Here is a 55,842-nt window from a genome sequence, read left to right on the forward strand (position 1 = left end):
CCGGCGTCTTCAAGGACACGCCCGAGGAGCAGGTCCGCTTCGTCACCATGGTGCGCGGCTGACCGTCTGCCGACACCTGCCAAAGGCGTAGGCTTAGTCGAAAATGGTGGTTTCCGTGGTCCGGTACTGAGCGTATTTGAGTACGTGAGCACCGGACCGCAGGATGCAGCCATTTTGCGGGCCTGGCCTCCCCTGAATATCTTTGGATCGTACAAGGACCGGTAATGTCGGCACTGCAATTTCCCGAAGCTCCGGCAGACAAGAAAGCGCTGGAGGAAGGCGTCGTCCTTTCGCCGCGCTTCGATGCCGCCGGTCTCGTCACCGTGGTCGTCACCGATGCCGAGGACGGCATGCTGCTGATGGTGGCGCACATGAATGCGGAAGCGTTGGCGCTGACGCTGGAAACAGGCATTGCCCACTACTGGTCGCGCTCGCGAAACGTGCTGTGGAAGAAGGGCGAAACCTCGGGCAATTTCCAAAAAGTTGTCGAGATGCGCACCGATTGCGACCAGGACGCCCTATGGCTTCGCGTTAAAGTGTTGGGCCACGACGCAACCTGTCATACCGGCCGTCGTTCATGTTTTTATCGGACGGTGGGGCTGATCGACGGCAAGGGGACGCTTGCCGACGACGGCAGCAGCAAACCGCTGTTCGATGCGGAAAAGACGTATCGGAAGCCTTTGTGAACCATTCGACAGTCTGGGATCACCCATGTTCACTATTCTAAAACGTCCTTCCGCTACAAAGGACCTGGGACAAGGGAGATTGTGATGCTCGAGTGGGCGTCATTGCGCAACAGACCAGATGTTCGGGAAGCCAACGGCCTCTCTTCGTCAGGCGGCGCGTCCGAGGCAAAACCTGCGAAGAAAACCGGGATTTCGCTGGCCCTGGGCGGCGGCTGTGCCCGCGGCTGGGCCCATATCGGCGTGCTGCGTGCGCTCGACGAGGCCGGCATCGAAGTGTCGATGATCGCCGGCACCTCGATCGGCGCGCTGGTCGGCGGCTGCTACCTCGCCGGGAAGCTCGACGAGCTGGAAGAATTCGCCAGGAGCCTGACCAAGCGCCGCATCTTTGGCCTTCTCGATCTCAATTTGCGCGGCAACGGCCTATTCGGCGGCATGAAGCTCGACGCGCGGCTGCGCGAACATGTGGCCGGCATTCGCTTTGAAGACCTGTCGAAACCGTTCGTCTGCGTCGCCTCCGAAATCCGCACCGGCCATGAGATCTGGCTGTCCAATGGCTCGCTGATCACTGCCATGCGCGCTTCCTATGCGCTGCCGGGCGTGTTCGAGCCGGTGACCTGCAACGGTCGCGTGCTGGTCGACGGCGCGCTGGTCAATCCGGTGCCGGTCTCGGTCTGTCGCGCCCACGAACAGCCGCTCGTTGTCGCCGTCAACCTTCACTACGATCTGTTCGGTCGCGCCGCTGTCATCAAGCACAGCGCCGGCGAACTGGTTATCGAAAGGGATGCGCCAAGACCCGGCCAGGTCGACGCCGAGCGTCAGTCGCGTGAAGCACGGCTCGGCATCACCGGCGTCATGGTCGAAGCCTTCAACATCATCCAGGACCGCATTTCGCGCGCGCGCCTGGCTGGCGACCCCCCTGACATGTCGCTGCAGCCGAAGCTCAGCCATATCGGCCTGACCGAATTCCACCGCGCCGAAGAAGCGATCAGCATCGGCTATCAGGCAACGATGGCGCAGGTCGGCGAACTGACCCGGTTGCAGACAGTTCTGGCCTGACCAATCGCGGGGGCGGCACTCAGGCAGTTGCCGCGTCGGTGATGCGAAACTGCACCGTGCGGTTGCCGTTCCAGTAGTTGCCCGACAGCGACCCCGCGACGTGAACCGTCTTGCCCCGGTTCTTGAACAGGAATTCGCCGAGTGCTGTATCGACGGCGCGAAAGGCGATCGCCTGGATGCGGCCGCCGCTTTCCGATTGCAGCTCGACGCGGATGTGATTGGTGCCGACCGGCCGCGCATCGGCCAGCCGATGACGCGGCAGCGCAAACACCGGCGCGACATGGCCGGCGCCGAACGGACCTGCCTTTTCCAGCGCATCGAGCAGGCCGAGCGTTGCGCCTTCGGCGGCGAGCGCGCCGTCGATCGCCAGGCTTTCCTCGCCCTGCAGCCGGAACACATCGGCCGCCGCGCGCTCCTCGAAGAAGGCTCGCAACTCTCCGAGCTTCGCCCGCTCGACGGTGATGCCGGCCGCCATGGCATGGCCGCCGCCTTTGACGATCAGCCCCGCATCGGCCGCCTCGCGCACCAATCGGCCTAGGTCAAAGCCGGACACCGAACGCCCTGATCCGGTGCCGATGCCATTGGGGTTGAAGGCGATGGCGAAGGCAGGCCGGCGGGCATGGTCCTTGAGCCGCGAGGCAAGCAGGCCGACGATGCCCGGGTGCCAGGTGGTGCTGGCGGTGACGACGATGGCCGGGCCATTGCCGCCGGCAAGCTCGGCATCGGCCTCGGCGCGCGCCTGGGCCAGCATCTCCAGCTCCATCTGCTGGCGCTCCTGATTGAGCCGGTCGAGCGTCTCGGCAATGGTGCGGGCCTCGACCGGATCGTCGGTGGCCAGCAGACGACTGCCGAGTGCGGCGTCGCCGATGCGCCCGCCGGCGTTGATGCGCGGCCCGATCAGATAGGCGAGATGAAACGTGCTGATCGGCTCGCCGATGCGCGACACCCGCGCCAGTGCCGCCAGACCTTCGTTCTTCTGCTGGCGCGCCATCTGCAGCCCCTTGACCACGAAGGCGCGGTTGACCCCGGTCAGCGGCACCACGTCGCAAACGGTGGCCAGCGCCGCCAGATCGAGCAGCGAAAGCAGGTCCGGCGGCGCTGCATCCGGCAAGCGGCTGCGCAGAACCTTGGCCGTCTGCACCAGAGTGAGGAAGACGACGCCGGCGGCGCAAAGATGGCCCTGGCCTGAAAGGTCGTCCTGGCGATTGGGATTGACGACGGCGACCGCCTCCGGCAGCGGGCCGCCGACCTGGTGATGGTCGAGCACCACGACATCGGCGCCGGCCACTTTTGCCGCATCGATGGAAACGGCGCTGTTGGTGCCGCAGTCGACGGTGACGATCAGCGTTGCGCCGCGCGAGACGAGCTCGCGCATGGCTTCCGGATTGGGACCGTAGCCTTCGAAAATCCGGTCCGGAATGTAGATTTCCGAAGGCACCGAGAAATGGCTGAGGAACCGCTTGAGCAATGCCGACGAGGCCGCGCCGTCGACATCGTAGTCGCCGAAGATCGCCACCTTTTCCCTGGTCACGATCGCCTGGGCGATACGGGCGGCTGCCTTGTCCATATCGGTCAGCGAAGCCGGATCGGGCAAAAGCTCGCGGATCGTCGGATCGAGGAAGCGCTCGGTCTCGACGGCGGTCACGCCGCGCCCGGCGAGCACGCGCGCGACGATGTCGGGCACGCCATGGCCTTGCGCGATGGCCAGCGCTGCCATGTCCTGCCGTTCGGTCAACCGGTGTTCCCAGGAAACACCTGACGCGGACTGCCTGACATTGAGGAAGAGGCGTTTTTCGCCGGTCATGCGATCTGCCAGCCCGTGTGTGGCCGCAGGATAGTGCATGTCGCCCAAAAGCGTGCAGCGGTTTTGGGGACAACGACATGCACAAGCAATGTCCTGACCCAGGCAAAGCCAAGCGGTTCGCGGTGATGCGCCTTCTCAGAAGATTTCAAGAAAAACTACGCTTTCCGCTTTTCAGCTTCGCGCCGCAACCATTCGTCGGCTGCTTCGCCCATCGTCTTTTCCGCGCTGTTCTTGAGCCGGGCCATGAAAGGTCGATCGAATTTGAACGCATCGCCGCACTCCTTGATGAAAAAGCGCCGCACGTTCTGGGTGTTGCGATAGGATTTTGTGATGGCGGTCGTGCGCGAAATCGCAGCCGCGTGCCAGTCGAACGATTTCATCTTCATGTCCTTGCGGCCGGATGCACAGGGCTAGCAACTGCACTGTTGCTGCGCAAGAACCAACAGCTTGCTGGGAGCGGCTAGAACTTATCCAGATCCTGGTGGCGCGCCTTGATCTCGCGCACGGTGCGCGATGACGAGCGCAGCACGATGGTGTGGGTGGTGATGGTATCGCGGCCGAACCTGACGCCGTTGAGCAGATTGCCGTCGGTGACCCCGGTCGCCGCAAACAGCACGTCGCCGCGCGCCATGTCTTGGGCCCGGTAGACCCGCTTCGGATCGGTGATGCCCATCTTTGCCGCGCGCGCCAGCTTCTCCGGCGTGTCGAGGATCAGGCGGCCCTGCATCTGGCCGCCGGTGCAGCGCAAGGCTGCTGCCGCCAGCACGCCTTCCGGTGCGCCGCCAGTGCCGAGATAGATATCGATGCCGGTCTCCTCGGGATCGGTGGTGTGGATGACGCCGGCGACATCGCCGTCGCCGATCAGCCGGATCGCTGCACCCGTCGCCCGCACCGCTTCGATCAGCCTGCCGTGGCGCGGCCGGTCGAGGATGCAGGCGGTGATCTCAGAGACCGCAACGCCCTTGGCCTTGGCCAGGTTGGCGATGTTCTCAGTCGGCGAGGCGTCGATGTCGATGACGCCATCGGCATAGCCCGGACCGATGGCGATCTTTTCCATATAGACGTCGGGCGCAAACAGCAGGCTGCCCTTCTCGGCAATGGCGATGACGGCCAGCGCATTGGGCAGGTTCTTGGCGCAGATCGTCGTGCCTTCGAGCGGATCGAGCGCGATATCGACCGACGGACCGATGCCGCTGCCGACCTCTTCGCCGATATAGAGCATCGGCGCTTCGTCGCGCTCGCCCTCGCCGATCACCACCGTGCCCTTGATGGCGAGGCGGTTGAGCTCCTGGCGCATGGCATCGACGGCGGCCTGGTCGGCGGCCTTCTCGTCGCCCCGTCCACGCAATCTGGCGGCCGCGACCGCGGCCCGCTCGGTGACCCGCACCAGTTCCATGGTGAGGATCCGGTCAAGACCGGCGACAATGTTCTGGGCCACATTCATCGGGGGAAGATCCTGGTTGGCACACCGCCTCCCGCCAGAGGCGCGCTTCTTGTGTCAAAGCTCCATGACAACAGCAAGACTTGCGCAAGGCGTTTTTTGAAAGCGCTGCAATATCAATCGATTAAAAGGGAGAGATGACTGGTTTTACCCAGCCCGCTCGATGCGGATGACCTGCGGCTTGTCGGTCAGATGACCATCCTTGGTGATGCCGTCGACAGCCTTGCGCACCGCAGCCTCAGTGGTCTCGTGGGTAACCAGGATCACCGTCTTTTGCGCATCCGTCTCGCCGCTGACCGCATGCTGCACGATCGATTCCAGCGAAATGTCATTGTCGGCCATGCGCTTGGCGATCGCGGCAAAAACGCCGATGCGGTCATGCACGGTCAGCCGGATGAAATAGCCGCCGGCATGGCTGCGCATCTGCGCTTTCTTGTAGGGCTTCAGTTCCTTTGCAGGCAGGCCGAAGACCGGACCGTGCTGGAAGCCCGGCCGGCTCTTGGCGATATCGGCGATGTCGCCGACCACCGCCGACGCGGTGGCATTGCCGCCGGCGCCGGGACCCGAGAGCAGCAGCTCGCCCAAAATGTCGGTTTCGATGGCCACCGCATTGGTGACGCCATGCACCTGCGCGATCACTGAAGCCGTCGGCACCATGGTCGGGTGCACACGCTGTTCGATGCCGCTTTCGGTGCGCTGGGCGACGCCCAACAACTTGATCCGGTAGCCGAGATCGGCGGCGGCACGGATGTCGGCCTGGCTGATGTTGGAGATGCCTTCCATGTAGATGTCATTGGCGGCGATCCTGGTGCCGAAGGCCAGGCTGGTCAGGATCGACAGCTTGTGCGCGGTGTCGTGGCCCTCGATGTCGAAGGTCGGATCGGCTTCCGCATAACCCAGCCGCTGCGCGTCCTTCAGGCAGGCGTCGAACGAGATGCCTTCGGCCTCCATGCGGGTCAGGATGTAGTTGCAGGTGCCGTTGAGAATGCCGAAGACGCGGGTCACCGAATTGCCGGCCATCGCCTCGCGCATCGTCTTGATGACCGGAATGCCGCCGGCAACCGCCGCTTCGTAGTTGAGCAGCACGCCCTTCTTCTCGGCGATCTCGGCAAGTGCCACGCCATGCTTGGCCAGCAGCGCCTTGTTGGCGGTGACGACATGGCGGCCGGCTTCAAGCGCTGCCTTGACCGCCGACCGCGCCGGCCCCTCGTCGCCACCGATCAGTTCGACAAAGACGTCGATATCGGCGGTCTGCGCCATCTTGACCGGATCGTCGAACCACTTGGCCATGCTGAGATCGATGCCGCGGTCGCGCTTGGGGTCGCGGGCCGACACTGCGGTTACAATGACGTCGCGTCCGCACTGGCGCGTCAACTCCGCCGCCTTGTCGCGCAGCACGCGCGCCACCGAGGCGCCAACGGTGCCGAGACCGGCAATTCCAACACGCAACGCTTCAGCCATGTCCGGCGACGCCCCTCAAAAATTCTGTCGATGTGATATCAGCCAACTCAACGATGCGCGGCGAGCGGCACAACATTGTTGGGCTGCTTGGCGCTGGACGCCAGGAAGCGCTTGATGTTGCGCGCCGCCTGCCGGATCCGGTGCTCGTTCTCGACCAGCGCGATGCGCACATGGTCGTCGCCATGCTCGCCGAAGCCCACGCCCGGCGCCACCGCCACGTCGGCGTGCTCGATCAGAAGCTTGGAGAACTCCAGCGAACCGAGATGCTTGAACGGCTCCGGGATCGGCGCCCAGGCAAACATTGACGCCGCCGGTGCCGGAATGGTCCAGCCGGCGCGGCCAAAGGCATCGACCATCACGTCGCGGCGCTTGTGATAGATGTCGCGCACCTCGGCGATATCGGCGCCATCGCCATTGAGCGCGTGCGCGGCCGCCACCTGGATCGGCGTGAAGGCGCCGTAGTCAAGATAGGATTTGACCCGCGTCAGTGCCGAGATCAGCCGCTCATTGCCAACGGCAAAGCCCATGCGCCAGCCGGGCATGGAAAAAGTCTTCGACATCGAGGTGAACTCGACGCAGACGTCGATGGCGCCCGGCACCTGCAGCACCGAGGGCGGCGGATTGCCGTCGAAATAGATCTCCGAATAGGCAAGGTCCGACAGGATGATGATGTCGTTCTTCTTGGCGAAGGCAACCACGTCCTTGTAGAAATCGAGCGAGGCGACCAGCGCCGTCGGGTTCGACGGATAGTTGAGGATCAGCGCCAAAGGCTTGGGGATCGAATGGCGAATGCCGCGTTCCAGCGCCGGAATGAAACCGTCATCCGGTTCGACCTGCAGCGAGCGGATGACGCCGCCCGACATGATGAAGCCGAAGGCGTGGATCGGATAGGTCGGGTTGGGGCACAGGATCACGTCGCCGGGCGCGGTGATCGCCTGCGCCATGTTGGCAAAGCCTTCCTTCGAGCCCAGCGTCGCCACCACTTGCGTGTCGGGGTTCAGCTTCACGCCGAAGCGGCGGGCATAGTAATTGGCCTGGGCGCGGCGCAGGCCCGGAATGCCGCGCGACGACGAATAGCGGTGGGTGCGCGGATCGCGCACGACCTCGCACAATTTGTCGACGATGGCCTTCGGCGTCGGCAGGTCCGGATTGCCCATGCCAAGATCGATGATGTCGGCGCCGCGCGAACGGGCGCTGGCCTTCAGCCGGTTGACCTGCTCGAAGACGTAGGGCGGAAGCCGGCGGACCTTGTGAAATTCTTCCATGTCAGTTCCAGACGATTAACGGGGCAAAAGGTGGTTTCGGCGCGCGATATAACCCTATTTGCAGGTAGGGTCGAGGGCGGGGTCGCATTTGGCTTCGATCTGCTTCAGCGTTTCGTCGCCGTGATTCTTCGCCAGCGTGTTCAGAGCCGCTGGGCTCGTGCCCTGGACCTTGCCGCCCTTGCCCAGTTGCGCCTGCTGGCTGGCCTTCAGTTGGGCGAGCTTGGCGTTGCGCTCTTCAGGGGTGAGTTGCTGCGCCGCCACCTGCGGCGGGATGTTCAAATTGGGATAGGAGCCGGTGTCCTTCGGGCCGTCAACGCCGGCGACCGTTGTCGCGCTGCCTGTGTCGCTGCTGGCGCAGCCACCGGCGGCCAGCAAGGCCCCGCCTGTGGTCACCATGATCACCGCGGCAGCGATGCGGCAAAAACGACCGGTCCCCGAAAAAACAGTCTCGCCAATATTAATCGTCATATTGTTTTCCTGGCAGCCGGGGTAGAGCGTGTTGGACCCGGTCAGATGTCCCATGTTAATATGTCAAGAAAACGCCCCGGGAGGAACCCCGCGAACCATGTCCAAAACACCCGATTCGGGCAAAGCGGAAGATGGCGGACCCTCGACCGTCGAGCAATATCTGGTGAAGGACCCGGAACGCTTCGCCCTGAACATGGCGCGCATGATCGAACAGGCCGGCAAGGCAGCCTCCGCCTGGGCCGAGCCGCGCGAAAAGGGTGAGGTGCGCGACCACGTCGCCGAACCCGTCGTCGACATGGTCAAAACCTTCTCCAAGCTCAGCGAATACTGGCTTGCCGATCCGCAGCGCGCGCTGGAAGCACAAACGCGGCTGTTCGGCGGCTACATGACCGTCTGGGGAAACGCCATCCAGCGCATCAATCCGGGCACCGAAGGCCCTGACGATGCGGTCAAGCCCGAACGCGGCGACAAGCGCTTCCAGGACCCGGAATGGGGCCGCAACGCTTTCTTCGATTTCCTCAAGCAGGCCTATCTCGTCACCTCGCGCTGGGCAGCCGAACTGGTCGAGCACGCAGAAGGCCTCGACGAGCACACCCGCCACAAGGCCAGCTTCTACGTCAAGCAGGTGTCCAACGCCATCTCGCCGTCGAACTTCATCCTGACCAATCCGGAGTTGTTTCGCGAAACGGTCGCCTCGAACGGCGAAAACCTGGTGCGCGGCATGAAGATGCTGGCCGAGGACATCGCCGCCGGCAAGGGTGACCTGAAGCTGCGGCAGGCCGACTACTCGCCCTTCGAGATCGGCAAGAACGTCGCGACGTCACCCGGCAAGGTGGTCGGCCGCAGCGATGTCGCCGAGATCATCCAGTACGATCCCTCGACCGAAACCGTGCTCAAGCGTCCGCTGCTGATCTGCCCGCCCTGGATCAACAAATACTACATCCTCGATCTCAACCCGCAGAAATCCTTCATTCGCTGGGCAATCGAGCAGGGCCACACCGTCTTCGTCATTTCCTGGATCAATCCCGACGAGCGCCACGGCGCCAAAGGCTGGGAGGCCTACATTCGCGAGGGCCTGCAATACGGCCTCGATATGGTCGAAAAGGCCACCGGCGAGAAGGATGTCAACGCCATCGGCTATTGTGTCGGCGGCACGCTGCTCGCGGCAGCATTGGCCCTGCTGGCGCAGGAAGGCGACAACCGCATCAAGTCGGCGACCTTCTTCACCACGCAGGTCGACTTCACCCATGCCGGCGACCTGAAAGTGTTCGTCGACGAGGACCAGGTGGCGGCTGTCGAGAAATCGATGAACGAAAAGGGTTATCTCGACGGCACGAAGATGGCGACCGCCTTCAACATGCTGCGCTCGGGCGACCTGATCTGGCCCTATGTCATCAACAACTACATGCGCGGCAAGGATCCCCTGCCCTTCGACCTGCTCTACTGGAACGCCGATTCCACCCGCATGGCGGCGGCCAACCATTCCTTCTACCTGCGCAACTGCTATCTCGAGAACAATCTGACGCGCGGCGTGATGGAACTGGCAGGCCGTGTTGTCTCGCTCGCCGACGTCACCATCCCGGTCTACAATCTGGCATCAAAGGAAGATCACATCGCGCCGGCGCTTTCAGTGTTTCTCGGTTCGCAATATTTCGGCGGCGACGTCGAATATGTGATGGCCGGTTCGGGCCATATTGCCGGCGTCGTCAACCCGCCGGCAGCCAAGAAATACCAGTACTGGACCGGCGGCAAACCGGTGGGCGATTTTGCCCAGTGGTTTGCCAACGCGGTGGAGCATCCCGGCTCCTGGTGGACGCACTGGCAGCACTGGATCGAGACCCAGGACGACACACGCGTGCCTGCCCGCAAACCCGGCAAGCATATGAAAACCTTGGGCGATGCGCCGGGAACCTACGTCAAGGTGCGTGTGTAACGGACTGTAACGTCTGGTGAGTTGACGGGCCGGTAAAAGAGGGCGAAATGGTGGCGTCAACCATCAAGCGGCCTCAATTCGCCTCTAGCCACCGAATAAGTTGAAGGCATGCAGATTTGACACAGGTCTCGTTTCCGGTTTGGGAACATGGGTTATTGGGACGAGGCGTCTAGACGCCGGGCCAACAACCTACCGGCCGGACACCGAGGGGGAATTTAGTTTTGAAATCAGCAGGTTGGCGTCTCGCACGAAGGGAAAGCCGCAGCATTGCGGCAGCGCTTTTCTCCGTGCTCCTGGCCTCCTGCACCTCTGCCGGCGATCCCACAATGTCTGTTGGCATGCCCGGCTACAACGCCACCTCGGCTGATATGAAAGCGGCCTCCACCGCGGCGCCGGCAATAGCAACTGATTCGTCCGTGCAGGTGACGTCAGCCTCGTCGGAGGCGGCATCGACCGTGATGAGCGAGGGAGACACTCCTTTGCCTGAAAAGGTCGCCTATGTGCCGGTGACCAAGCCGGGAGCGGCCTTCCCCATCAACGTGCCTGCCGGTGCCGACACCATCGCCGGCCAAACGCCGCAGTCGCTGGTGCAGCCGGCGCAGACCGCTGAAGAGACCGACGCGGTGGCGCAGAAGATCGCTGCCGCCAATGCCAGCGCCATTGCGCCAAAGTCGGAGGCCAACGCCGCCCCGGCGATGAACAACCCTGTCTATGTGACCGCTGGCGAGCCGCCACAGGCGCAGATCAATGCGCCGAAGAAAGGCTTCCTCGCCTCGCTGTTCAGCACCACGCCTGCCTCGGCGGCGCCCTCGCCGCTGGTCAACACGCGCTCCGGCGAGCAGCCCGCTGTGGTTGCTCAAGCCAACGCGGCGCCGGCAAAGCCGATCATCACGCTGGCCTCCGCCAGTTCGGCCGACAAGCCGGTGCAACTGGCGTCGATCGGTGACGAGACCGGCCACATCACCGGTAGCGATGCCTTGCCCGGCGTGCGCCAGACGGCCTTGTTCGAAATCAAGCGCAAATCCGGCCTCGACGACGAGAGTGACGTCGACCTGAACGAGGATGAAGGCTCGGGCGGCGCCTATCAGGTGGCATCCGCCGCCGGCCTCGCGCGGCTGGCACCCAACGGCCTCCTGAAGCAGAACGAGAGCGTCGACGTCGCCTGCCTGAAGCCATCGCTGGTGCGCGTGCTGAAGACCATCGAAGGCCATTACGGCCGCAAGATGATCGTGACATCAGGCTATCGCGATCCGGCCCGCAACCGCCGCGCCAATGGTGCCAAGAATTCGCTGCACATGTATTGCGCCGCAGCCGACATCCAGGTTCCCGGCGTCTCGAAGTGGGAACTGGCGAGTTATCTGCGCACCATGCCCGGCCGCGGCGGCGTCGGCACCTACTGCCACACCGAATCCGTCCACGTCGATGTCGGCCCCGAGCGCGACTGGAACTGGCGCTGCCGCCGGCGCAGCTAGTAGCGACGGCTAGTTTCCTCGACATAAGCCGAGGCCTCCCCGACTTCGTCATCCTTGGGCGTAGCGACGCGAAGCGGAGCGCAGACCCAAGGATCCATGCCGGAACCTCAGCCGGAGAGCGCAACGGAACAGAATTCTGCACCGTTGCAACGCCTCGAAGTCACGGCATGGATTCCGGGGTCTGCGCCGCGTCGCTTCGCTCCTTGCTCCGCCCCAGAATGACGAATGCGAGGGGGCGTTCAGCTGATCTCCAGAGATGTGCGACTACGAGAGGCCAGAAGCCCGTGCCCGGCTCACTGAAGTGCGGTTCTTGCCCCTTTCTGAAAAAAGTTGCCGGATGTTGGGGCTGATGGGTTGCCGGTTGCCAACAACGCAATTATAAGCCGCTTCGTCTGAGCGCGCCCATCGTCTAGCGGTTAGGACACCGCCCTTTCACGGCGGTAACAGGGGTTCGATTCCCCTTGGGCGTACCAGAAAAATCACTGAATCCGTCGCACGGCCACATCGCCGACGTTGTCGCGCTCGGCGATAGACTGCGCTCAATCAAGAAATTCGATTTTCTTGAAAGACATCATTTCCCCCATGACATTGCCGCTGTCGTCGAATTGCTGTGCTTTCCCGACGGTGACAGTGACCCGCTTTCCCTTGTAGCGGCGCGGCATCGCCACCTGCTCGTTCCAGGTCCTGCATTGCGGCGCGACACACAGGCCGACCTGCTCGGCCTTCTTGCTGTCGACGATAGTCAGATAGCAGTTGTCGCCACATTCGAAGTCGCGAATTTTGCCTGTGATCGTCTTGTCCTTGGCCAACGAGGGTGTCGCCTGCGCCAGCACGCACGCGGAGACGAAAAGGGCGAGAGCCAAGGGTGAGGACATTTGTTTCATCCAGGCAGCCTGACGCAAGCAGCTTAGGTGCGCAAGCGGTTCTGCGGATGAGCCAAAGCAGCCAATCACCCTTGGTCCTGGACTGCCGCTTGCTGGCCCGGATCATGATCACCGCCGGTTCAGCGGCGTCTGCCGTATGGACTCAATCGTTGAATGGAAGCACTCTGTCCCTGGGGAGAAGGGGGCATATGGCCGGGAAAAAAGTGATCGCAGTCAAAGACTGGACTTGCGGAATGAGCGACGAGATCGGCCGTGTGGTGCTGACGATCAACCCGACCGAGGGTGAGCCGATCCTGGTTTTGATGACGATCTTCCAGGCAGCAAAAATGGCCCAGGAATTGCGGTCGCCGAAACCCGTTTCCTTCCTATCCCCTCGATGAGTCCAAGCCGGCGGCAGACTATATTAGCAATCGCTTGCTTTTGGAAAAGAGCAGGATCATGCTCTGCCCCACGGCGTGAGGAGGCCACCAGGATAATGGTGGAAAGGGGTACGTCATGGAATCTGTTTGCTACGTCCAAAATGACATCTGTCTGTTGTCGCTCTTCGCCAGCATCACGATGGCGTTTCTCGTCATGGCACCGTTCGCAGCTACGCGCCTGCTGGTGTTGAGGATGCGCAAAGACGCTATCGGGAAATTTCAGCCGGCCTGATTTCCCTCATGAGGGAAGATTTCGGATGCGAGCAGTTCAATCGCTGGAGTAGGATTTTCCCATGACCCGCGATCAGATGCTCGCCCATCTCCGATCCGCCGACGCCGTCGCGCGCGAGGCGGCGATGCATGGGCATCATCCCTTCGGCGCCGTTCTGGTCGGACCCGACGACCGTATCCTCATGCGCCAAGGCAATCTCGACACGGTGCGCCATGCCGAGACCGAGCTCGCCCGCCGCGCCGCGGCGGCCTACCCGGCGGATTTCCTGTGGACCTGCACGTTGGTCTCGACCGGCGAGCCCTGTGCCATGTGCACCGGGACGCTCTACTGGGCGAATATCGGCCGCTTGGTCTATGGTTTCGAGGAGGCGAAGCTCCTGGAACTCACCGGGGATCACGCGGAGAATCCGACGATGAGCCTCTCCTCGCGCACCGTGCTCGGCTCCGGCCAGAAACAGATCGAGGTCGTTGGCCCCGTCCCCGAGATCGAGGACGAGCTCCTCGCCCCGCACCGCGATTTCTGGAAGCGCTGACGCGGTGGTCAAGTCAGAAGGCGATCTTGAGGCCCAGTTTGCCACTGATGGTTGAACTGTCTTCTGACCACTTGCCGCGGATTTCACTGCTGAGCGTGGTCGATTGTGTCATTTTCAGATTGAAGCCGGAGGATAGCGCCACGGAGAAGTCCGCGTCGTCGAACTCACTCTCCACACCGTCAACGCTTGCGGTGTTGGAATAGCCGAAGCGCTGCTGCAGATCCGCTCGCGCATAGGGGCTGATGACCATGCCGTTTCCGAGCTGAAAATCGGCGTAAATTCCAGGCTCGAACTTGACCGCGCCAAACGACAGTCGGCTCTTTCCGTACTCAGTGCCGAAGTCGCTCGTGTATGCGTCACCGGTAAAGGTAACGCCCAGCAATCCACCACGCAGGTCGAAGCGCACCCGATCGGTCAAGTTGAAGATGCGGCCGATCGAACCTGTTACGGCATAGCCTTGCGTGTCGTAGCTGCCGTCATTGCGACTGACGTCCGTGTTGCCCAGGAAGGCCGAGGCGGCGACGAGCGCATAGCTCGTGCCGTGACGATAGAGCCCATAGCCGCCGAACATGCCGCTTTTGTTGGTCGCGTCACCGACACCGGAAACATCTACACTGACGTCAGCCGAAGCATAACCGCCGAACAGGCCCAGGTTCAATCCGTGCTCATGGTCGAAACCGAAATGCTTTGCCGCATTGAAGTCAACGCTGACGGCAGCGGAGAATTCGTCGACGTCGAAGCTCCGCCCAACAAAGGCGCCAAAATCGCTCGAAACGGTGAAGCCGTCATGCTCGGTGTGGGCAAGCTGGCCCGAAGCGAAAACGCCGAATGGTGAAGACTGAGCCGGCGGAGCCGCTTTTGCCGGGCTGACATCTCCCTCGACGATCTCGTCAACGATATTGTGAAGCGCATCCAGAGACGTGTCGACGATCGCGCCGTTGGCCACCCCGCCAAGATAACAGCTGGTATCTAGGCCCTCGGAGACGCAAGCATTGGCCTTCGAAGGCACGAAGACCAATGCAGCGCCGATCGAGAACACGCTGGTGCACAGTCGCAAAGGCCAACTCTTTGCATTCATTGTCCCGTTCCCTGCCTACTGCGATATCAGACTTGAACATCAAGGCATGCGGAGTGCAGATGAACTATGAAGCATCTCACTGACTGCGGTAGATGTGAGAGCAACAGTTGCTCCATAGTTGGCAAGGAGCATAACATCTTATGTCCAGTGAGGATATGGTTTCGTCTGCATCGCTGGGTTGCGGCGTGCCGAAATGGCCGTGGAACCACCGTCCGGCTGAGTTCGATGGCGCGCGCCCCGAGAAAATGGGCACGGCCAGATCCAAGGCAGGTCGCGTCCGTCCCCCTCTCGAGATGGTTTCTGGCTTTGACATGTCTTCTGGTGTAAAATTCCTTGTCTTCGGAGGCGCGGGTTCCGGCGCCCGAGAGGGATGGCGTCAGTCGGCGGACACTTCGGCGACTCGAAGATTGTCGCACGCTGAAACGGGCTCGTGACATGACCTATAGTCACTACCTGCGCATCGCGGCAGTTCTGCTGGTTTCGTTTTTCGGACCGATCTGCGTTCAAGCGGCGGTCGAGGGAGAACAGTCGCCGCAGCCAGGCAAGCGGCTCGCCATCATCATCGGTAATTCCGAGTACCAGAGCGCTCATCTTCAACGTCTGACCAATGCTGTAAACGACGCCAGAAGACTTTCCGAAAGCCTGAAAAGGCTGAAGTTCGATGTACTGATCGGAACCGATCTTTCGTCTGACGGGTTTGCCAGGCTTTTTCAGGAAGCCGACGGCAAGCTTGCCGCCGCCAGTGCGGTGCTCATCTTCTATGCCGGCCACGGCGTGCAGCTTCAAGGTGAGAACTACCTGCTGCCGATCGATACACCCGATGCCAAGAACCTGGGGGAATTGACTGCGCGCGCAGTCAGGCTCAACGATGTGATCTCAAGGTTTGCCAGCCGAGAACGGCAGACCTTCGTTTTTCTTGACGCCTGCCGAAACAACCCTATGGGCAAAGGCGCCAGCGTTATGGATGGCCTCGCGCAGGTCGAGGTGGGCGAAAATACGTTTATTGCCTTTGCGACCCAGCCCGGCAACACCACGGTCGACGGATCGGGGGCCAACAGCCCCTTCACCACGGCTCTGCTGAAGAACGTCGAGATCCCTGGGCTCAGCATTTCCGACATGATGATCCGCGTCCGCAACGAGACCGAAGCACTCACTCTTGGTCATCAGGTCCCATGGGATCAGTCGAACCTTCGCGAGCAGTTTTATTTCACGGAGCAGCAAGAGCTCGATCCGGCTCAGCTGAGCGCCAGCCTGTCACGCATTCTGTCGGATCCCGTCGCCAAGGAAAAGCTGCAGGTCGAGCTTGCTTCCAACGACCTGCAGACAGCGGTGCTTATCGTCGGGCAGACATTGCGATCGGTCGAGATGTCGCCGCCAGCGGGCGTCTCAGCCAAGCCGAGCGGCACGCAGGTGGCCAGCCTTGAGGGGGCCCGGCAGAGCGTCGTCTCCGGCCTTGAAGCACTGATCGTCGGTACGTCGACCGGCGAAACGGATCCCGAAAAAGCGACTGATCTCGCACGCAGCATACAGACGGAATTGCGCCGCCTGGGCTGCTATCGGACGACGGTCGACGGAAGTTGGGGCAAGGGCTCCATCCGCGCTCTCACCAACTACTACAGGAATACGAGGCGAACAGCGTCGACGACCGAACCGAGCGTCGAACTCCTGAGCGACCTGTTTTTGCACTCCGGCCGAGTCTGCAAGGATCCCGTCGTCGTGCAGAGGACCAAGCCGGCGAGGGTTTCGGTAGATGCGGCTCCGGCGCGCAAAGACGCGACGAGCCGGAGAACTGCCCCCCCGAAATTGCAATCTTCGCGCCCCGCAGCTCCTCCTCCCGACATCAGTGGCGGAGTTGGGATTGGCGGTGTGTTTTAGCACCAGCCCACAATCGCTGGCGATATCCAACGGCCGACATGACGTAGCGCGACGGGGGCTTTCGATAAGATGCAGCCCTGTCGGTTGCAAAACTATTGCGGGTTTATCCGCATCTCGACCCGTCGGTTGACCGGGTCATAGGGATCGGGGACCCGTGGATGGGTAGCGCCGAGGCCAATCGCTCTGACTCGTGAGGGTTCAATTCCACTCGACAAGAGGAATGCCGTCACCGATTGCGCCCGCCGCTCCGAAAGTGCTTGATTGTAGGTCGGCGAGCCCGAGGCGTCGGTGTGGCCCTCAACGACGAAGGTTTGTGCCTTCAGGCGATTGTCTTTCAACGCCTTGGCAAATTCGCTGAGTTTGGCTTGCGCCTCCGGCATTAGTTCAGAAGAATTGAGGTTGAAATTGATCGACATGTCGAGTCCGGTTGGCATCGACGTATCGGCCTTGCTCTTGCACTCATCTTCAGTGCCCAAACATATTCCACGCAATGGACCCAGATCGGATGCATTGGCGAAAAACTTGATGATATCCTCTGACGATTGGACCTGGCCCGCAAACGAATTCGAAGACACCAGTACAGTTGCCAGAGCGAAGATCGAAATGCTTACCCGCATAGTCGCCTCCAGTTTTGGAAACCGACATCACGATCAGGGTGTACCATTAAGTCCGGAGCGCGTGGCGGTCAACTAAACGCCAGTTGCAATGAGCCGAGAACCCCAGGTTCAGCCAGTCCAGATGGATGAATCCGGCTCCCAAGTCGATCATCGCAGAAAGACCACTATTTCGCATCCGCTGCCCGGGATATGTGATGGAGCTCACATCCAGGCAAAAACTTGCTTGTTGCCGTCGAAGCTCAAAGCCACAGCCAGTCAATCATCATCCCTGGCATCATCCCTGGTCATTTACCGCCTGCGGCCAGCGCAGCAAGGCGGCGCGGCCGCCTTCGGTGAGCGCATAGACCCCGCGCTCGGCCCTGGCGAACCATCCATAGACATTGTCGAGCAGGATGCTGGCGGCGCGAGGCGAAATGGTTTTCAGGTCGCGCGGGCGCTTCGGGCCGTCCGCCATCGCGGCGGCGCAGGCCAGCGCATCCTGGCGGTAGGCGGTCATGATCGGTGCTCGCGAACCGCCGCCGACCACCGGATCGCCGCGCCGGCGCTGGTGCTCGTTCATCAGCCGCGAGCGACGCTTGGGGTCGCGCCGTGGCGGCAGAGCGGCCGGGCTGAGCAACAATTCGACATGGCCGGTGTCGCTGACGGCCAGCAGCCCGAAGCCGAGCCGCCGGCACAGCGCGCGAAAACGGCGATCATGCTCACGGCCCTTGCCCGACATGCGCGCCGCCAGCCAGACCTCGTCGCAGGCCGCCGCGCGATCGACGCCCTGCAGAACCAGTTCGAGGTTGAACTGCAGTTTGAGTTCGCAGATGACCAGCACTGGCGGTTCGCCGTCGCGCAATCCGACAATATCGCAGCCGCCGACTTCGCCTTTGACGGTGAATTCGAGGCTCTCGAGAAACCGCTTCACCGGGATGTAAAGAGATGTCTCCTGCATGCGGCAGGCATAGCCGATTCGGACCGGGCTGGCACAGCATTGCCGAAAGGCCCGCCGGCTGGCGACACCGGTGCTTGGCGATCAGTCACGACGCGGCGTCGAAAACCACCTTCTGCGAAAGCCCGCCGCCGGGGCGGTTTTGCAATGTGATGGTTCCGCCATAGCGCTCGATGATTTCTCTGGCGATGGCAAGCCCGAGGCCGGCGCCGGGAACCGACTGCCGGCGGCCCGGATCGACGCGAAAGAACGGCTCGAACGCCTTGTTCAGCAGTTCCGGCGGAATGCCGGGACCACGGTCGTCAATGGTAAGGACGGCCTGACCGTTCGTGGCCGACAGCGACAGACTGCAACCCTTGCCGTGCGTGGCGGCGTTGACGATCAGGTTGCGCAAGGCGCGGCGCAGGCCAAGCGCGCCGGCCCGCACCGAGACCTCGTCCAGATGGCCGATCGATATCGCATGCCCGAGTGACGTCATTTCGATTTCGAGATCGCGCACCAGCCCTTCCAGGGCTATCGGTTCGACTGCATCCTGGTCGACCTCCTCGCGCACCAGCCGGATGGCGCTGTCGGCGATGCGGTCGAGTTCGTCGAGATCGTGAAGCCATTTTTCGCGATCCTCGTCGAGGAATTCGGCGCGCAGCCGCATGCGCGTCATCGGCGTCCGGAGATCGTGCCCGGCGGCGGCGACCAGCCGCATACGGCTTTCCATGGCCGTCTTCAGCCTGGCAGAAAGCTGGTTCAGGGCACGCGCCGTCGCCTTGACTTCCGCCGACCCATCTTCCGGCAGCGCCGCCAGGACGCCGTCCGACCCGATCTTGCTGACCGCGGCTTCGATCATTTCGAGCGGCCTGATGAGCACCGCGGCGAAATAGACCGACACGGCGGTGGCGCCGAGCACGATCAGCGTGATCCAACCCGCGAGCACGAACCAGACGTCTCTCGGCGGGCCGAAATCGGGGACGTCGACAATCATCCAGCGCTTGTCGGGCAGTGCGACGGACGCAACCATGCCGGGCTTGTCGGCAGCGCGGCTGACGACGGCTGAAAGATCAAGGCCCATCTCGTGCATGATATGGTTGAGCACATGGCTGTGCCGCTGGTCCTCGACACCGTCTGCAGGATGATCGCTGAGATTGATCGGGGCGTCGGCCGCGCCTGCCACATGGCCCGGGACGAGTTGCACCATGAGCTGGATCTGTCGCGCAACCGGCCCCATGGTCAGTTCGGGGGATGGTCCGCCGAGCAATTTGATCGCGGCGATGGTCGCGAGGCCGACGACGCCGACGATCGAGACAAGCAGCAGGATGATCAGGCGCCGACGCAGCGAATTCATGCCTCGGCCTCCGCCGTCTCGACGCGCGCAGTGAGCTGGTAGCCGCCATTGCGCACCGTCTTGAACAGAGGCCCTTCGCCCAGATCGCCGAACTTGCGGCGCAGCCGGCTCATCAGCACATCGACGGAGCGGTCAAGTGGATCACGCTCACGGCCTTGCGTCAGATCAAGCAGTTGGTCGCGCGACAAGAGCCGGCCGGGACGGTCAAGGAAGACCTGCAGCAAATCGAATTCGGCGCCGGTGAGATCGACGAGCTCACCCTCGGCATCCGTCACCTTGCGGGTGTCGGGCTCCAGCCGATAGCCGGCGAAGTGGTAGACGCGCACACGAGGCGGGGCCGCCGCCTCCGGCGTCGAGCGGCGCAGCACCGCGCGAATGCGGGCGGTGAGCTCGCGCGGATTGAACGGCTTGCCGAGATAGTCGTCGGCGCCAAGCTCCAGCCCGATGATGCGGTCGACATCCTCCTTCAGCGCCGTCAGCAGGATCACCGGAATATGCGGCTTGCGGTCACGCAAGGCGCGGCAGATATCGAGCCCCGACCCGTCGGGCAGCATCACATCGAGCACGATCAGGTCGAACTGGCCCGAGCCAAGCTTCTGCTCGCATTCGCGCCGGTCCGCCGCCATCGAGACGCGAAAACCCTGGCCGTCGAGATAGCGCCCAAGAAGCGTCCTGATCTCACGGTCGTCATCGACGACAAGGATATGGGATTGTGCCTGCATTCTACCGTCTGCCTGTTCGCTGCCAATTATAGGGAGAGCCGACGACAAGCGGCATGGAAAATTGCAACCGAATGTTTCCGGCGGGCCAACAGAAACATTCGGAAACAAATCTCCTCTTTGTGGAAACCTTCGGCAACGCGCCGAAGCAAAGCGGCAAAAAACGCCTCCTATCCTCCAGCCATCCGAAGCATGCAGGAAAGGATTTACGTCATGCGCAGCAGACTTTTTGCCCTCGGCCTCTTCTCTATGGCAGTCATTCACCCAGCGCTTGCCGCGCAGCCCAACCCTGGCGTGGCCTCAGGCGACGAGCCCCCGGTGGTGGCGCAGGACGACGGCGGCAACCAGGATCCTATGCCCTGGCCGCACCGGCCGATGCGTCACGGACCGCAACGTTTCGGACCGGAAGGTTTTGGCCCGCAGCATTTTGGCGCACAACGCATGGGACCGCCGCCGGAATTCATGCTCGCTGCCCGGCTTTCGGCGCTTGAGACCAAGGTCGGCGTGCGGTCCGAGCAGCTCGACGCCTGGCGCGACTACACCAGCGCGCTGCAGGCGATGCTGGCGCCGCCGAAGTCCGATCATGGTCCAGGTGGCACCGGAGGGCGCAGCCCCAATGCCGAAAACCCCGGCAATGGCGATCGCGATCCCTTCGCCTTTCAGGAGCAACTGGCTGACGACGTTACGCAGCGAGCGGTCGCTGCCGGCAGACTGAAGGAGGCGATTGCCGCACTGCGCGCCAAGCTGACGCCGGAGCAACTCGAAATCCTCGCTTCGGCGGAACGGCCGCACGGACCACCCCCCGGTCCATGGGGCAGCCCGCCGGACGACGCAGCCGGTCCCGGAGGTCTGCCTGGCTATGACAGACAGCTCCCGCCACCCCCGAATGGTGAGCAACTCTGACCGACTGCGCCGGCCGGCCCGCTGACCCACCCGTTCTCGGGCCGGCCGGACTCTTTTCTCCTGGAAAACGGCAGGCCGGTTCGCCTCGCCGCCATCGAACAACGGAAGCACGACAATGTGGGAAGCCTTGATGATGCTGCGGCTGATCGCGTCGATGGGGCCGCCGTCCTTTCCTGCCGGCCATGCCACCCGCGCCACGCCGCTGGCCCTGCCGGCGGATACGCTGCAGGGCGCGATCCGGCTGAGCTTTTCCGCCTACCGTTTGTCGCTTCCGATTTCCGCACGCTTGAGCACCAGAAATCATGACCAAAAAATTGCGTAAGAGCCATCTCCTCCTGGTAGCAGTGCTGGTCGCGGCCGGCGTCGTCGCCATGCTCAAGGCCTATGGCCGCGGCACGGCCGAACCAACCGCGCCGACGGCTGCGCCCGTTCAGGCCGCCACGCTGACCGTTTCCGTCGAGACAGTCCATTCCGAAGCCGTCACATCTTCCGTCAGCGCCACCGGCACGGTCGCCGCCTGGCAGGAAGCAACCATCGGCGCGGAAGAAAGCGGGCTGCGCCTGACCGACATTCTGGTTGCCGAAGGCGACCATGTGCGGGCGGGCGATGTCGTCGCTCGGCTCGACGCATCGCTGCTGAAGGCCCAGCTCGCCGAGCAGAAGGCCGCGGTCACGCAGGCCCAGGCAACGCTGGACTCGGCGATCTCCTCCGCCGCCCGTGCCGACAAGCTGCTCGCCAGCAACGCAGTGAGCGCCGAGACGGCGGAAGAAAAGGCGACGGCCGTCAAGACCGGCCAGGCTCAGGTCGAGCAAGCGAAGGCCGCGGCAGACCGACTGCAGGCCGAACTCGACCGAACCACGATCCGCGCCTCCTTCGACGGCACCGTCTCCAGCAAGCCCGCCGTCGCCGGCTCGATCGTCCAGGCCGGCACCGAGCTGATGAAGATCATCCGCGACGGCAGGCTGGAGGTCGGCGTGCTCGTCCCGGAAAAAGACCTGGCATCGATCTCGATCGGCCAGCCGGCGAGCGTCGTCGACGCTTCCGGTCGCACCTTCTCCGGCAGTGTTTCCTCGATCGCCGAGACGGTCAACTCGACCACGCGGCTTGCCACCGTCTATGTCTCGCTGGGCGAAGGCTCCGGCCTGAAGTCAGGCATGTTCGCCCGCGTCTCGATAGCCACCGCCGCATCGCAACAGCTGAGCGTCGCCGAAGCAGCCCTCGTCTGGCATGACGGCAAGCCGGCGGTCTTCGTCGTCGACGCTGCAGGCAAAGCCAACGCGCGGGCCGTCTCAACCGGCGCACGCCAGGGCGGCCGGGTCGCCGTCGAAAGCGGCCTGTCGGAAGGCGATCATGTCGTCATCGCCGGCGCCGGCTTCCTCAGCGACGGCAATTTGGTGCGTGTCGCCACCAGCGAGGCGGATGCCGGCGCTGCCGCGCCTGCGTCGGAGGCAGCCCAATGAACGCCATTTCCTCCTGGTCGATCCGCAACCCGGTTCCGACCATCGTACTATTCCTGTCGCTGACGATCGCCGGCCTTTACGGCTTCATGCAGCTGCGCACCAACAACATGCCCGACATCGACCTGCCGACGGTCACCGTGACGGTTGCGCAGCCGGGTGCCGCGCCAAGCGAGATGGAGGTGCAGGTCGCGCGGGTGGTCGAGAACGCCGTGGCGACGCTTGAAGGCGTCGACGACGTCTCGACGTCGATTAGCGAGGGCTCTTCCGTCACCACCGTCGAGTTCACCCTCGGCACCGATCCCGAGACCGCCACCAACGATGTTCGCAACGCCGTATCCGAGGTGCAGTCCAGCCTGCCGGCCGCGGCCCAGACGCCGGTGGTGGCCAAGATCAACGCCACTGGCAATTCGGTGCTGACCTATGTGGTCGAGGCACCGACCATGTCGCCCGATGCGTTGAGCTGGTACATCGACAACGACGTCGCCAAGGCCCTGCTTGGCGTCGATGGCGTCTCCAAGATCACCCGTTCCGGCGGTGTCGACAGGGTGATCCGTGTCGAACTCGATCCTGACCGCCTGGCAGCGCTCGGCATCAGCGCCGGCGACGTCAGCCAGACGCTCGCCTCCAACAACGTCAACCAGCCGGGCGGCCGTACTGCCATTGGCGGGCAGGAGCAGTCCGTGCGCACGCTGGCCAGTGCCGCGAGCGTCGAGGCTCTGGCCGACACCCGCATCGCGCTGTCCGGCGCCGGTGACGTCAAGCTCTCCGATCTCGGCACGGTGGTCGACAGCTGGGAAAAGCCGCGCCAGGCGGCCTATCTCGACGGGAAGGAAGTCGTCGCCTTCAACGTCTACAGGTCGGTCGGCTCGAGCGAGATCGACGTCGTCAAGGCCGCGCGCGCCGTCATCGCCGACGTGGGGGCCAAGACCACGACGGCGAAATTCACCGAAGTCACCTCCTCGTCCGGCTTCGTGCAGGAGAGCTACGACGCGGCTCTCGAGGCGCTGTGGATGGGTGCCCTGCTTGCGGTCGGCGTCGTCTGGCTGTTCCTGCGCGACATCAGGGCGACGCTGGTATCGGCGGTCGCCATGCCGCTGTCGCTGATCCCGACCTTCGCGGTGATGGCGGCATTCGACATCTCGCTCAACAACATCACCTTGCTCGCTCTGTCGCTGGTGGTCGGCATCCTCGTCGACGACGCCATCGTCGAGATCGAAAACATCGTGCGCCATATGCGTGAGACCGGCGCCAGCGCCTACGAGGCGGCGATCGAGGCCGCCGACGAGATCGGGCTGGCCGTCGTGGCGACCACCGCGACCATCGTCGCCGTGTTCCTGCCGGTCGCCTTCATGGCCGGCATTCCCGGAAAATTCTTCTTCTCGTTCGCCGTCGCCGTCTGTGTCTCGGTGCTGTTTTCGCTTTTGGTGGCGCGCATGCTGACGCCGTTGATGGGCGCCTATCTGGTACGCGCCGGAGGCCACAGCGAGAGCGATACGCCGGCCTGGGTGCCGTCCTATCTCTGGCTGCTGCGCAAGGCGCTGAACCACCGCTGGATCACGCTCTTCGCCGGCATCGCCTTCTTCGCCGGCTCGATGGCGCTGGCGACGAAATTGCCGACCGAATTCATGGCAGCGACCGATCGCGGCCGCTCGATGATCTCCGTCGAACTTCAGCCGGGCTCGACGATCGTGCAGACGACAGCTGTGGTGCAAAGCATCACCAAGCGCCTCAGGGGTGACCCGGCCGTCGACAGCATCTTCGCCACCATCGGCACGGCCGCCGCCTCGGGCGGCGGGCCGAACCAGAGCTCGAGCTCGGCCGAGGTGCGCACCGCCGCCGTCACCGTCAATTTGAAGCCGCGTACCGAGCGCACGGTGAGCCAGCAGGAATTCGAGGCCGAGGCGTCACCCAGGTTGAACGACATTGCGGGCGCTCGCATTCAGTTCGGCGCCGACGGCTTTTCCGGTGCCAAAGTGTCGATCACCCTGGTTGGCGACGATGGCACAGCACTCGAGAAGGCGAGCGACGCGCTGATCGACCAGATGAAATCGGTCCCGGGACTGATCAACCCGACCTCGACCGCCGCCACCACCAAGCCGGAACTGATCGTGCGCCCCGACAGCGCCAAGGCGGCCGAGCTCGGCATCACGCCTACCGAGATCGCCGCGACGGTCAAGATCGCCACCATCGGCGATACCGACACCAGCCTGGCGAAATTCAACCTCGGCGACCGCCAGGTGTCGATCGTCGTGACGCTGCCGGACGGCGCCATCGACGATCCGGCGAAGCTCGCCGTGCTGCCGCTGACCGGCAGCAAGGGCACGGTGCCGCTTGGCGCCGTTGCCGACATCGGCTTCAACGCCGGTCCGAACAGCATTACGCGGGTTGACCGCAGCCGCAGCGCCACCGTCGAGGCTGACCTTTCCGGCCTCACCCTTGGCGAGGCGACGACGGCCATTCGCGCCTTGCCGGCAATGCAGAAGCTGCCGGCCGGCGTGCACGAGCTGGCGCGCGGCGACGCCGCCCGCATGCAGGAGCTGTTCAGCGGCTTTGCCACGGCCATCGCCGCCGGTATCCTGCTGATGTACCTGACGCTGGTTCTGCTGTTCCGCAGCTTCGTGCAGCCGGTGACCATTCTGGTCGCACTGCCGCTGTCGGTCGGCGGCGCGCTCGGCTTGCTGCTGATCACCGGCAAGGCGCTGGGCGTGACGCCGCTGATCGGCCTTTTGATGCTGATGGGCATTGCGGCAAAGAACTCGATCCTGCTCGTCGAGTATGCGCTGGTGGCCGAAAAGGAGCGCGGCCTGAGGCGCTTCGAGGCGCTTCTCGACGCCGCCCGCAAGCGCGCACGCCCGATCGTCATGACCTCGATCGCCATGGGCGCCGGCATGCTGCCGATCGCGCTCGGCATCGGCGCCGATGCCGAGACCCGCGCGCCGATGGCCATCGCCGTGGTCGGCGGTCTGCTGTCCTCGACCGTGCTCAGCCTCGTCTACGTGCCTGTGGTCTACACCTTCATGGACGACATCCAGCGCTTCCTCGCCCACCATCTCGGCAAACTGCTGGTGGAGCGATCCGACACCGACCGGCAAGCGGCGGATGCCCAGACTGCAAGCTGATCAATCAAGGCAGCACGCCCAATCATGGCTTCGTTACCGCTCCACGGCGGTCTCACGAATGCCCCGAGGGGTGCCGTATCGACGAATGCCGGGTCGGGAGCCAATCCGAGTTGAGGATGAGAGTATGACGAGTAAGGACTGCAAGGGCCGGAGCCGAAGCTCGGCGCCGGCAAAACAGCCGGCCTGGAGGCAAATGAGCGTCGTCGTGCTGACGGCGACCGCACTGGCCGGCTGCGTCGTCGGCCCGGACTATCAAAAGCCGCTTCTGCCGATGCCGGCGGCATGGAGCAGCCAAAAGAGCGGCGCACCCGCCAGGCCGGCGCAACTGTCGAAATGGTGGCAGCGGCTGCGCGACTCCGAATTGAACGCGCTTGTCGAAGAAGCTGTTGCCGGCAATCTCGACGTCGCCACCGCCAGGGCCAGGATCCGTGAGGCGCGCGCCAGCTATCGCCAGATCGCTGCGAGCCTGTTCCCGTCCGCCGACAGCTCCGGATCGGCGACGCGCATCAAGACGGCTGCGGCCACATCGGGCGGGACCGCGAGCGATGCCTACAGCCAGTTCCAGTCCGGTTTCGACGCCAGCTGGGAACTGGACCTGTTCGGCGCCAACCGCAGGAGCGTCGAGGCCGCCCGCTATGGGCTTGATGCTTCCGAGGAGGAATTGCGCTCGACGCTGCTGACCCTGATCGGCGATGTCGCGTCCAACTACATCCAGGCGCGCGGCTATCAGGCGCGGGCTCAACTCGCCCGCCGCGCGGCCGCATCACAAGGCCAGACCGCCGCACTGACCCGCACCATGGCCGAAGCGGGCTCGGCAACTGCGGCCGATGTCGCCAAGGCCATGGGTCAGGCAAGCAGCACCGAGGCCGATGTCCCGACGCTGGAGGCGAGCTATGCCGAAGCGGTGCATCGGCTTTCGGTGCTTACCGGCCGCCCACCGGCGGCCCTGGGCGAGCGGCTGAAGCGCGGTGCGCCGATCCCGGCACCGCGCCTGCCTATCCCCACCGGCATTCCAGCCGACATCCTGCTCGCGCGGCCGGACGTGCGCATGGCGGAGCGGCAATATGCCGAATACACCGCCAAGATCGGCCAGGCCGAGGCGGCGCGCTATCCCTCAGTCAGCCTGACCGGCAATATCGACACCTCGGCCTTCAAGCTTGGCGATCTCGGCAAGAATTCCACCATCGGCTGGTCTTTTGGGCCGACGCTCAGCGTGCCGCTGTTCAATGCCGGCAAGCTGCAGGCTGCCGCCGAGGTGGCGAAAGCCCAGCGCGACCAGTATTTCATCGCCTACAGGGCATCGGTGCTGACGGCACTGGAAGACGTGGAAAACGCCAGCGTTTCCCTGTCGCAGGAGCGCATCAGGAAAGGCAGGCTTGCTTCTTCCGCGAAATCCTACGGCGACGCCGCGCGCCTCGAAGCCACGCTCTACAAGTCCGGCGAGACCAGTCTCCTCGACGTGCTTGACGCACAGCGGTCGCTCTATTCGGCCGAAGACAATCTCTTGCAAAGCCGCGTGTCGATCGCCACCGACTACATCGCGCTCAACAAGGCGCTCGGCGGCGGCTGGGACGGCGCAATCGACACAGCCAGGCCGGAGATCGTCGATGTCAAGACCGGCCCGCGGCTGGTGTCAAATGCTCAGTAAGATCCAGCGCCAAACGCTTGCGTCGTCACCTGTCGAGCGAGTGCAGGGACAGGTGGGGCGACCGCCTCACCTCAACGGCTAGCGATGGCCTAAGCCATTTCTTTCTGCACAGCCGCGAAAAACCGGCGAACCTCATTGGCAGCGGAAGCCGCGTCGTTGCCAGCCGCAATCGCCCGATCGAGGAGTTCGCGCGCCGTCGCCTTCCAGAAGGATGTGGCGGTGTCGCCATGCAGATTGCCAAGCTTGGCGGCAATTTCGCGCACCAGGACGACCTGACGGTCTATTGGAAAGGCTCGAACATTTGCTGACGACATCTCTGGACCATCACACTGACGCAACGAATCAGACGCTGCACTACAGGCACTGGCCTAGCTGCAAAACTGGAAATGGAACCTTAACGGCGCGGTTCAGGCGTCATTTGCGCTGGCGGGCTTCGCGGGCGATCGAGGCAAGCGCAGTGAGCCGTAGTCGCTCCAGCCTAGATCCGCAGTCCCCTCGCCTCGCCGCCGCGCTTGCCGGGAACCATCATGTCCCTGGCCAGCAAGCCGCTGACACGGCAGAACGCCATGAACGCCCGGCAGGCGTCCTCGGTCTTGACCACGTCGACCGTGGCGCCGAAACAGGCGTTGAACGCAGCCTCGTAGACCTTGCCTTGCCGGCGCGCCGGCCAGCCGTGCAGGACGTCGAGCGCTTGTTCGACACTGTAGATTTCCTCGACCGGCAGGCCGGGTGCGGGCGCGATGCGCACCGGCACCTCGAATTGTAATCTGTCCATTCGTTCTCTCCCGAACCGGCGTCGCCACAGCAACGCCGTTCGTTGTAGAAAGTTGCTTTGCCCGGCTTCTCACCCAAAAATGTGTCGTCACTGCGGTCATTTCCGGACAGAAGCCTGCGCCAAACCGCAGGGCTCATTGGTTCGCCGGATCGGTCTCCGCATCGTAGGCCATGCGCACGGCCAAGATCAGGATGTAGACCGACGACACGGCAAAGAGGGCGGCAAGGACCAGCGCTGCCGTTCCCGCCATGCCGAGCGTTTCGGCGATCGCCCAATAGACGGTCCCGATGCAGATGAGCGCCTGCACCGAGAGAAACAAGGCGGCCGAGACCGCACGGGTAAGCGTTTTGAGAGTTTTTATACGTTGCATCTGGGTGCTTCCGGAAATGGCGCGGCATGCAGCCGGCCGACGGCCGATGGCCGCCGCACAGGATGCGACGCGGATAAGGATATGAATGGGTTGAGAGGTGCGGCTAGCGCCGGTGGCCTACGCGGATGGCGGCGCACGCGGCTGGTTGGCGCTGGCCCGCGGCTGGGACACGAACGCGGAGGCAAAAGCTGGCTGGACCGTCGGAAGCCGATCGAGCAGGAGGAAAGCGGCTGCTGGAGGAAGCGCGCCTGGAGTGCCGCTGACAAATTTGGCCGGGACCGGCCGTCCGGCCCGGATCTCAAGCGCGTGTGTCTTGCCGCGCAGCAGTGCGGCCACGTCGCCCTGCCGCGCGGCGCTGATACCGGCGCCGCCCGATACGGCGGTCGCCGATGCTGTGGCCTCCGACTGGCCCAGGCACAACAGCGAAAGCAAAAGCAGCGCCATCAGGCCCGAGCAGGCTGCCCTGATCGACGACGTGAATGGATTTGCGCGCCTGGATGCCATCAGAAGACCGCCCTACCCTACGAATGGAAGAAAGGAAAGCTGCCGAATGGCCTCGCGCGGGGCCGGACAGGCACGCCGGGCAGTCGAATATCGCCTGCGCACGCCCATGGCCGGCAGTTCGGCCTTGAACCTTGCGTCGTCCGGTGCCAAATCTGGGGAGATTTTCGCGTGGGGCTCATATTTCTGGCCCACTCACCCTGCAAACGGACAAAATGGTCACTTACCTCGACGCCGCCACGGCACCCCTCAGAAACACCGGCCAGATCCGCCTTTATGGCGAAGAAGGTTTTGCCGGCATGCGCAAGGCCTGCGACCTCACCGCACGCTGCCTCGACGAACTGGTGCCGATGGTCGAGCCGGGCGTCACCACCGAAGCCATAGACCGCTTCGTCTTCGAGTTCGGCATGGATCATGGTGCGCTGCCGGCGACGCTCAACTATCGCGGCTACACCAAGTCCAGCTGCACTTCGATCAACCACGTCGTCTGTCATGGCATTCCCGACAACAAGCCGTTGAAGGATGGCGACATCGTCAACATCGACGTCACCTATATCCTCGACGGCTGGCATGGCGATTCCTCGCGCATGTATCCGGTCGGCACCATCAAGCGCGCCGCCGAACGCCTGCTGGAGGTGACCCATGAATGCCTGATGCGCGGCATTGCGGCGATCAGGCCGGGCGCCCGCACCGGCGCCATCGGCGCCGCAATCCAGACCTTTGCCGAAGGCGAGCGCTGCTCGGTGGTGCGCGATTTCTGCGGCCACGGCGTCGGCCAGCTTTTCCATGATGCGCCCAATATCCTGCACTATGGCAGCTCCAGTGAGGGCGTCGAGATGCGGCCGGGCATGATCTTCACCGTCGAGCCGATGATCAATCTCGGCCGGCCGCACGTCAAAGTGCTATCGGATGGCTGGACGGCCGTGACGCGCGACCGCTCGCTGTCGGCGCAATACGAGCACACGATCGGCGTCACCGAGACCGGCTGCGAGATTTTCACGCTGTCGCCCAAAAACCTCGACCGCCCCGGCCTGCCGGCCTAGTCGGTCAAGGAATGTCGAGGCCGGTTGACGACCCTCTAACTCACGCCACTTCGGCCGAGGCAACCACAGCCGGGTGAAGCAGGTTTTCGAGGCCGATGTTGCGGTACATCTCCCGGCGCATGCGGTCGGCAACGCCATTGACGATCTCGGCGCCGTCCTGCGACGGGTCGACATGGACGCGGAACGGCCGTTTGCCGAACGGCATGCCCACGACGCGAACGATCTCGCGGGCCACCTGTGACGGATCGGCGTCGGCGGGTTCGAGGCCGGCCAGCCCCTTCAGCGCCCGATCGGCGATGCCGGCATAGGGACCGGCTTCATAGTCGGCGGCCCGCGCCGCATCGGACGGCTTGCCCGAATGCGCGAAGTGATTGGTGCCCTTGGTGAAGGCGCCGGGAACCATGATGGTGGTTTCGATGCCCCACAGAGCGAGCTCGGTGGAGTAGGACACAGCTAGCGCATCCATCGCCGCCTTGGCGGCAAAGTAGGGTGCCAGGAACGGCGGCGTGCCGCCGCGCGTCGAGGACGAGCCGACCCAGACCAGCAGGCCCTTGCCCTGCCCGCGCAGATGGGGAAGGGCTGCGCGGTTGACCCGCTGTGCCCCCAGAACATTGACGTCGTACTGCTGGATGAGTTGGTCGGGGGTAAAGGCCTCAGCGGGACCGAACACCATATGACCGGCATTGTGGACGATGACATCCAGCCGGCCCGCATCGGCGATGATATGGGCGATGCCGGCATGGGCCGAGGCGTCCGATTGCACATCCAGCTCTGCGGTGCGCAGATCGGCCTTGTGCTCGGCGGCCCAGGCGGCGACGGCTGCGACCTGGGGGGCATTGCGCCCGGTGGTCTCCCGCATCGAGGCGTAGACGGTATGGCCGGCTTCGGCCAGTGACTTGGCGGTCATCAGACCGAAACCTGAGGACGCGCCGGTGACGAGGATGACGAATTTGGACATGATGATGTTTCCTTGATTGAAGCTCACGGGGAGCTGAAGCGGTTCCGGGTTGCCAACGGGATCAGATGATCCCGCCATTGGCCCGCAGGGTCTGGCCGTTGATCCAGGCGCCGTCCGGGCCGGCGAGGAAGGCAACCGCATCGGCGATGTCCTCGGGCTGGCCGAGACGCTCGAGCGGGGCAAGCTTGGCCAGGCGATCGACAACCTCCTGCGGCTTGCCATCGAGGAACAGCTTGGTTGCCGTCGGCCCTGGCGCGATGGCGTTGACCGTGATGTTGCGGCCGCGCAGTTCCCTGGCGAGCACGCTGGTCATCGCCTCCACCGCAGCCTTGGTAGCGGCATAGACGCCATAGGTCGGCTGCAGCAGGCCGACGACGCTGGAGGAGAAATTCACGATCCGGCCGCCGTCGCGCAGACGCTTTGCCGCTTCGCGCAATGTGTTGAAGGTGCCCTTGAGATTGACGGCGATCTGGCGGTCGAACAAGGCATCGTCGCTGTCGGCGATCGTGGCGAGGTTCATGATGCCGGCGTTGTTGATCAGCACGTCGACGCCGCCGAAAGCGGTTTCGACCGTGTCGAACATACGGGCCACTGCGGTCGCGTCCGCGATATCGGCCTTGGCCGCCACCGCCCTGCCCCCGGCGGCTTCGATTTTGGCGACGATCGCCGCCGCCGAGGCGGCGTTGCCGGCGTAGTTCACCACGACGGTGAAGCCGTCCTTGGCGAGGCGCTCGGCAACGGCGCCGCCGATGCCGCCCGAGGCGCCGGTGACGATGGCAATCTTGCCGGTCTGGGCGGTCATGGTCTGGTTGGTCATGGTCTGTCTCCTTGTTGGATGCCGTTGATCGGCTGACAGCAAGATGCACCTTCCAGTTTTGCGGATAATCGGGCATGATCCGACATCATCATTCGAGAATTCGAACAATGGATCGCTTCGACGCCATGCGCGTCTTCATCCGCATCGTCGAGCGGCGCAGCTTCACCAAGGCCGCCGACGATCTTGGTCTGCCCCGGTCATCGGTCACCGATGCGGTAAAGGGTCTGGAGGCGCGGCTGGGCGTGCGGCTGCTGCAGCGCACGACCCGTCAGGTCAGCCCGACGCTGGACGGCGAAGCCTACTATCAGCGCTGCGTCAGCCTGATCGCCGACCTGGAAGACGCCGAAGGCGCCTTTGTCGGCGCCAAGCCGTCGGGCCTGGTCCGCGTCGACATGCATGGCACCCAGGCGCGCTATTTCCTGCTGCCGGGCCTGCCCCGCTTTCGCGAGATGTACCCGGATATCAGGCTGCATATCAGCGAGATGCACCAGCCGATGGATATGATCCGTGAAGGCTTCGACTGCCTGCTGCGCGCCGGCGAACTGGTCGACAGCCCACTGATCAAGCGGCGCTTGGCGACCCTGGAAAGGGGCACCTTCGCCAGTCCTGACTATCTCAGCCGCTTCGGCACGCCGCAAACGCCCGACGACCTCGCAGGGCACGAAATGGTCGGCCTGATGGCGCCTGATGCAGCCGAGATCATTCCTCTCGTCTTCAGCGTCGACGGCAAGCCCCGCCAGGTCACCTTGCCTGCCATGGTGACGGTGACCGGCCCGGAGACCAATGTCGCTTCCGCATGCATGGGCCTCGGCCTGATCCAGGTCCCACGCTACCGGGTCGTCTCGGAACTGGCCGGCGGCGCGCTGGTCGAGGTGCTCGCCGGCTTTCCACCGTCGCCATTGCCGGTCCACGTTCTCTATTCGCCGACGCGTCAACTGTCGCCGCGCCTGCGCGTGTTCATCGACTGGATGGCCCAACAGTTCCGCAATCGAACCGCGCTGGCCGAATGAAGCATCGGCACCACAGCAGCTGCCTGATCCTCTGAGGCCTCAGCCTGGCCCCGATATGCAGGCGCAGGTCGTTCACCGCCGGCTCGTCGCCGAAAAGCACTCGACCGCTGCCGGCCTGTCGCTCTAGTCTTATGCGAAAGCCTTCGGGGGGATGGATGGGGAAGAGCGAAGAGGACGAACGGGGGTTCTTCTCCGAGCGGTGGATTGAACCGCCAGCGAGGGACAAGGCGCCAAAGGACAAATCGGATGAGAAGCCGCACTATCACGGTCATCGCGAGCGCTTACGCGAGCGCTTCGTTGCCGGCGGCGCGGATGCCCTGCCCGACTACGAGCTTCTCGAACTGCTGCTGTTTCGCCTGATCCCGCGCGTAGACACCAAGCCGATCGCCAAGGCCCTTTTGGCGCGCTTCGGCACTTTTGGCGAAGTGCTTGGCGCGCCGGTGGCGCTGCTGCAGGAGGTGAAGGGCATCGGCCCTGCTGTGGCCGTCGATCTGAAGGTGATTGCCGCTGCCGCGCAGCGCATGGCGCGCACTGAGGTCCGCGACCGCGAGGTGCTGTCCAACTGGACGCAGCTTCTTGCCTATTGCCGCTCGGCAATGGCCTTCGAGAACCGCGAACAGTTCCGTGTCCTGTTCCTCGACAAGAAGAACGTGCTGATCGCCGACGAGGTGCAGCAGGTCGGCACCGTCGATCACACGCCGGTCTATCCGCGTGAAGTGATCAAGCGCGCGCTCGAACTGTCGGCCAGCGCCGTCATCCTGGTCCACAACCATCCTTCCGGCGACCCGACACCGTCCCGCGCCGACATCGAAATGACCAAGCAGATCATCGACAGCGCCAAACCGCTCGGCATCGCCGTCCATGACCACATCATCATCGGCAAGAAGGGCAATGCCTCGATGAAGGGCTTGCTGTTGATCTGAGCGAGCGAGACGGGTGACGACTTCCGGCGCATCACCGCGGCCAAACGGATCTCATTCCTGGTTGACCGATCTTGCCGCAGGTGTCCACGTGGCTCCTCCACCACGAGCGAGGAAGCCCTCATGGGTCTCTGCCCCTGCCGTTGCCTGATGTCCGGTGGTTCGCCCAAGCGCCGCCATGGTGCGCCGGGCGCGAACCCTCGTGGCGGAAACGACGGCAAGTGCGATGAAAAAGAGGATGCCTGGATCGGCACTGCCGCCTGACACCGCGCTGGCAATTATGCCTGCGAGGGAAGCATTTCTGACGCTTGTCACGACCGCATCAGTTTCGGGGTCCACCCATTTCCGCATCCGCCCCATTCCGCGGACCAGGACGCCGAGCAGGATCGCCATCATCAACGATCCGAACAAGCCAAGTTGCGAAAGCACCGCGATCGGCCAGCTCGATGCCCTTGAACTGCCGAAACCAACGCCAAGGCCGCTGGTGTCGAGGAAGGATTGCAGGCTCTTGACGTTCCAATAGGTGCGCTCATGTGCTGAGGCAGAATCCGCTTTGTCGATGATGGTGCTGTTAATCAGCCTGACGAAGGGGTCCAAGGCCTCGGTGTGGTAAAGGCTAATGCCCATTATGGCGACCACGCCCATCACCATGAGAGCGGTTATCAGTATCTCCTCGCGCTCAACCCGCCCCTTGAGGACCGAGACCAACATCGAGAAGGCGACTGGAATGCACAGGAGGGTGAGGCCGACGTAGGCGGTCGATGAAGTCGACAGAATGGTCAGGAAGAGCAGGATGCCCGCCAACCACTGGGCAAGGCGTGATTTGGTCTTTCTCCAATAGGTGTAACAGAATGCCAGGCAGGCGAGGGAAGCGCCGGCAAAGGAAGAGGCTTCCGAAAAAGCTCCCGTGATCCGCACGAATCCCGCCTCGACCGCTTGTGTCATAAGTGCGTAGTTGGCGGTTCTAATCGGGGCCAGCAAGTCTCCCGCTCCTGCATTCTTGCCGATAAGATCGACCAGCCCCATGCCCGCGTGCAGACCGCACCACAAGAAGAAGCCGCGGCGGACCTGGTCAATCCTGTTGGAGTGCAGCAGCAACACACAAAGCGCGATGGCGGTGAGCCCACCAAGAATGAAGTAGCCCGTCTGTGAAGTATTGCCTGAAACCGGGGCCAGAGACGCTTCGACGACCGCAACCCGGGTTTTCGACTGCACGAAGACGGCGGTTTGTCCTGCGAAGAATCTTGGAAACAGCCATGCTCCGATGATTGCGTAAGCCATCAGGCTTGTTAGAATCCAGACCGGGCGCATGCTTCCGAACACGCTTCCGAGATCGAACCAGATGCGACGTCTCGCAGCAACGGCCGTGACGAGCAAGGCCGCAAATATGGTGTATATCAGCGGAGACGACCCACCTAAAAAGGTCAGCGTCATGACGGCCGTCGCACCGAATGCCTGGGAAGCGACCAGCCCGATGATCAGCATTCCCCTGGAATAGTAGGCAACGACCAAAATAGCCACGGCCACCAGCAGCCCCGGCAAGGACATCTGCATTGCTGACCGAGCCTCCCGCTTGGTTTGGCCCCGGGTTATGCGGACGCGTGAAGCAGTCCGACGGCCCATCTTTCGGCAGATGGATATGCCGGGCAAGAGAGCCAAAGGGCGTAGCCTGCCACCGGCATCTGCAGGACAAGACAGATACTCCTTCCTATGATGGGAACCAAAGGGAGGTCGTCCGCTCGGCGGAGGCTTGAAGCCCGAATGGCTGCATGTCCGCGATGGCAGTCTTTTTCGCAAATCCGGCCCACGCCTCCTGCAAACGGCTAACCTCAATTCGCGAACGCCTACTAAAGAACGCCTCGACCAGAGATAGGCGTAATCTATACTAGGATTGCAGGTTGTTTTTGGTGCCAATCGCAAAACCCTGTGCTATTGATGTAATCGTGGGAGCGCTGGGCAACGGGCGGGTTGTTGGAGTTCCGGCACGAGGAGGAGAAGCGGTATGACCATTCAGGTTGTACATAGCGCATTCGGTCCAAGGCAGGTCAGGCAACTTAAGGAAGTTTACGAGCGTGCGCGGGCCGTGGAGGCAAAGTACCCCGAGTCCCACATTGCCAGCAAAGCCGCCAAAAGGCTGATAGCCGCTTTCGAAGCCGTGATCCGGACGGACGGAACGGTTCTGGACGTGCAGTGGCTAAGCGAGGCTGAGCCTCAAGGAAACGCCTGAGATCATCCAGCGTCCGCAAAGCCATCGGGCAGACCGTTAATTTCTGTCGACGCGCCTGCAGGCGAATCCTGCTTGCCGTTCCAAATCAAACTTCTCTGAAAACTGGCCTGACCGCGTGTTCGCCGCGCGGAGCGATAGGGGAGCCGTTGGGCGGGCAGTGACTCCCCTATCCTGTCTCCGCGTTTTCGCTGCAGACAGGCCGCGTAAGCGTTGAGCAGACGCCGGCATTCCAATGTTCAGCCTGGCACATATACCGTCAACGAAGCTTTTGGAGGGTCAGCGAAGCTTTTGGAGGTAATATCTAATGTTGTCAGAGGATACGAGCGGGTCCCACTTCCGCCTATCGGATGAGGACCGGCCGAACAGTCGCAATCGGAGTGATCTGCTTGGCTGATTGGCTGACGGCATGATCTGTCCGACAAGGCACGGTGCTGACCGAGCGTCCCATCCTGTGTCTTCAAGGGATCGCAGCGCCCTGGGAGCCAGCTTGGCTACGCCTTTTTGAAGACTTAAAAATTTTTATAAAATTAACCTAAGTTAGAGACTGCTTATTAATTACCCATAGACTGATCAAGCTGTTCTAGGTGGCTGCAGTGGGGAACTGCTCAAGGCTCCAAGCTGGCGTGATCCAGCCTGAAGCTTTCGAGTGGAATGGGTATCAAAGTTCAATCCAAAAGAATGACTGAGCTCTAGCTCTATCGGCCGCCACAAGGCAGATCGCGTTGGGGAAAGGCGGGTACTAGTATGGGTTCTACAGTTGGATTGCACAATTACACTTCCACAAATCAGACAGGAGTTCCGTCCAGCGGAACGGAAAATGTCCACGAACAGACAGGCAGGCAATGCCTCCTCATCTTGGACGGAAGGGCCTTAGACCGCGAGTGTCTCGCATCGGCCCTCGAGGACCATGAACTTGGCATGGCGGTCGTCGCCATGGGTTCGATCGACGAATGGCGCGCGAAGAAGGGTTCGGCCCCTCCTCTTGCCGCCATACTCTTCAACCTTGGCGGCCGGAAAGTCACCGACCATGGCATCGCGGACGAGATCAAGCACATCTCATCCGAGTTCAAGTCAGTGCCGGTGGTTATCCTGGCCGACACCGACGATCTTGCACAGATATTGATGGCTCTTGAATGCGGCGCACGCGGCTACATTCCAACTTCGGTCGGGATCGACGTGTGTGTCGAGGCGATCAACCTTGCAGCAGCGGGAGGCATCTTCGTTCCGGCGAGCAGTGTCCTTTCGATGCGGCACCTGATAGATTCAGGCAGTTGCGACACGCGGCCTTTGACGGGCATGTTCACGCTCAGACAGGCTGAGGTCGCCCAGGCGCTCCGGCGCGGCAAGGCGAACAAGATCATCGCCTACGAACTGAATCTGCGCGAAAGCACAGTGAAGGTCCACATCCGAAACATCATGAAGAAGCTGAAGGCGACCAACCGGACGGAAGTCGCCTACAAGGTCAACGATCTCTTCGCAGACGGAGCTCTGGTTGAAGAGTGATCGCGAGTGACAAGACGGCCCGCCTTGGTGAAACCCTGGCGGGCCGCGTCTGCACTGTGTTGATACAAATTCATTGAGCTTGCGAAGGTCGTGGGACCTCCGTTGGAGTGAATGGCATTCGGGAGCCGCGACGAACACGGCCGCGATCCGATGCGGTTCGTTGCCCGTGCTTCCTGGTAGTGTACTGTCACTGGATTATGACGAGGTGCTCGAAACGCTCGGGTTCGCCGCGCTGATCTCGTTCTGAGCCCCTGAAAACTGTTGCATCGCGCGGTGTCAAAGCCAGTGCCCGCCTCGGTATCCACCATAAGTTCTAACCGATGACCTTATGGAGAACGCGAAATCCCGAGCCGAAAATGTAGACTTGCTGCCGGAATGGAGTGGTCGGCATGTCTGAGCAAAACCTTCGTTTTCACAAATCCGTCCGCCTGCAGGAACGCAGCCGTGAACTGATCCCGGGCGGCAGTCACACCTACGCGAAAGGTGAGGACCAGTTTCCCGTCCTTGCGCCAGGCTTCATCGAGCGTGGTTTGGGGTGCCATGTCTGGGACGTCGACGGGAACGAGTACATCGAATACGGCATGGGCAACCGTTCCGTAGGGCTGGGGCACGCCTATCCGACCGTACTCAGGGCAGTGGAGTCGGCCCTCCACGGCGGCTCCAATTTCACGCGGCCCGCCAGGATCGAGGTCGACTGCGCCGAGACTTTCTTGGAGCTCGTCGGTGCGCAGATGGTGAAGTTCTGCAAGGACGGATCGGATGCGACTTCGGGGGCCGTCCGCCTTGCCCGCGCCTACACGGGTCGCGACCTCGTTGCCTGCTGCGCCGACCATCCTTTCTTTTCGACAGACGACTGGTTCATCGGAACCACGCCGATGAATGCCGGAATTCCGGAGGTGGTCCGAAACCTAACCGTCACTTTCCGTTACAACGACATCGCCAGCGTAAAGGATCTGTTCGACAGGCACCCCGGCAAGCTGGCCGCGCTCATCCTCGAGCCTTCCCGCGGCGACGATCCGGTGGACGGGTTCCTGCATCAAGTCCAGCGTCTCTGCAAGGAAAGGGGCGCGCTGCTAATTCTCGACGAGATGATCACCGGGTTCAGGTGGCATGTGGCCGGGGCGCAGAAGCTCTATGGCATCGATCCGGACTTGTCGACATTTGGCAAGGCGCTTGGTAACGGGTTTTCGGTCTCCGCCCTCGCGGGCAAACGCGAATACATGCGTCTCGGCGGCCTCGAACATACGGACCGCCCAAGGGTGTTTCTGCTGTCTACCACGCACGGCGCTGAGACCCATGCGCTTGCAGCGGCGATCGCGACCATGCGGACTTATCAGAACGAGTCCGTGATCGAACACCTGCACCGTCAGGGGACGAAACTTAGGGAGGGGATCGCCGAGGTTGCCAGACGGCATGGGGTGGATGGGCACTTCAAGGTCGTCGGCCGTCCCTGCTGTCTGGCGTATGCCACGCTCGACCCCAACGGCAAGCCGTCGCAGGCATACCGCTCGCTGTTCCTGCAGGAGACGATCCGGCGTGGAGTGCTCATGCCGTCGCTCGTCGTCAGCTACACTCACGACGACGCGGCAATCATGAAGACGATAGAAGTCGTCGACGGTGCGCTGGCGGTGTATGCGCAGGCCCTGGAATCGGGAACGAGCCGTTTCTTGGTAGGCCGCCCCTCGCAGGTCGTCTTCCGCCGTTTTAACAATGGCGATGAACGAGCTGAAATTATTGCTCCAGAACCTCAAGCCACGAGCAATGCGACCAGGAGGCAATCAGAAACCCGGCTCGCGGTGACATCTTGACGCCCCGAAAGCATTGCTTTCTCGCATTTCCCTAAGTCCATTTCCCTAAGTCAAGGAAGGAGCCGTTTCCGCACAAGGCGACGGGATTTCACTTCGTTTTGGAATCGGTAGGGTAAGTCTGTCTGACAGACGAGGTATCAGGACACGGGCCCAGAGGCTTCGCTGGGACCTTCACAGGGCAGCTTGCTGCAGCGGAATCCGCCGGTCAATCTACAACGGGAACAGGCTCGGGGAAGGTGTGTCTGCCCACCCATTTGATGGCTTCCTCGATCGTATCGAAGTTCTTGTGCTGACCGCTCAGCAACCCGAATCCGGTCTCGAGGAACCATTTGCCTTTCGTGCAATAAGCTTCCTCATCGATCTGGGTAAGGACGGCAACCAGCTGGTCGGATTTCCACACCAGAACACCGGATTCTCCGCCCTCGACCGTTCCGATCCGCGCTTCGCTAAGCGAAAATCCACGAGCAATCTCTTCTTTGCCCACGTTGATGCTTCCCCAACTTCAAAATGGATTGTAAAAATCCGGCAGCTTGAATGGCTGCTTCTGGAGGTATCTTTTTCGGCCTTTTTCCAACGGCGACTGACGAGTTTGTTAGCAGATCGCCCCGTGAGTTCAATGCCCTTTCACTCGATTTGTTCGTTGATCCACCGATAGTTTTTTTGCGAGAGAATGTGTGAGAACTTCTAAAGAATTTTGGCCTTTCGGAGCGTGAAAGCCTCGGCGAAATGCTCGGGTGCCCGGCATTCCATCCCACGCAACCTCGCAAGCCCGGCGAATGTCTCGCGGTCGAACCAGTCTTTGGAGCGCTGCGTCCCGAAGTGCTCATGGAGGAGTTCGATCTTGCGTTCCAGCACGTCGGCCGTGAGCGGCACGTAGGCATTGGGTTGGCTGAGGTCACCATCCCATTTCGGGATCTCGTATTCGAGCACCAAGTGATCGCGGAAGATGTTCCAGGTCAATTGGTTGACCTCCCGATGGTCCTGATGGGCGTCGAACCTGGCGTGGGTTAACACCACGTCGGGATGAACCCGTGATCTCACATCCATCAGCCACTGCTTTATCGATCGACTATGGGCGGGAAAGTAGCTGTCTTCGAAATCCGCAACGTCGACTGTGGACGAGCGCGATCCTTCGAGAAAGGCCTCGGCCGAAGCCCTTGCTTCGGCCGACCGCTGACCGCCTGCGCTCAGCACACACCAGTGGACGTCCAGTTTGACCCCCGATGCGATCAAGCCGAGTATCGTGCCACCCGCGCCGATCTCGATGTCGTCGGAATGGGCGCCAACACAGAGGATCGAGAGCTCCTCGCCGGGATGTGCGAGGCGAAGCCCTCTCATGAGGCGGCCAGTACCACGTTGCGTCTGTTTTTTTCGGCGGTGACCCTCATGTTCCAGGGCATGTCGCCTTTTTCGACCATGTCTTCGAGCGATTGCCAATCACGCAGCGTATCCATCGAACGCCAGAACCCCTCGTGTTTGTATGCCATCAGCATATTGTCATCGATCAGCCGCTTGAAGGGTTCGAGGACGAGTTCCTCGCCGTCGCGCATGTAGTCGAAGATTTCGGGGCGGAATACGAAGTAGCCGCCATTGATCCAGATCTCCGAGGTCTCCGTCGTGCGGAACTCGCGCACGCGGCCATCTTCCGCGATGTCGGCCAGGTGGTATGTCAGCGGCGCGTGCACGGCGAGGAAGCAGCCGATCTTGCCGCTGGCCTCGAACTTCGCGATCACATCATCGAGGTCGACGTCGGTCAGGCCGTCGGAATAATTGGCGAGAAACATCTTCTCGTTCCTGACGTGGTCCCGCGCAGCCCAGAGGCGTTCTCCGATGTTGCGCCAGATGCCCGTGTCGAGCAGGGTGATGCTCCAGTCCTTGACGGTGTCGCCAAGCAGCTTCACGTTCTCGCCCCCATGCGTGACCACGCAATCGGAAAAGGTCTGCGGCCGGGTGTTCAGGAAGAAATCCTTGATGACATTGGCCTTGTAGCCCAGACACAAGACGAACTCGTCATGCCCGTAGTCGCTATACCACTGCATGACGTGGCGCAGGATCGGCTGGTGGCCGAGCGGAATCATCGGCTTCGGTATGCTTTCGGAATAGTCGCGGATACGGGTCCCGCGGCCGCCGCAGAAGAGAATGACTTTCATCTCTGTAACTCCGATGGATCAATCACGGTCACGAAAGGAATTGGCACCACGAATTTCGCGTTCCAGGCGGCGACGTGGTGCATCTGCTGGATGATCTCGTCCTTCAGGTTCCACGGAAGGATCAGTATGTAGTCTGGCTTGGCCTGATCGATCGCGTGGATGGGCTTGATCGGGATATGCATGCCCGGTGTGAAGCGGCCGTGCTTGTAGGGATTGCGGTCCACCGTGAAGTCGAGGAAGTCGGTGCCGATGGCGCAGTAGTTGAGCAGCGTGTTGCCCTTGCCAGGCGCGCCATAACCGCAAATCGTCTTGCCCTCGTTCTTGGCCGAGACCAGGAACGCGAGGAGATCGCGCTTCGCGCGCTGCGCCTTGTAGGCGAACGAGGTGTAGGTCGTCATTTCCGTCAACCCATGCCTCTTTTCGCAGTCGAGGAGTTCGGCGACACGGTCATCTGTGGCCCAGCTGCTGTCCTCGTTGGCGAGATAGACGCGAAGCGACCCGCCATGGGTGGGCAGTTCCTCGACGTCGATCAGCCGCAGTCCGTGGCGGGCCGCCATCAGGTCGATCGTCAGCAGCGAGAAATATGAAAAATGCTCGTGGTAGATGGTGTCGAACTGGTTTTCGGCCATCAGCCGCTCGATATGCGGGAATTCGAGGGTGACCACACCCTCTGGTTGGAGCAAGATTTTTATCCCGGCGACGAAGTCGTTCAGGTCGGGCACCTGAGCCAAAACGTTGTTGCCAATAATGAGATCCGCGCGCAGTCCTTCGGCCACCATCTGAAGTGCCAGCCGTACTCCGAAGAAGTCGACCCGGGTGGGCACGCCCTTCTCGATCGCCGCGCGCGCGACATTGGCGGCCGGCTCGACACCCAGGACGGGAACGCCGAGTGGCAGGAAGTGCTGCAGCAGGTAACCGTCATTGCTTGCCAGTTCCACCGCAAAGCTGTGGGCGCCAAGCCCAAGGCGCTTCGTTATCGTCTCGCAATAGGCTTTCGAATGGGCCACCCAGCTTGTCGAAAAGGAAGAGAAATAGGCGTATTCGCTGAAGATGGTCTCGGGGCTCACATACTCCTTGAGCTGCACCAGGTAGCAGCTCTCGCAAACCAGGACGTTGAGCGGAAAATAGAGTTCCATCTGGTCAAGCTGGTCGGCCCGCAGGAAGCTCTCGCATGGAGGCGACATGCCCAGGTCGACCAGTGTGTGGCGCAGGCGCGATCCACAGAGCCTGCAACCGACACCAGGGTGTACCTTGTTGTAGTCGCGAACAATTTCGACAGCCTCAATGTTCATTCCGTACTCCTGTCGCGATGGCGGCTTGAAAAACGGAAGCGCGGTGGCCTGACGATGAACCTGTGCCCGCCGCGCCTCCGTAGGAGGCTCTCTTTTGGGAGAGTGCTTCTCGGTGAGTGCTTCTTTTGCGTCGCAGGTTAGGACGGAGCGCCCAAGGGTTCGATTTGCCAATCCGTTGGGAGCCTTAATCCTTATAGCGAAACGGCGGGCGCATTGGCCGCCGTCAGGACCACCGAACGGGTAGTACGGCCGGCCCGGCATACCGCGATCGGAGAGGCCCTCTAAGGCTTAGGTAGCTCTTCCAGCCGGGCACGCCGTGCCGACAATCGGACTGCCGGTCCTTGCCCGGCCATTGGGGGTTAGGGCGATGCAGTTTACCGAGACTGAGCTGAAGGGTGTCTGGCTGATCGAGCCGACGCCGGTGATTGACGACCGCGGTTCCTTCACCCGCCTCTTCTGCGAAAAAGAGATGGCCGATTGCGGGCTGGCGACACGCTTTGTCCAGCACAGCCGGGCACGTTCCGTCAGAAAGGGAACCCTTCGGGGGCTGCACTATCAGGAGGACCCATACACCGAGGTGAAGCTCGTCTCCTGTGTCCGCGGCGCGATTTTCGATGTTGTCGTTGACCTGCGCCCGAACTCACCGACACGATACAACTGGCTGGCCTTCGAGCTGACGCCCGAAAACATGAAACAGGTCTACATCCCTGCCGGCTTCGCCCACGGGCTCCAGACCCTGACGGATGATGCCGAGGTCTCATACCTCATATCGCAGTTCTATACGCCTCACGCATCGACGGGCGTCCGCTATAACGACCCTGCCTTTTCGATAGGCTGGCCTTTGATGCCGACGGCGATGTCGGAAAGGGACAGGACGTGGCCGCTGCTCAAGCAGCGGACTGCCGCCGGGGCCTTATGAAGCCGCGCCCAGTATCCCGTGATCCGACAAGAGTTTCGCCGCGGCGGCCAGTTCCCTGAATGGCAGGCCCGAGCGTTCCGCCATCGCCAGAAGCGAATGCTGCCCGTCGGCGAGATTTAACACCCAGAGCAGGGACATCGAGGTGGCGCCCGAAGACTTCTGCCCTCCCAGCGCGGCGTAGAGGCCGCGCCTGCCGAGTTGTGGTTCGCCCTTGGGAAAAAGGTTCAACGGCGTCCAGTCCTCTTCGACGATGTCGATCACATCCGTCAGGATGCGGAAGGAATCCTCCAGGTGCTCCGGCTTGATGAAGTCGAGATTGTCGGCAGACGTGTGGTATTCGGGGAAAGTGCCGTGCACGCTCCGCTGGAACATGCCGACCGGAAGATTGAAGCCGGGCGAACAATATTGCCTCTCGTCATAGCCGTAGGGGGAGAAATCCATCAGCTTTGCCCCGGCTTCACGTCCGAGCACATGGGCCATGGCGCGGTCGATGAAGGCGTCGCCGCGGCGGCTGCGCTTGTATGCCGGGCGTCCTGCATCACCTAGGCATGAAAGCACCAGACCGTGGTCGATGAGATGTGTCCGGTCTTCGTTGCGGGACAGCCACGCGAGCGCGCCGATCGTGCCCGGAGCGAACAGGAAGCGGTAGCTGTATCGTGTTTTCCTTGCCTTCAGGCTTCGCGCAAGGGTCGCCAGCAGGGCCAGGCCTGAACAGTTGTCGTTGGCCAGCGACGGATGGCAGATGTGTGCCGAAAGCAGGAATTCCCGCTCCGTCTGCCCGCGGTGCAGGTATTCGCCGTAGGTGAGGCTGCCGTCCTTGAGTTCGGCATCGATCTCCACCCGGTAGAGACCGTCGGGCATCTTGGCCACACGGTCGTGGGCTACGCAGAAGCCCCATGTCGGGGCGTAGTAGGAGGTGCGGTAGGGGATCAAGTCCGGCTGTTCGGGCAATGCATGGATATGCCGCCTCAATTCGTCGAGCGGCAGGGTCCCCTTGAAGGGCATGCTGTAGTTGACGACGTGCAGATTGGAGTCGGCAAAGTCTACGACCGTTTGCCCGTCCGGGCCTGTAATGCTTGCCGAGCGGATGTTCCACTCCTTGGGAATAGTCCAGTCGAACACCTGCGTCCCGGTGGGCACCTCATGCCGTTCCAGGTCAATGTGCCCCGACAGCATATCCAGCGTTCGTCGTACACCGTCCCCGGTGATGCTCCTGCAAATCGGAAAGAGACGTTCGGCCAAGGCATAGATTTCCTGGCCGACGCCGGTGGACGGCGGCAGGCCTAGTCTGTCGGGGTTCAAATGCTCCATTCCGGCTAACCCGCCGCCGCCAGCCTTCGAGGAGGTTCGGTGACCCGCATCCGCTGGTCGAGAAGTCCGTTGGCCAAAAGGTACCGGATGTGACCAATGCGCTGGAAGCGCGGCCCCTCGAATTCCTCGAGAGTGACATTCGACTTGCTATAGGCCTGGTAAAGTTGCTCGGCGCCCCTGCGCGCATCCCATTGCGGCTTGAAGGCAGGAAGAGCGCGCGCGATCTTGTCGAAGTTGACACGGTAGGACCGCTTGTCGGGCCCAGCATCCGCCGCGAATTCAAGCCGGCAGCCCGGCACGACTTCGGCGACAATCTCGGCTATGTCGCGGATCCTGTAGTTGTGGTCCGTCCGTCCGACATTGAAGGCCTCGTTGTGGATGATCTCGCGCGGCGCTTCCAGTCCGGCGATGAACGCCCTTGAAATGTCCTCGATGTGGACGATCGGCCGCCACGGTGTCCCGTCGGACTTCAGCAGGATCACGCCTTTGGTGATGGCCCAGGCGACCAGATTGTTCAGCACGATGTCGAAGCGGAGCCGGGGCGACAGGCCGTAGGCCGTGGCGGGCCGGAAATAGGTGGGAGAGAAGCTGCTGTCGGCCAGTTCTGAAATATCCCGTTCCGAAAGCACCTTGGACCAGCCATAGGCCGTAACCGGGTTCAGCACGGCCGTTTCGTCGACCATTTCGTCGCCCGCCTGTCCGTAGTTGCTGCACGATGACGCGAACAGGAAGCGCGACACGCCGGCCTCCTTGGCCGCCTCCGCGAAACGGACGGTGCCCCTGTGGTTGATCTCGTAGGTGATGCCCGGATCGAGATCGGATAGCGGATCGTTGGAAAGAGCCGCCAGGTGGATGACGGCATCGAACCCTTCGAGGTCGCGCGCATCCACATCCCTGACGTCCTTGAGGATGGACGGAACGGAAGCCTGCTCCCCGCCCGAAGCAAAGGTGCAGCGCCGGTAGAGATCGCTGTCGTAACCCGTCACCGAGTGCCCCGCGCTGAGCAGCATCGGCACCATGACCGAGCCGATATAGCCTTGATGGCCGGTTACCATGACTTTCATCGCACACCTTTTTGTCGAGCGGATATGATCGCGCAGAGGCTACTTGGGCTGAAAACAGTGAGGGAGAACGCTAATGGGCGATCAGGATGCCCCGTTGGACGAAGCTTCGCCGCCGGCTACCTCTTTCGGGTGGTGCGCGCCTAATCCTTTCGGAGGATTAGAGGACGGTCGCCGTATTGCGAGCTTCTATCAGCCTAATCATCGGCCCTTCCCGATCCGAGAGGGAAGTCCATCCGATGCAGATGTGGCTTGCAACTGCCGCGGCGATATCCACGGTCCTACTTCTTTCGGTCGTCCGGCGAGCAGCCGCGTGCCTTCTTAACCGAAAGACTGAAAAGAAATCGCGCCGCGCATGTGGAAGAATAATCTCAAAGTTGATCGGCCTACCGAAACGATCGCTGAGCCGGGCGGATTCCCGCGAAGGGACGTCGCAGCATGGGAACATCGATGGTCTCACGTTCCGCAACGCTTCAAGACAGCAGCAACCGCATCGGATCAATCGACGCGCTGAGATGTTTCGCAATGACCGCCGTGGTGGCCCAGCACAACGGCCTCCTGCCCTTCGGGTGGACCGGGGTCTGGTTGTTTTTCGTCATCTCTGGTTACGTCGTGACCGTTGCGTTGCTTGGCAGACAGTCTGATTTGCCGGCAAGACGGGGTCTGGCAAGATTTTTCCGCCGCCGGGCCCTCCGGATCGTACCGGTCTACTATGCCTATATCGGCTTGGGCGTGCTGGTTTGCCTCGCCACCGGAGCCGGCACAGATATTGTTGCCGTGGGGTCGCTGCTGGGCTTCATCAACAATGTCGCCATGGTGCTCGGACGCGGCGAGCTTCCGTCGTGGCCAATAGGGCATTTGTGGACGATTTCAATCGAGATGCAGTTTTATACCGTCTACGGGTTGCTTTGGTTCCTGGCGTCCCGCCGCACGGTGGTAGTTCTCTTGTTGGTCGCGCTTCTCGCTTCCCCTGTCCTGCGCCTGGCGGCTTCTTTCCTGGTGGCCCACCTTGGATGGGACGGCCAAGCCAGCGCCTACGCAATCTATTCGGGTTCTTTCCTGCATACCGATTCGTTCGCGACGGGCGCGCTGCTGGCCTTGGCGAACCAAAGGGGGGTTCTCGGCAGAATCGCACGCCCGCTTGCCGTTGCAGGCGGCGTCACGCTTGCGATCTACGCTTTTGTCTATATTGGCCTGAACTATGCTGCTGGCGATCGAGGCCTGGACGTGTTCCGCAACGTTCTATCCGGTATCCTCTGGGGTCAGTATCGCCAGGTCTTCCTCTATACCGCCATGGCGGCGGCCGCCGGCGGGTTGGTTGCGCTGGCGGCCACTAGGGACCCGTTGATCGATTGGTTTGTCAGGTCGCGGCTACTGCAGCGCATCGGAGAAATCTCCTACGGAGCTTATGTCTACCATCCGCTCGCGATAACGGTCTCCATCCTTCTCATGTCGGCATTTTTCCAGCTGCCGCCGGAAAATTGGTCCATCGGATGGAAAATCACTCGCTTTCTCGCCTCTTACATGCTGACATTGACCACCGCCGAGCTTTCGTTCCGCTATTTCGAAAGCCGCTTCACCCGCCGCCGCAAGCATGTGCCGCAGTTCCTCACGAATCCGCAGCCGTCCGCAAAGGGCACTACTTTGGTCTGATCGAGGGAGATCAGGTTGCCCCGTTGGACGAAATCTTTGCCGTTGACTAGTTCTCTTGGATGCGGCCTGCCTAATCCTTTCGGAAGATTCCTTCAGAGCGACCGTCGAGGGCAGGAATGCGCCTGGACATCGGGGGTCGCCTCCAACATTCATTGGCTCTGCTGCACAGGGTCTTGCGACGTGAGTTCCAGAATCCAGTCCGGGTATCCCCGGCTGTTGAGTTCCGGCGGCTTGAAGACCGTGCGCTCCGCCTTGAAAGAGGAACCTTCAACATCCGTTTCTTCCCCGCTCGCAGGATCGCGCCAGCGGGCGTGGACCGAAGTCGCCGAAAGCCGCGCGAGGTCCACCGTGACGCCGTTGACGGTGGGCATGTAAACGACGGCGTAGGAGCCGTCCTTGGCCATAGCAGCAACCGCCCTCCCCATCTCCTTGCCCATGCCGTCGACAAGCAAGCTGTTCTTGCTGTCGGGTTCGAGCAGCCACCACTTTATCGACGAGATGAAGGCGATGAGCTCTTCCATGCTTTTTGCGCAAGGACTGTTGAGGGCCTCCTTCCTCGGGAGGTGGCCGACCACGGCTTTGCCTACGTTTCGATAGGCAGGTTGGCAGGCAAACGCTACTCTAGCGTGGGCGCTATGTCCTGAGGTGTTTCTGGTGCGCGCGGCGCGCTTCACCCAGCACTGCGACTGCATCGGCTGTCCCGCCGTCGAATTCCAGGTTTCCCGCTTCGGCAATGGCCTGCTGGGCCAGAGCGTGCTCGTATACCGCGGTCTCCTTGCGCCGCCTCACCTTGTTGACGAGATAGGAGATGCCGTGATCGTAAACCCATCCGGGGCCGGGGAGGCCTGTTTCTTCACTGATCGCGCACAGCAGCGCGTATTCCCTTGGATCGCACGTGCGGGCGCGCACGGGAAGGAATTTTCTGGACCCGGTGTAGTGCCGAACCGTGGCCGTCCGCCAAGCGTGCGTGTGAAGGGCGCACTTCTGCACGTTGAGGGATACGGGCAGCAGCAGCGTATCGGGATCGAAAGTCATGTTGAAGACGCATTGGTCATGTGTGGGGCACGCACTCATATACGGGCAGTGATCGAGATGTTGTTCGAGGTTTTCCGAAAATCGCCTTTCGGCTTCCGTCTCCCGCCACTTGCGGGAGTTGATCAGCATCAGGCCGGAATTGAAGTAGCGGGGGGACAGGCCGTATGTGCTGCACCGATCGAAAATCAGGGGATCGTCTATGCCCGTGCCGATCGAAAGGTCGAGGCAGGCAGCGGCGATCTCACTGAACCCTGCAATCTTTTCGCAATGAAGGTCGCCGAACGCGAGCATGTCTCCGTCCAGATAGAGCACGTACTCGTAGGCTTCCGAGAGCACCCCGATCGCACACTCCTTGAGAAGGGCCGTTCCAGTGATGTGCCGATGCTTGCCCGGCCGTTCCCTGATCTCGAAGGCTGGTCGCACGAAGGGGGCGTCTAGCACGCGGATCGTGTGGCCGCGCGACGCCAAGAAATCCTTGAAACGGGCGGGCACATCTTTGCGGTAGCCGACCTGGAAGAAGTGAAAATCCAGCGGGCGGCTATGGCTGCGGGCGAATGAAGCCAGGGAATAGAGGGTTATGCCGTGATAGTTCGAATCGCAAAGATAGGCGGCTGCAATCCTTGTCCGGGATGGCCCTGGCGAACCCGCGTTCACACGGATCAACATGGCGCTGACATCTTCTTAACTGACGGTCCGTTGATGGCACTTCACCCGGGCAGGCAAAAGCTGGCAGAAGGAAGTACGCGAGAGAGAGCGGATATGATCGCGCTGAGGCTAGTTGGGCTCAATGGGAGTGGGGCGAACGCCGTTGACTAGTTCTTTCGGGTGGTGCTCGCCTAGTCCTTTCGGAGGATCCTTTCAGAGGACCGTCGAGGGCAGGAATGCACCTGGACATCGGGTCCCCTCCAACATTCATTGGCTCTGCTGCACAGGGTCTTGCGACGTGAGTTCCAGAATCCAGTCCGGGTATCCCCGGCTGTTGAGTTCCGGCGGCTTGAAGACCGTGCGCTCCGCCTTGAAAGGGGAACCTTCAACATCCGTTTCTTCCCCGCTCGCAGGATCGCGCCAGCGGGCGTGGACCGAAGTCGCCGAAAGCCTCGCGAGGTCCACCGTGACGCCGTTGACGGTGGGCATGTAAACGACGGCGTAGGAGCCGTCCTTGGCCATTGCAGCAACCGCCCTCCCCATCTCCTTGCCCATGCCGTCGACAAGCAAGCTGTTCTTGCTGTCGGGTTCGAGCAGCCACCACTTTATCGACGAGATGAAGGCGATGAGCTCTTCCATGCTTTTTGCGCCAGGGCTGTTGAGGGCCTCCTTCCACGGCATGGTCTGCCGCTGGACGCCAGGCCCCCCGAAATGCCATATCGGGTTGTTGCCGTAGAGATGCCCGAAAGCGCCCGAGAGGATCGCCTGGTAAGCCTGAATGCGGATCCGGTATTCGTCGGCGTTGTGTTCGAACTCATAGGCGCTCTCCATCAGGAAGAAGGGCATGCCCCTGCCGATATCGTGCTCCCTGAGCGCGCCCGCATAGACGGGGCCGTCTGTGTAGACGTTGTTCACCTTCAGCCAAGGTTCGTGACCCCAGAATTCGAGCGGCGCCGTTTCGGGAGCGCCATGGACAGTGCTGAGAGCATCGGGGTCCTCTTCCATGATGGCTTTGGCGAGGGTCCTGACCAGATCCTTGTCTGCAGGATTGTAGTCGCCGCCGTTGACCCACATGATGTTGTCGAAGCGTCGGTAGCGACGTCCAACAAAACGACCATAGGCGTCAAGCCTCTCTGCTCCTGCTTCCGCCATTTCCTGATACCAACCTTCATAGCCACCGCCATATCCGAGATAGGCCGGGGCGAGCAGCACCAGGATGCCAAGCTCGCACGCTTTCTGGAGGATGCGATCGGCATGGGCAAAATACGCCTCGTTCGGAACGACGAAATCCTCGTGGTCGGCGAATGGTCTGTCGCCATAGGCGTTTGCAGGCGCATTTCGAGAAAACCGGTGCTCGAGGAGGTTGACCAGAACGGTGTTGAACCCGCGAGCCTTGCGGTCCTCAAGATAGAGGTATGCTTCCTCTTCCTTGAGGTCGGCGATCAGCGACCATGCCGAGTCGCCGTGCATGAAGAATGGACGACCTTCCCTGTCGATCGGATAGTTCTTTCCGGATTCGATCCGCAGCGGGAACTTCGTACCACCGTTGCTTTCGCAGGCCTGGCTTCCCGTCGACATGGCCGCAAAAAGGGCGCCCGCCATGAAAACAAATGCGAGGCGCACTGCCTTGAAACTCCCTTCTGCCAGCTTTCCCGCTTATCCGGGGGCCGGCACCGCGGCGGCTTCGCGGGTGGCGGCGTGCCCGGACCTGAACTCCGATGAATCGACCATGCCGAAGGCCACGTCCTCGCGGGTCATGGTCCCCGCGCGCAGCTGCCGGGCATAGGTTTCAATCCCGTATTCGTCCCCGGGACGGTCCAACAGCAACAGATAGAGGAAACCGATATAAGCACGGTCCGTCAGGCCGATCGTGGCATATCTGGTTTCGAAATCGTCCGTGCGCATCATTTCAATGATCATGCCGGCGAGTTTGCTGTCTCCGCTTTCAAGCGCTGCCGACCAATGATCGACGCTGGACGTGTCGCCCTCGTGGCCAAGCACGAGGCAGTAAGCAAAGCTTGCCTTCCGCACATACACGGACTTGTCTGCTGCCGTGGTCTCCGGGTCGCAGTCCCGATGCGGCTTGGGCAGCGGCTGCGGTCCGCGGGTGAAGTCACGCACCGTCTTGTAGGCAGGCTTCGGCTCGCCGACCCTCCATTTGCCATCCGGTGCGGCGGTGAGCCTCACCAATCCCATGTTGGCTTCGAAGCCGGGGGCCCAGTAGGTCTCGTCGAACAGTTCGTAGATGTGCGCAGCCTCGACCTTGTACTTCTCGTTGAGTTCGCGAAGTCGCGTCATTGTCAGCTTGATTCCGTCGGCCTGCTGACGCTCGCTGCGCTGACTTCCATAAGGATTGTTGAATTCGGTGACCCAGATCGGCTTGCCGTAGCCCGCGATTTCGCGGAAAGCCCATTCCGGGTCGTCGCCGTACATGTGCCACACTGAGATGTCCCAGACGATCCCGTCCTGCTTCATCCGCGCGAACGCTCCGGTGTGGCCCCATCCGGCGGTGCCGATCGCTTTTCTGATGCCCGGATCGACCTCTGTCATGCCCTCGGACAGGCCTTTGAGGACGGCACTCACCTTCACCCAGCGCGGGCCGTAATAGTCGAGCGGCCCCGTTCCCGCCGCGGGTCCCCATGCACACGGATATTTCGAGCCGTCGTCGCGTTTCTCGCAAGGCTTGATGATGGCGTAGGTCTCCATCTCGTTGCCGAGTTCCCAAACGCGAATGTCGTCCTTGAATCTGGTGCCAAGGGTGACCGCCAGCTTCCGGGTCTTCGCGTAGAGCTCTTCTGGGCTATCCTTATCCAGATCGATCCCCGCAGGCGTGATGACGGGCAGTAGCTCGATTCCCCTCGCCTTCCCGGCGTCGACAAGGTCGGCAAGCATATCTGCGTTGTCCTCGCTTGTAACGTTGACCCGGTACGATTTCAGGCCGAGATCCTTTGTAAAATCGAGCTGCCTCTCGACCGGGATGCCCGGATAGGCCGTTATTGGGTGGCCGTTGACGCCCCAGAGGAGATCGGCGGCGGAAGCAGGCACGGCGGCCGCCAGCAGGCAGGCTGCGGTGACTGCGAAACGAAAGGACATGGCAACGGGCCTCCCTGTCGGCTCCAATTCAGGCTGGATAGTCGGGAATGCGGCCGCTGGAAGCAATCTGCCCATACGGGTGAACGGAGCTTTTGCGTACCCCTTTCGGAGGTCGCTACCTACCCGTTGGGAAGCACGCTTCTAGTCCGCGTCTGGCCTGGCAGGCCCGGAAACGCGCGCCATGCAGCCGAGGGATGGAAAGCCGGACTACCCCTTCGGGCCGCTCCTCGGTTCTGCAATTTCATGACCCTGGCGAGCTGAATCACCTCGATTCTAGCTCCGGGCCTCCAGTGCCGGCCGTCCCGATTGGCGTCTCGTGGCCCTGCGAACGAAGTCGAGAGCTGGCCTTTCCACATACAAGTATGTCAGCACACCGATGACTAGACATAAGAACACAATTGCAGGAGCGAAGACAGCTTGTGACATTCCTCCCACAAATGTCGACTTGATCACCCAGCCATAGGCCATCATGACGAAGACGTGTGTCAGATAGAGGGCATAAGATGAATCGCCGAGCAGGACAGCGGCGCCGCCGGCCTTCGATTGCGGTCGCTCTATCTCTAGAAATGCAGCCACTATCAAAGTTGCCGGAAGGCCCCATACGATGACCCGCAAAGCGGGTGAAGCATCGGGATGGGGCACGAAAATCGGGGACACAATTATTATAAGAAACCCAAGCGGGCCGAGAGCTGACGGGACTTTCCATTTCCTCGCAGCAGAAAACAACAGAGCCAACGCGATGCCGAAACAAAACTCCAGAGCGAGGGGACTAGAGATGAAATCAGAGAAAGTCGAATCCTGCATTTCTCGACCGATAAGGATTCCACCAAACATCAGAAAAATCGTCGAAATCGACGTCGGGAGTATCTTTCTGAAATTGAGACATATTGCAAAAACTATATAAAAATATAGCTCGTATGAAAGTGTCCACGCAACGAAAACCAACTTCTCTCCAGGAAGAATAAATATCGAATTCACTACAGTATAGTAATCAATAGGCATATTCTTCAAGAATCCGACCGCACAAATTGCTGCGATGACAGCGCTACAAATCCAATACAATGGAAATATGCGGGTTGCCCGCTTGATGATGAAACGCTTTGGCGAGTCCGGAGACTGACCCGGCGGAAAGCTCACATACACCATAATAAACCCGCTAATTACAAAGAACAGATCTACTCCTGCGGCGCCAGATGTTGTCACCCAGTCGGGACTGAACCGCCCAGCTTCCGATCCATTCGACATCTCAAGGGTATGGCGAACTATGACACCAAAGGCGGCGATAGCGCGAAGTATTTGAAGCCCACCTAGATCGCGATTTTGCGGGTTCATCCCATTTCCACCCATATGAGAAGAAGGTGCCCACCCTAGGGGCCCCCTGCGGTAATACAATTCATCCGTCCGGCGGATGGGGTTGGGGCTCCTTGCGTCCTATTTTATCCAGTCCGATCAATCCTGAACCGGTCAGGAAGTGGTCTGATCACGCGGGCAGTCGCCTCCCTGCTACCGCTTTAGTCGGTGGTCATTCCCTAGCCTATTGGACGTCCTGACCTTCAACTCGGTTTGTCGGACTATCCATCGGGGCGCAGGCGGCAGCGCCGCCGGGAAAGGACACTCATGCTTTCGGTAAAACGCGCACTCATGATGAGCGTGGGTGAACGCTACGTCCTGCTCGTGACGAATTTTGCCACTGCGGCCTTGGTCTCCCGGATATTGACGCCCAAGGAGATCGGCGTGTCGGTGATCGGCATGGCCATCATGGCAACTGCCCTGTCCCTAAGGGAGTTCTCCAGTTCGAGCTTCCTCATCCAGCGCGAGGAACTCAGCCGCGAGGATATACGCAGTGCCTTTACGGTGACGTTCATCCTCACCGGGGTCATCGCCGCCACTCTCGTCGTCACTTCCCCTTTCCTGGCTTCGTTCTACGGCGAGCCGAACCTCGTTCCCTATTTCAGGGTCATCTCGGTGTGCCTGCTCCTCGATGCCTCTTTCACCTTGATAGGCGCTCTCCTGCGCAGGGAAATGTCCTTCGGCAAGATCGCGGCCATCGACATAACGGGAGCGGTGGCGAACTCTGCAGCAACAATCGCGCTGGCATTGGCGGGCTTCAGCTATATGAGCTTCGCCTGGGCCTGGTTGATCGGCAGTGGTCTTGCCGCGAGCCTCGCCCTCACCCTATGCCCTCATTTCTGGATGTTCAGGCCGTCCCTGGCCAATTGGCGCGGAATGATCTCATTCGGCGGATACAACGGCGCCATCACCATGCTTTTCCGCATCTTTGACGCCCTGCCCCTGCTCCTGTTGGGCCGCGTCGTGTCGCCGAATGCAGCAGCCTTGTTCAGCAGGACGCTCTGGATCGGCCAGATACCCGACAAACTGGTCATAGGAGGTGCCGTGGCGGTCGTGCTGCCCGCCTTCTCAGCCGAGGCTAGGCAAGGCAGGGATTTGAAGCGCCCCTATCTAGCCGCCCTTTCCCTCATCACCGCGCTCCATTGGCCCGCGCTCCTTGTGCTGTCGATTCTCGCGTACCCGATCGTGGACATCGTGCTCGGCCACCAGTGGACCGAAGCCGCACCGCTGGTGCAAGTGGTCGCAATCGCGCTGCTCTTTTCCTTCAGCTTCGAACTGAATTACCCCGTAATGGTCGCACTTGGAGCGATCCGCGACTTGTTCATCCGTGCACTGATCGTCTTCCCGCTTTCCGGTATTCTCCTCTCCGCAGCCGTCATCTTCGGCGGATTGCAGGCAGCCGCATGGTGCATGCTGGCGACCGTTCCCTTCCAAGCCTGCATTGCCCTGAGCTTCGTCAGGCGCAGGCTGGGACTGAAACGCAGGGACATCGCCGCAGCGCTATGGAAAAGTGCTGTCGTTGCCTTCGCGAGCGCGGCTCCTCCCCTCGCAGCCATCGGAATCTCCGGTTCAGGCTTCGGCCTCTCCAACATGGAAGCCACTGCGGCGGGATTGTTAGCGTTCGCGGGGTGGTCGGCCGGATTAATCATCACCCGGCATCCCCTGCTTGACGAGATCATCAAGATCTTCCCGGCACTCCGGCGGGCACGGGCTTCGACAGGTTGATCCGTGGCCACTCATCCGCAACCCTGCGCCACCAGATCGCGCCAAGTCGGCTGGCCGGGGTTCCCCAGCGAACGCGGGGGGCCTTGGGCGGTGGTATTTTTCGCCCAGGCAGGGTTCCCCTCCACCCCAGTCATGGCTAGCACATAGTTTTGCAGCGGCTCGGGCTGTGCGGACTCCCCGAGCGCAATCGTCACACGGATCTTGGCAAGGCTGGAGATCCCTGAAAAGCTAGACTAGCCGGCCGACACTGCGGAGGGCATCGAGCGTTTACCTCCCGTTTGTCTCGCGGATTTCCGGGAAAAGCAGCCCGCCATTGCCTGAATGCAGCTATTGA

Annotated in this window: 53 protein-coding genes and 1 tRNA gene (1 of these 54 running past the window's edge); 25 read left to right on the plus strand and 29 right to left on the minus strand. The window is 61.9% G+C overall.

The genetic code is table 11. From position 1 onward, the window contains the following. The 3 genes from folE to AC1D0N_RS21470 form a co-directional block, all read left to right on the plus strand. Window positions 1-62 carry the 3' portion of a GTP cyclohydrolase I FolE gene (folE, locus tag AC1D0N_RS21460; RefSeq protein ID WP_455861560.1) on the plus strand. Its footprint begins 565 nt before the window's first position, so only the last 62 of its 627 coding nucleotides appear in the window; its start codon lies beyond the left edge, outside the window; the stop codon is at window positions 60-62. A gap of 162 nt (window positions 63-224) precedes the next feature. After that, the gene (gene hisI / locus AC1D0N_RS21465) at window positions 225-686 is read left to right on the plus strand and encodes a phosphoribosyl-AMP cyclohydrolase (protein ID WP_477247402.1); all 462 of its coding nucleotides are present in this window, start codon (window positions 225-227) and stop codon (window positions 684-686) included. An 84-nt stretch (window positions 687-770) separates the two neighbouring features. Then, window positions 771-1,742 carry a patatin family protein gene (locus tag AC1D0N_RS21470; protein WP_477247404.1) on the plus strand — a complete coding sequence of 324 codons (972 nt, stop codon included), beginning with the start codon at window positions 771-773 and terminating at the stop codon, window positions 1,740-1,742. 19 nt (window positions 1,743-1,761) lie between these two features. On the opposite strand, the gene recJ is transcribed toward AC1D0N_RS21470, so the two are convergent. Beyond that, the gene (gene recJ, locus AC1D0N_RS21475) at window positions 1,762-3,546 is read right to left on the minus strand and encodes a single-stranded-DNA-specific exonuclease RecJ (protein ID WP_477247406.1); all 1,785 of its coding nucleotides are present in this window, start codon (window positions 3,544-3,546) and stop codon (window positions 1,762-1,764) included. Window positions 3,547-3,623: 77 nt separating this feature from the next. On the opposite strand from recJ, the gene AC1D0N_RS21480 reads away from it, so the two are divergent. After that, complete coding sequence (locus tag AC1D0N_RS21480; RefSeq protein WP_477247408.1) at window positions 3,624-4,010, plus strand: hypothetical protein; 387 nt, start codon at window positions 3,624-3,626, stop codon at window positions 4,008-4,010. On the opposite strand, the gene glpX is transcribed toward AC1D0N_RS21480, so the two are convergent. From glpX to AC1D0N_RS21500, 4 genes are all read right to left on the minus strand, one after another. Next, on the minus strand, window positions 4,007-4,990 hold the full coding sequence (gene glpX / locus AC1D0N_RS21485; protein ID WP_477247410.1) for a class II fructose-bisphosphatase: 984 nt from the start codon (window positions 4,988-4,990) through the stop codon (window positions 4,007-4,009). The two genes, AC1D0N_RS21480 and glpX, sit on opposite strands and share 4 nt — an antisense overlap. 144 nt (window positions 4,991-5,134) lie before the next feature. Beyond that, on the minus strand, window positions 5,135-6,448 hold the full coding sequence (locus AC1D0N_RS21490) for a homoserine dehydrogenase (RefSeq protein WP_477247412.1): 1,314 nt from the start codon (window positions 6,446-6,448) through the stop codon (window positions 5,135-5,137). Window positions 6,449-6,495: 47 nt separating this feature from the next. After that, complete coding sequence (locus AC1D0N_RS21495; RefSeq protein WP_477247414.1) at window positions 6,496-7,713, minus strand: LL-diaminopimelate aminotransferase; 1,218 nt, start codon at window positions 7,711-7,713, stop codon at window positions 6,496-6,498. A 54-nt stretch (window positions 7,714-7,767) separates the two neighbouring features. Further along, a complete protein-coding gene (locus AC1D0N_RS21500; RefSeq protein ID WP_477247416.1) occupies window positions 7,768-8,235 on the minus strand; it encodes a hypothetical protein in 468 nt (155 codons plus the stop codon). A 43-nt stretch (window positions 8,236-8,278) separates the two neighbouring features. Between AC1D0N_RS21500 and phaC the strand changes: the two genes are divergently transcribed. The 3 genes from phaC (at window position 8,279) to AC1D0N_RS21515 (ending at window position 12,059) form a co-directional block, all read left to right on the plus strand. Next, on the plus strand, window positions 8,279-10,114 hold the full coding sequence (gene phaC / locus AC1D0N_RS21505) for a class I poly(R)-hydroxyalkanoic acid synthase (RefSeq protein WP_477247418.1): 1,836 nt from the start codon (window positions 8,279-8,281) through the stop codon (window positions 10,112-10,114). Between the two features lie 326 nt (window positions 10,115-10,440). Further along, window positions 10,441-11,586 (plus strand): YcbK family protein, encoded by a 1,146-nt coding sequence (locus AC1D0N_RS21510; RefSeq protein WP_477247420.1) that lies wholly within the window; start codon window positions 10,441-10,443, stop codon window positions 11,584-11,586. Between the two features lie 398 nt (window positions 11,587-11,984). Then, window positions 11,985-12,059, plus strand: a tRNA-Glu gene (locus AC1D0N_RS21515). A 66-nt stretch (window positions 12,060-12,125) separates the two neighbouring features. Here the strand turns inward: AC1D0N_RS21515 and AC1D0N_RS21520 are convergent. Next, window positions 12,126-12,470 (minus strand): hypothetical protein, encoded by a 345-nt coding sequence (locus AC1D0N_RS21520; protein WP_477247422.1) that lies wholly within the window; start codon window positions 12,468-12,470, stop codon window positions 12,126-12,128. Window positions 12,471-12,559: 89 nt separating this feature from the next. Here AC1D0N_RS21520 and AC1D0N_RS21525 point away from each other — a divergent pair, with 89 nt between their 5' ends. From AC1D0N_RS21525 to AC1D0N_RS21535, 3 genes are all read left to right on the plus strand, one after another. Beyond that, entirely contained in the window at window positions 12,560-12,850 is a 291-nt protein-coding gene (locus tag AC1D0N_RS21525) for a hypothetical protein (protein ID WP_477247424.1), read from the plus strand. Between the two features lie 115 nt (window positions 12,851-12,965). Then, complete coding sequence (locus tag AC1D0N_RS21530) at window positions 12,966-13,121, plus strand: hypothetical protein (RefSeq protein WP_477247426.1); 156 nt, start codon at window positions 12,966-12,968, stop codon at window positions 13,119-13,121. 61 nt (window positions 13,122-13,182) lie between these two features. Further along, window positions 13,183-13,653, plus strand: coding sequence for a nucleoside deaminase (locus AC1D0N_RS21535; protein ID WP_477247428.1), 471 nt, complete (start codon window positions 13,183-13,185; stop codon window positions 13,651-13,653). Between the two features lie 13 nt (window positions 13,654-13,666). On the opposite strand, the gene AC1D0N_RS21540 is transcribed toward AC1D0N_RS21535, so the two are convergent. Further along, on the minus strand, window positions 13,667-14,731 hold the full coding sequence (locus AC1D0N_RS21540; protein ID WP_477247430.1) for an autotransporter outer membrane beta-barrel domain-containing protein: 1,065 nt from the start codon (window positions 14,729-14,731) through the stop codon (window positions 13,667-13,669). Between the two features lie 435 nt (window positions 14,732-15,166). Here AC1D0N_RS21540 and AC1D0N_RS21545 point away from each other — a divergent pair, with 435 nt between their 5' ends. Continuing rightward, a complete protein-coding gene (locus AC1D0N_RS21545) occupies window positions 15,167-16,606 on the plus strand; it encodes a caspase family protein (protein ID WP_477247431.1) in 1,440 nt (479 codons plus the stop codon). Between the two features lie 92 nt (window positions 16,607-16,698). On the opposite strand, the gene AC1D0N_RS21550 is transcribed toward AC1D0N_RS21545, so the two are convergent. From AC1D0N_RS21550 to AC1D0N_RS21565, 4 genes are all read right to left on the minus strand, one after another. Continuing rightward, the gene (locus AC1D0N_RS21550; protein WP_477247433.1) at window positions 16,699-17,223 is read right to left on the minus strand and encodes an OmpA family protein; all 525 of its coding nucleotides are present in this window, start codon (window positions 17,221-17,223) and stop codon (window positions 16,699-16,701) included. Window positions 17,224-17,497: 274 nt separating this feature from the next. Further along, a complete protein-coding gene (locus AC1D0N_RS21555; RefSeq protein ID WP_477247434.1) occupies window positions 17,498-18,160 on the minus strand; it encodes a DUF2161 domain-containing phosphodiesterase in 663 nt (220 codons plus the stop codon). 85 nt (window positions 18,161-18,245) lie between these two features. Further along, window positions 18,246-19,493: an ATP-binding protein gene (locus AC1D0N_RS21560; protein WP_477247436.1), complete on the minus strand. Its 1,248-nt coding sequence runs from the start codon at window positions 19,491-19,493 to the stop codon at window positions 18,246-18,248. Then, window positions 19,490-20,215 carry a response regulator gene (locus tag AC1D0N_RS21565; RefSeq protein ID WP_477247438.1) on the minus strand — a complete coding sequence of 242 codons (726 nt, stop codon included), beginning with the start codon at window positions 20,213-20,215 and terminating at the stop codon, window positions 19,490-19,492. The genes AC1D0N_RS21560 and AC1D0N_RS21565 overlap by 4 nt, the downstream gene beginning before the upstream one ends. A 210-nt stretch (window positions 20,216-20,425) precedes the next feature. On the opposite strand from AC1D0N_RS21565, the gene AC1D0N_RS21570 reads away from it, so the two are divergent. The 5 genes from AC1D0N_RS21570 (at window position 20,426) to AC1D0N_RS21590 (ending at window position 27,342) form a co-directional block, all read left to right on the plus strand. Beyond that, window positions 20,426-21,115: a hypothetical protein gene (locus AC1D0N_RS21570; RefSeq protein WP_477247440.1), complete on the plus strand. Its 690-nt coding sequence runs from the start codon at window positions 20,426-20,428 to the stop codon at window positions 21,113-21,115. Window positions 21,116-21,245: 130 nt separating this feature from the next. Beyond that, window positions 21,246-21,437, plus strand: coding sequence for a hypothetical protein (locus AC1D0N_RS21575; protein WP_477247442.1), 192 nt, complete (start codon window positions 21,246-21,248; stop codon window positions 21,435-21,437). Next, window positions 21,418-22,575, plus strand: a complete 1,158-nt coding sequence (locus AC1D0N_RS21580) for an efflux RND transporter periplasmic adaptor subunit (protein WP_477247444.1) — start codon at window positions 21,418-21,420, stop codon at window positions 22,573-22,575. Before AC1D0N_RS21575 ends, AC1D0N_RS21580 begins: the two co-directional genes overlap by 20 nt. After that, window positions 22,572-25,694, plus strand: coding sequence for an efflux RND transporter permease subunit (locus tag AC1D0N_RS21585; protein WP_477247446.1), 3,123 nt, complete (start codon window positions 22,572-22,574; stop codon window positions 25,692-25,694). Before AC1D0N_RS21580 ends, AC1D0N_RS21585 begins: the two co-directional genes overlap by 4 nt. 193 nt (window positions 25,695-25,887) lie before the next feature. Beyond that, window positions 25,888-27,342, plus strand: a complete 1,455-nt coding sequence (locus tag AC1D0N_RS21590) for an efflux transporter outer membrane subunit (protein WP_477247448.1) — start codon at window positions 25,888-25,890, stop codon at window positions 27,340-27,342. Window positions 27,343-27,431: 89 nt separating this feature from the next. Here the strand turns inward: AC1D0N_RS21590 and AC1D0N_RS21595 are convergent, their stop codons facing one another. The 4 genes from AC1D0N_RS21595 to AC1D0N_RS21610 all read right to left on the minus strand — a co-directional run bounded on the left by AC1D0N_RS21595 (window position 27,432) and on the right by AC1D0N_RS21610 (window position 28,991). Continuing rightward, on the minus strand, window positions 27,432-27,656 hold the full coding sequence (locus AC1D0N_RS21595) for a DUF6074 family protein (protein ID WP_477247450.1): 225 nt from the start codon (window positions 27,654-27,656) through the stop codon (window positions 27,432-27,434). A gap of 164 nt (window positions 27,657-27,820) precedes the next feature. Further along, entirely contained in the window at window positions 27,821-28,117 is a 297-nt protein-coding gene (locus tag AC1D0N_RS21600) for a DUF982 domain-containing protein (RefSeq protein ID WP_477247452.1), read from the minus strand. A 133-nt stretch (window positions 28,118-28,250) separates the two neighbouring features. Continuing rightward, window positions 28,251-28,487, minus strand: a complete 237-nt coding sequence (locus AC1D0N_RS21605; protein ID WP_477247454.1) for a hypothetical protein — start codon at window positions 28,485-28,487, stop codon at window positions 28,251-28,253. 117 nt (window positions 28,488-28,604) lie between these two features. Then, a complete protein-coding gene (locus AC1D0N_RS21610) occupies window positions 28,605-28,991 on the minus strand; it encodes a hypothetical protein (RefSeq protein ID WP_477247456.1) in 387 nt (128 codons plus the stop codon). 212 nt (window positions 28,992-29,203) lie between these two features. Here AC1D0N_RS21610 and map point away from each other — a divergent pair, with 212 nt between their 5' ends. Next, a complete protein-coding gene (map, locus tag AC1D0N_RS21615; protein WP_477247458.1) occupies window positions 29,204-30,031 on the plus strand; it encodes a type I methionyl aminopeptidase in 828 nt (275 codons plus the stop codon). A 40-nt stretch (window positions 30,032-30,071) separates the two neighbouring features. Here the strand turns inward: map and AC1D0N_RS21620 are convergent, their stop codons facing one another. Then, a complete protein-coding gene (locus AC1D0N_RS21620; RefSeq protein WP_477247460.1) occupies window positions 30,072-30,989 on the minus strand; it encodes an SDR family oxidoreductase in 918 nt (305 codons plus the stop codon). Between the two features lie 61 nt (window positions 30,990-31,050). After that, on the minus strand, window positions 31,051-31,791 hold the full coding sequence (locus AC1D0N_RS21625; RefSeq protein ID WP_477247699.1) for an SDR family oxidoreductase: 741 nt from the start codon (window positions 31,789-31,791) through the stop codon (window positions 31,051-31,053). A 122-nt stretch (window positions 31,792-31,913) separates the two neighbouring features. On the opposite strand from AC1D0N_RS21625, the gene AC1D0N_RS21630 reads away from it, so the two are divergent. Then, complete coding sequence (locus AC1D0N_RS21630; RefSeq protein WP_477247462.1) at window positions 31,914-32,816, plus strand: LysR family transcriptional regulator; 903 nt, start codon at window positions 31,914-31,916, stop codon at window positions 32,814-32,816. Window positions 32,817-32,971: 155 nt separating this feature from the next. Further along, the gene (gene radC, locus AC1D0N_RS21635; RefSeq protein WP_477247463.1) at window positions 32,972-33,739 is read left to right on the plus strand and encodes a RadC family protein; all 768 of its coding nucleotides are present in this window, start codon (window positions 32,972-32,974) and stop codon (window positions 33,737-33,739) included. Between the two features lie 51 nt (window positions 33,740-33,790). Here radC and AC1D0N_RS21640 read toward each other — a convergent pair whose 3' ends face one another. After that, the gene (locus AC1D0N_RS21640; protein WP_477247465.1) at window positions 33,791-35,290 is read right to left on the minus strand and encodes a hypothetical protein; all 1,500 of its coding nucleotides are present in this window, start codon (window positions 35,288-35,290) and stop codon (window positions 33,791-33,793) included. 448 nt (window positions 35,291-35,738) lie between these two features. Here AC1D0N_RS21640 and AC1D0N_RS21645 point away from each other — a divergent pair, with 448 nt between their 5' ends. The 3 genes from AC1D0N_RS21645 to AC1D0N_RS21655 all read left to right on the plus strand — a co-directional run bounded on the left by AC1D0N_RS21645 (window position 35,739) and on the right by AC1D0N_RS21655 (window position 39,274). Continuing rightward, window positions 35,739-35,963 (plus strand): hypothetical protein, encoded by a 225-nt coding sequence (locus AC1D0N_RS21645; protein WP_477247467.1) that lies wholly within the window; start codon window positions 35,739-35,741, stop codon window positions 35,961-35,963. A gap of 744 nt (window positions 35,964-36,707) precedes the next feature. Next, complete coding sequence (locus tag AC1D0N_RS21650; protein WP_477247469.1) at window positions 36,708-37,466, plus strand: LuxR C-terminal-related transcriptional regulator; 759 nt, start codon at window positions 36,708-36,710, stop codon at window positions 37,464-37,466. A 389-nt stretch (window positions 37,467-37,855) separates the two neighbouring features. Further along, entirely contained in the window at window positions 37,856-39,274 is a 1,419-nt protein-coding gene (locus AC1D0N_RS21655) for a glutamate-1-semialdehyde 2,1-aminomutase (protein ID WP_477247471.1), read from the plus strand. A 205-nt stretch (window positions 39,275-39,479) separates the two neighbouring features. Here AC1D0N_RS21655 and AC1D0N_RS21660 read toward each other — a convergent pair whose 3' ends face one another. From AC1D0N_RS21660 to AC1D0N_RS21675, 4 genes are all read right to left on the minus strand, one after another. After that, window positions 39,480-39,758 (minus strand): hypothetical protein, encoded by a 279-nt coding sequence (locus AC1D0N_RS21660; RefSeq protein ID WP_477247473.1) that lies wholly within the window; start codon window positions 39,756-39,758, stop codon window positions 39,480-39,482. A gap of 200 nt (window positions 39,759-39,958) precedes the next feature. Beyond that, window positions 39,959-40,612, minus strand: coding sequence for a PIG-L deacetylase family protein (locus AC1D0N_RS21665; protein WP_477247474.1), 654 nt, complete (start codon window positions 40,610-40,612; stop codon window positions 39,959-39,961). Continuing rightward, a complete protein-coding gene (locus tag AC1D0N_RS21670; RefSeq protein WP_477247476.1) occupies window positions 40,609-41,424 on the minus strand; it encodes a sugar phosphate nucleotidyltransferase in 816 nt (271 codons plus the stop codon). The genes AC1D0N_RS21665 and AC1D0N_RS21670 overlap by 4 nt, the downstream gene beginning before the upstream one ends. Next, window positions 41,421-42,716 carry a methyltransferase domain-containing protein gene (locus AC1D0N_RS21675; protein ID WP_477247701.1) on the minus strand — a complete coding sequence of 432 codons (1,296 nt, stop codon included), beginning with the start codon at window positions 42,714-42,716 and terminating at the stop codon, window positions 41,421-41,423. The genes AC1D0N_RS21670 and AC1D0N_RS21675 overlap by 4 nt, the downstream gene beginning before the upstream one ends. Before the next feature lie 367 nt (window positions 42,717-43,083). On the opposite strand from AC1D0N_RS21675, the gene rfbC reads away from it, so the two are divergent. Further along, window positions 43,084-43,635: a dTDP-4-dehydrorhamnose 3,5-epimerase gene (rfbC, locus tag AC1D0N_RS21680; protein WP_477247477.1), complete on the plus strand. Its 552-nt coding sequence runs from the start codon at window positions 43,084-43,086 to the stop codon at window positions 43,633-43,635. Here the strand turns inward: rfbC and AC1D0N_RS21685 are convergent. Then, a complete protein-coding gene (locus AC1D0N_RS21685) occupies window positions 43,630-44,946 on the minus strand; it encodes a DUF4910 domain-containing protein (protein ID WP_477247478.1) in 1,317 nt (438 codons plus the stop codon). The genes rfbC and AC1D0N_RS21685 overlap by 6 nt on opposite strands. Before the next feature lie 5 nt (window positions 44,947-44,951). Beyond that, complete coding sequence (locus tag AC1D0N_RS21690) at window positions 44,952-46,010, minus strand: NAD-dependent epimerase/dehydratase family protein (protein ID WP_477247479.1); 1,059 nt, start codon at window positions 46,008-46,010, stop codon at window positions 44,952-44,954. A 435-nt stretch (window positions 46,011-46,445) separates the two neighbouring features. Between AC1D0N_RS21690 and AC1D0N_RS21695 the strand changes: the two genes are divergently transcribed. Further along, a complete protein-coding gene (locus AC1D0N_RS21695; RefSeq protein ID WP_477247481.1) occupies window positions 46,446-47,660 on the plus strand; it encodes an acyltransferase family protein in 1,215 nt (404 codons plus the stop codon). Window positions 47,661-47,809: 149 nt separating this feature from the next. On the opposite strand, the gene AC1D0N_RS21700 is transcribed toward AC1D0N_RS21695, so the two are convergent. The 5 genes from AC1D0N_RS21700 to AC1D0N_RS21720 all read right to left on the minus strand — a co-directional run bounded on the left by AC1D0N_RS21700 (window position 47,810) and on the right by AC1D0N_RS21720 (window position 53,765). Beyond that, entirely contained in the window at window positions 47,810-48,181 is a 372-nt protein-coding gene (locus AC1D0N_RS21700) for a putative collagen-binding domain-containing protein (protein WP_477247483.1), read from the minus strand. Between the two features lie 112 nt (window positions 48,182-48,293). Next, on the minus strand, window positions 48,294-49,361 hold the full coding sequence (locus tag AC1D0N_RS21705) for a glycosyltransferase family 8 protein (protein WP_477247485.1): 1,068 nt from the start codon (window positions 49,359-49,361) through the stop codon (window positions 48,294-48,296). A 246-nt stretch (window positions 49,362-49,607) separates the two neighbouring features. Further along, entirely contained in the window at window positions 49,608-50,963 is a 1,356-nt protein-coding gene (locus AC1D0N_RS21710; protein ID WP_477247487.1) for a glycoside hydrolase family 140 protein, read from the minus strand. A 33-nt stretch (window positions 50,964-50,996) separates the two neighbouring features. Beyond that, entirely contained in the window at window positions 50,997-52,433 is a 1,437-nt protein-coding gene (locus AC1D0N_RS21715) for a DUF4214 domain-containing protein (RefSeq protein ID WP_477247489.1), read from the minus strand. Window positions 52,434-52,706: 273 nt separating this feature from the next. After that, on the minus strand, window positions 52,707-53,765 hold the full coding sequence (locus tag AC1D0N_RS21720; RefSeq protein WP_477247491.1) for an acyltransferase family protein: 1,059 nt from the start codon (window positions 53,763-53,765) through the stop codon (window positions 52,707-52,709). 285 nt (window positions 53,766-54,050) lie between these two features. Here AC1D0N_RS21720 and AC1D0N_RS21725 point away from each other — a divergent pair, with 285 nt between their 5' ends. After that, complete coding sequence (locus AC1D0N_RS21725; RefSeq protein WP_477247492.1) at window positions 54,051-55,508, plus strand: oligosaccharide flippase family protein; 1,458 nt, start codon at window positions 54,051-54,053, stop codon at window positions 55,506-55,508. The last annotated feature ends 334 nt before the right edge of the window (window positions 55,509-55,842 follow it).

This window comes from Mesorhizobium sp. P2_E10, from assembly GCF_056404235.1.

Coding starts and splice junctions, on each gene's coding strand:
- hisI (WP_477247402.1), top strand. CDS start 225: ATGTCGGCACTGCAATTTCCCGAAGCTCCGGCAGACAAGAAAGCGCTG.
- AC1D0N_RS21470 (WP_477247404.1), top strand. CDS start 771: ATGCTCGAGTGGGCGTCATTGCGCAACAGACCAGATGTTCGGGAAGCC.
- recJ (WP_477247406.1), bottom strand. CDS start 3,546: ATGACCGGCGAAAAACGCCTCTTCCTCAATGTCAGGCAGTCCGCGTCA.
- AC1D0N_RS21480 (WP_477247408.1), top strand. CDS start 3,624: ATGCACAAGCAATGTCCTGACCCAGGCAAAGCCAAGCGGTTCGCGGTG.
- glpX (WP_477247410.1), bottom strand. CDS start 4,990: ATGAATGTGGCCCAGAACATTGTCGCCGGTCTTGACCGGATCCTCACC.
- AC1D0N_RS21490 (WP_477247412.1), bottom strand. CDS start 6,448: ATGGCTGAAGCGTTGCGTGTTGGAATTGCCGGTCTCGGCACCGTTGGC.
- AC1D0N_RS21495 (WP_477247414.1), bottom strand. CDS start 7,713: ATGGAAGAATTTCACAAGGTCCGCCGGCTTCCGCCCTACGTCTTCGAG.
- AC1D0N_RS21500 (WP_477247416.1), bottom strand. CDS start 8,235: ATGGGACATCTGACCGGGTCCAACACGCTCTACCCCGGCTGCCAGGAA.
- phaC (WP_477247418.1), top strand. CDS start 8,279: ATGTCCAAAACACCCGATTCGGGCAAAGCGGAAGATGGCGGACCCTCG.
- AC1D0N_RS21510 (WP_477247420.1), top strand. CDS start 10,441: ATGTCTGTTGGCATGCCCGGCTACAACGCCACCTCGGCTGATATGAAA.
- AC1D0N_RS21520 (WP_477247422.1), bottom strand. CDS start 12,470: ATGAAACAAATGTCCTCACCCTTGGCTCTCGCCCTTTTCGTCTCCGCG.
- AC1D0N_RS21530 (WP_477247426.1), top strand. CDS start 12,966: ATGGAATCTGTTTGCTACGTCCAAAATGACATCTGTCTGTTGTCGCTC.
- AC1D0N_RS21535 (WP_477247428.1), top strand. CDS start 13,183: ATGACCCGCGATCAGATGCTCGCCCATCTCCGATCCGCCGACGCCGTC.
- AC1D0N_RS21540 (WP_477247430.1), bottom strand. CDS start 14,731: ATGAATGCAAAGAGTTGGCCTTTGCGACTGTGCACCAGCGTGTTCTCG.
- AC1D0N_RS21545 (WP_477247431.1), top strand. CDS start 15,167: ATGACCTATAGTCACTACCTGCGCATCGCGGCAGTTCTGCTGGTTTCG.
- AC1D0N_RS21550 (WP_477247433.1), bottom strand. CDS start 17,223: ATGCGGGTAAGCATTTCGATCTTCGCTCTGGCAACTGTACTGGTGTCT.
- AC1D0N_RS21555 (WP_477247434.1), bottom strand. CDS start 18,160: ATGCAGGAGACATCTCTTTACATCCCGGTGAAGCGGTTTCTCGAGAGC.
- AC1D0N_RS21560 (WP_477247436.1), bottom strand. CDS start 19,493: ATGAATTCGCTGCGTCGGCGCCTGATCATCCTGCTGCTTGTCTCGATC.
- AC1D0N_RS21565 (WP_477247438.1), bottom strand. CDS start 20,215: ATGCAGGCACAATCCCATATCCTTGTCGTCGATGACGACCGTGAGATC.
- AC1D0N_RS21570 (WP_477247440.1), top strand. CDS start 20,426: ATGCGCAGCAGACTTTTTGCCCTCGGCCTCTTCTCTATGGCAGTCATT.
- AC1D0N_RS21575 (WP_477247442.1), top strand. CDS start 21,246: ATGATGCTGCGGCTGATCGCGTCGATGGGGCCGCCGTCCTTTCCTGCC.
- AC1D0N_RS21580 (WP_477247444.1), top strand. CDS start 21,418: ATGACCAAAAAATTGCGTAAGAGCCATCTCCTCCTGGTAGCAGTGCTG.
- AC1D0N_RS21585 (WP_477247446.1), top strand. CDS start 22,572: ATGAACGCCATTTCCTCCTGGTCGATCCGCAACCCGGTTCCGACCATC.
- AC1D0N_RS21590 (WP_477247448.1), top strand. CDS start 25,888: ATGAGCGTCGTCGTGCTGACGGCGACCGCACTGGCCGGCTGCGTCGTC.
- AC1D0N_RS21595 (WP_477247450.1), bottom strand. CDS start 27,656: ATGTCGTCAGCAAATGTTCGAGCCTTTCCAATAGACCGTCAGGTCGTC.
- AC1D0N_RS21600 (WP_477247452.1), bottom strand. CDS start 28,117: ATGGACAGATTACAATTCGAGGTGCCGGTGCGCATCGCGCCCGCACCC.
- AC1D0N_RS21605 (WP_477247454.1), bottom strand. CDS start 28,487: ATGCAACGTATAAAAACTCTCAAAACGCTTACCCGTGCGGTCTCGGCC.
- AC1D0N_RS21610 (WP_477247456.1), bottom strand. CDS start 28,991: ATGGCATCCAGGCGCGCAAATCCATTCACGTCGTCGATCAGGGCAGCC.
- map (WP_477247458.1), top strand. CDS start 29,204: ATGGTCACTTACCTCGACGCCGCCACGGCACCCCTCAGAAACACCGGC.
- AC1D0N_RS21620 (WP_477247460.1), bottom strand. CDS start 30,989: ATGTCCAAATTCGTCATCCTCGTCACCGGCGCGTCCTCAGGTTTCGGT.
- AC1D0N_RS21625 (WP_477247699.1), bottom strand. CDS start 31,791: ATGACCGCCCAGACCGGCAAGATTGCCATCGTCACCGGCGCCTCGGGC.
- AC1D0N_RS21630 (WP_477247462.1), top strand. CDS start 31,914: ATGGATCGCTTCGACGCCATGCGCGTCTTCATCCGCATCGTCGAGCGG.
- radC (WP_477247463.1), top strand. CDS start 32,972: ATGGGGAAGAGCGAAGAGGACGAACGGGGGTTCTTCTCCGAGCGGTGG.
- AC1D0N_RS21640 (WP_477247465.1), bottom strand. CDS start 35,290: ATGCAGATGTCCTTGCCGGGGCTGCTGGTGGCCGTGGCTATTTTGGTC.
- AC1D0N_RS21645 (WP_477247467.1), top strand. CDS start 35,739: ATGACCATTCAGGTTGTACATAGCGCATTCGGTCCAAGGCAGGTCAGG.
- AC1D0N_RS21650 (WP_477247469.1), top strand. CDS start 36,708: ATGGGTTCTACAGTTGGATTGCACAATTACACTTCCACAAATCAGACA.
- AC1D0N_RS21655 (WP_477247471.1), top strand. CDS start 37,856: ATGTCTGAGCAAAACCTTCGTTTTCACAAATCCGTCCGCCTGCAGGAA.
- AC1D0N_RS21665 (WP_477247474.1), bottom strand. CDS start 40,612: ATGAGAGGGCTTCGCCTCGCACATCCCGGCGAGGAGCTCTCGATCCTC.
- AC1D0N_RS21670 (WP_477247476.1), bottom strand. CDS start 41,424: ATGAAAGTCATTCTCTTCTGCGGCGGCCGCGGGACCCGTATCCGCGAC.
- AC1D0N_RS21675 (WP_477247701.1), bottom strand. CDS start 42,716: ATGAACATTGAGGCTGTCGAAATTGTTCGCGACTACAACAAGGTACAC.
- rfbC (WP_477247477.1), top strand. CDS start 43,084: ATGCAGTTTACCGAGACTGAGCTGAAGGGTGTCTGGCTGATCGAGCCG.
- AC1D0N_RS21685 (WP_477247478.1), bottom strand. CDS start 44,946: ATGGAGCATTTGAACCCCGACAGACTAGGCCTGCCGCCGTCCACCGGC.
- AC1D0N_RS21690 (WP_477247479.1), bottom strand. CDS start 46,010: ATGAAAGTCATGGTAACCGGCCATCAAGGCTATATCGGCTCGGTCATG.
- AC1D0N_RS21695 (WP_477247481.1), top strand. CDS start 46,446: ATGGGAACATCGATGGTCTCACGTTCCGCAACGCTTCAAGACAGCAGC.
- AC1D0N_RS21700 (WP_477247483.1), bottom strand. CDS start 48,181: ATGGAAGAGCTCATCGCCTTCATCTCGTCGATAAAGTGGTGGCTGCTC.
- AC1D0N_RS21705 (WP_477247485.1), bottom strand. CDS start 49,361: ATGTTGATCCGTGTGAACGCGGGTTCGCCAGGGCCATCCCGGACAAGG.
- AC1D0N_RS21715 (WP_477247489.1), bottom strand. CDS start 52,433: ATGTCCTTTCGTTTCGCAGTCACCGCAGCCTGCCTGCTGGCGGCCGCC.
- AC1D0N_RS21720 (WP_477247491.1), bottom strand. CDS start 53,765: ATGAACCCGCAAAATCGCGATCTAGGTGGGCTTCAAATACTTCGCGCT.
- AC1D0N_RS21725 (WP_477247492.1), top strand. CDS start 54,051: ATGCTTTCGGTAAAACGCGCACTCATGATGAGCGTGGGTGAACGCTAC.